The organism is Enterococcus sp. HMSC076E04, assembly GCF_001814285.1.
Taxonomy (GTDB): Bacteria; Bacillota; Bacilli; order Lactobacillales; family Enterococcaceae; genus Enterococcus_B; species Enterococcus_B lactis.
The window spans coordinates 1446-42398 of sequence record NZ_KV815601.1; the positions used below are offsets into that span (position 1 = coordinate 1446).

Below are 40953 nucleotides of genomic sequence, written 5' to 3' on the forward strand. Positions count from 1 at the left end.
CCGAATAAACGGTGTTCCAGAAGTAGCTTCTTCGAAAATAAGCCGAAATTTTACAAAAATTTGAGAAGCAATTTCCGTAAATTCCTTCTTATTTCTTGAAGCTAACCACTCCTGTCACAACCTCTTTTCCATCACTTTCCTTTTTTCATACGACTACCGGTTTCTTTGACAAATCTCGATACTTTCAATTTTCTTGTATTTTTCATTTGAGGTACACATAGATACAGACGATTTCTTGCTCTAGTCATCGCAACATAAAATAGTCTTCGTTCTTCTTCTATCGTCGTCGCTGGTTCTGCTTTTATTTCATTAGAGTCAATGACTTTCTTTTCTCTTGCTCCGTTATAAGGCAAACTTCCTTCGTTACAGCCAATTAAAAAGACATTTCTGTAACTAAGACCTTTACTTTTATGAATGCTCTGGATACATAGCGCATCAAGTTTTCCTTGTCTGTAAGCAATCAAGCGGGTTTTTAATTCTTTAGCTGTTGCTTGGGTTTCTTGCGATAAGGCTTGGATACTTCTAAAAGTAGCATGTTGCTTTACTTCTTCTCGTATCCATTCTTGATCACTCTGATCGATTTCCTTAGCTATACGTGGCAGATGAAGATAGCTTTGTACAAGCGAATAGATTTCTTGATGCTGGTCTGTTTTACGCAACGCTTCCTCAAACTGGCGGATTTCTGCAGATTTGGATTTTAAATTAGGTCTTACCGACAAAATATAATCCGTAATGGCTGTATTTTGACATTTAGGAGAAAAGTATTGATCACCTTCACTTTTTTTCAGATAGCAGTCTACCATCAGCTGCCGCAGCAATTGCTGATAGGCCTGATGTTTCTTTTGCGGATTCTGTGCTGTTTGCCAATGAACGATTTTTTGATAGAACTGTTGGAAAGACTTGATGCCAAAGATACCTTCATATGGACTATCTGCTTCCAGTACAAAAGGAATATTCGTTTTCAGCAGAGATTGGACAAGTTGCTGTGTTTGCGAAGCCGATCGGTATAATATGATCGATTCCTTATATTTCCCATTTTTTTGAATAAATGACTGAATTTGACTTATCAGCCACTGGCTTTCTGCTTTTGTATCTGAGAACAAATAAGCCTCCATAATGCCCGCTTCTTTTTGTGCTGGAATCATCGCCTTTGGTATCCGATCATTTTTGTTATAGCTGATCAATCTATTCGCTCCTTGGACAATAGCTGCCCGAGAGCGGTAATTAGTTAATAAGAAAAGAGTTTTAGTAGGATATTCTTTTTCAAAGTTCTTGATATATGCTGGCTCTGATCCTCTGAATCCATAGATACTTTGGTCATCATCTCCAACAACGATTAACTTGATCCCGTTTTTCTTTGTCATCCGCTTCACGATTTCCCATTGAAGTGGATTAGTATCCTGAAATTCATCAATAAATAGATAATCATATTTCTGTCCAATATAGCGCTGAATCTCGTCATTCTCCAAAGCGCTTTTCAAATTTTGGAGTACATCATTGAACTCTAACAATTGCTGCCTTCTTTTTTGTTCTTGGAGTTCTGTGAGCAATCCATACAGTCGTTCTGATATCGGTTGTCTTGCATTCTTATCAATGGAATCATATTTTTCTTTAACTAACTGGATCATTTCTTCTATTGATAGGTTCATATTCTGCCAATAGTCTAAGCGAGAAGCAATCGTTTTTTCTCCATATTGATCAAAAAGATAAAGATTATATTTACGTATCAGCTGTTGCAAAACAGCATTTACTTTTTGCGCAGTATCTTTTGAAAAGTCTCCTTGTATCCCTTGCATTGCCACATCAGGGAATTTTCGACAAATCTCATTGTATATCCTAAAAAAGATACTGTGGAATGTTCCGATATGGACAGCAGTTTTCCTTTGGCTGAAATTATCTACTCGTTTTTTTAGTTCATTTGCAGCATTCCGTGTAAAAGTAATCATCAGTATGCGTTCTTCGTCTACTTGTTTTTGTGTCATCAGGTACACCGCTTTTGCACAGATTGTTTGCGTCTTGCCGCTCCCAGCTCCCGCTATGATTCGAAGATGTTTCTGCATATCGTATGTGATAGCTGCTTTTTGTTCTTGATTGAAGCGATTATAAGAACGTTTCTCCATCATTTTAAAGAAAGAGTTGTTTTCTTTGCTTTCTTTTTCCTGCATTTCTTCCTCAATAAGTCCAGGGGCTTCTCCATAAGCCGCTTCATAGGTAGCAATGATTTCTTCTTGTAGCCGAAAGACTTGTTGAAGCTTTTTATATTTGTTCTCCCAACGATTCAGTTCTTTTTGTAATCGGAGAATTTCTTTTTCATCCAACTGATTGATTTCCTTCCCATCTTTCTTCTTTGAAGTTGTTTCTTCCAATTTGATTATTTAAAATCTCGTTGTCTATTTTTTCTTTATACTAACAGACCTTTCTAAAAATGAAAATGGGGAGCGAGATGATTTTAGTTTTCTGAAAATTTTTCCTTTTTTTCAATCGTTTATGCTAAGATAAGGAAGACAAAATTATATTCATAAAAGGTGATGAAAAAAATGCAGACTTCCTTTCACGAAGGGCGTACAATAGGTCTTTTGCTGACATTTATCGGAGGAGCAATGGACAGTTATACTTATATCCAGTATGGTGCTTTTGCCTCTGCTCAAACTGGCAATATCATCCTATCGATCATCCAAGCTTTTGACGGAGAGTGGCTAAGCGTTGGCAAAAAAGTATTGTCTACCCTTTTCTTTTTCTTAGGGATTCTTCTAACAAAGTATTTGATTGATTATTTTAGAAAAAAAGAAAAACATTTCTGGCGCTTATTTGTTCTATATTATGAAGCGGTGATTTTTTTCTTTGTCAGTTTGGCACCTGTCCATGAGCATCCCGCATTAGTAACGATTTTAATTGCTTTTACGGCCTCGATCCAGTGGGTGGCTTTTGATAAAATCAACGGGCGCGCCTACACCAATTTATTCACAACAGGAAATTTAAAAGGGGTAGCAACAAATTTATATGATTATTGTATTTCTAAAGAAAAAGCAGATTTTGATCGATTTTTCCACTATTTAACTGTCGTTCTTGCCTTTATCGCAGGGGCTATTGTCCTTGTATTCTGTCATCATTTGTTTGGCGCCCATTCGATTTTGGTCGTTTCTATTTTATTCTTGATCATGGCCCTCACTCAGACATTTCAGTTATGGCAGTTTTATCATACGAACCGTTTCACCTTTTGATTCCCCTGAATCAAAAAAACTAAGCAGGATGCTGTTCACAAAGAAATTTTGTGAGTGAGCATTTTGCTTAGTTTTTTTATTATTTAGTTGTAAAGATACCCTTTGCTTTCGGGTTATTTGTAGTGTAGCGGATCGACTGGCCATCTGCCTCTTCTGTCATTTTCTTTGCCCGCATCTTGATTTCTTGTACGATTTGTTCTCCACATGCTGGATCGGCTACGAAATCGTATTTGTCCCCATCGATTACTATTTTGGGACATATATCAAACTGTTCATACCATTCTTCATAACGTCGATTGAGTTCTTTATAGTAGGAATAGAGTTCAGGATCTTGCTCTAGCTGTTCATATTCCCGACCTCGTTTTTTGATTCTTGCTAACATAGTTTCAAAGGATACACGAATATAAACCAGTAGATCCGGTTTCTTTTGCGGCGAAATTTCTTCTAATTCCTTCAGCATCGTCTCTAAAAGACCCTCATACTGCTTTACTTCTACTTCAGAAACACGCCCTAAATCGGCATTCAGATGAAACAACATACTATCTTCGTAGATGGAGCGGTCTAGTACATTGTCATCATGGCTGAAAGCATCTTTAATCGCCAAAAAACGTTTGTTCAAAAAAAATATCTGCAATAAAAAAGTATACTTTTCCGGATTAGAATAAAACAGTGGCAATACTTCATTATCCTCCACGTTCTCATAAAAAGGTTTTGTTTCTAAATCTTGGGCAAGCATTTCAGTCAGTGTGCTTTTCCCTGCACCGATCGTTCCTGCAACAATAATCACAATTATCGGCATCCTTCCTGTAATAAAATCTGTTCTTCATTTTACTACTTCATTTATAGAAATAAAAGCCTTGACTTTATCTGCTCCTTAAAGGCTGCTTCGCCAATAGTAGCTAGAAGTCACGCCTATTCATGAAAATAAAAGAGTAGAATGGATGAACTTCTACTCTTTTATGCTCTCAACATTTTATCTGTTTTTATTCTTCTATTGTACTTGATTTGCGTACGACTAACTGCCAGTGCAGATTATGAGCGGTATCATTGTCTTCTGCTGCGCAATTCATGACACGTATCATCACGCTATTTTCATAGATTTTTTCTATTTTTCCTTTTATTGGTGATTCAAATAAATCAGATTTAAATGCATATGTTTCGCCGACTTCAAACAATTGTTCATTTTCCATAAGAATCCCTCCATCACCTTTTCTAAGGTCAGTAAATTTTTAACATAAAATACTCGAAAAAACACAAACTTGTCATAAAATGTACTTTTCGTATCAAAACTGTCACCTTTTTTGGAAAGGATTTAAAAAAATGAAGATTTTTTTAAGGAAATCATGACGGTTTTGATGTCAAAACCACTTTTTATGAAACAAAACACGTTTTTTATTTTTTTTAGCATAGAATTTGTGGTGGAGGTACGTATGAGATGAAAGATAAAGTTGTGAACAAATTATTAGAAACCTTATTCAGCGGAGACAAATCGGAAGAAGATATGGTGTATGTCCAAGTAAAATTTGCCTTAGAAGTTTTATTGAACAACCTTGGAAAACTAGCGGTCGTTCTAGTGTTTTCTCTGGTGACGGGCTCATGGGCGGAAACAGGAATCACCTTTCTTTCCTATATCTGCATCCGCAGATATGCTTATGGATTGCATTCCGACTCTGAATTCGTTTGTCTGCTGTGGACACTGCTTTATTTATGGGGCGTTCCCTTGGTGATGAAACATCTGCAATTGACTATCTCCTTCCCAATGATGGTCTTTTTGTTAATCAGCTGCTTTTTGTTACTGCTTCGCTATGGATCAAGAGGTACAGCCATCAATCCCATTAAACCCGAGAAACGTCCACCATTATTAAAGAAGGCGATCAGCATGTTTCTAATTTTTTCTCTCATCACTTTATTTTTCTCAGCTTCTTACTTTTCTACCTATTTGCTACTTGGGATTGTTTTAGAAATAGCTACGTTGCTTCCTATTACAAACTACTTGATGAATTTTGGAGGAATCTTTCATGAAAAAAACAATCATTAAACAATTAACTAACTTATCTGACTTTTTTGTATCTGGCTGCTGCTTTGGTATGAGTTCTGAATTCAAAATCCCTGAAAAATTAAAAAAATAATACGCTAATTGTGCTATAATTTGGTAAAAATCAATGGGAGCTGTACTTTATGTTTTTATGGTCCATAGCGTTGCAATATTTGATTTACACAATTTGTATCTTATTGATTGACCATCATATCCGATACAATTATCTGTTTGCAGGAGTCACTCTGATTTCTTGCGTTTTGATTGGATGGGTCTACTCAGTTTTAGGGATTTTTACTGCTCTAATTGCTATAGGAATGCTGATGCTTACTTTTTTCTTCTTTTCGACTTCGCGTCAACAATTAGTTTACGCGCTTCCTTTTGGATTATTGACGTCGCTTTTAGGAGATCATTTAACAAGCATCGGCGATTTTTTTGTTTTGAAATCTGCGGTTGTTGAACCAGGAGATTCCTTGCAGTATTTTCACATTGCCTTATCCGCTCTTTTATCTGCTTTATTAGCTTTTTGTTTTAAAAAATCGTTAGAGACTTGGTTTCACACAGTGGACCGCCGTATGATCGGTACGATTGGGACGTTGATATTATTTACATACTATATCATTATTTTTTATACCCGTTTTTCTGGTGAAACACCTGATGTCTTAGCTTTGAATACTAGTTTTTTTATTCTCTATCTGTGTGTCGGCTTGATCATCTTGGTTTATTATTGGAAAATCTCTAATAAGAAATTAGCTGATCAGTTGTTAGAGCAACAAGTCAGGATGCAGCAGGATTATATCAAAGATCTGGAAAAAAACTATCAAGACTTGAGAGAATTCAAACATGATTACCAAAATCTGCTCTTTTCTCTTCACAGCTATATTGCAGAAGGCGACTTGGAAGGATTACGGTCGTACTACGACCAAACGATATTGCCTACACGCCAGATGATGAACCTTTTCCCGGCCAATATAAGTATGTTGGATAATATGAAAGTTCCTGAAATACGCAGTTTGCTGTCATTAAAACTTATGATGGCACAGGAAAAAGGATTGATCGTCCAGCTTCATTTTCCTAAGCCAATCGAGTTGGATACGAAACATACGGTAAACCTTGTACGTATGCTTGGTATTATCTTGGACAATGCGATTGAAGGAGCTAGTGCTGCAAAGAAGAAAAAGATCGAATTGACAATCATCAAGAAAAATCATTCCGTGATGATTCGTGTAATCAATACAACAACCAATACATTACCGTTAAACCAGTTGAAACAAAAAGGTTTCTCAACAAAAACAAATCCAAAAAACGAAGGACTTGGCTTGTTTATCTTGGATGAATTGACAAAGACAAACCCTTATCTTTTCCTTGAAACATCAATTGAAAACCAACGTTTTTCTCAAACGATTTATATACAAATAAAATAAAGGAGTAATGATATGATTCCCATTTATATTTGTGAAGACGATCCAAAACAATTGGAAGTTTTATCAACGGTGATCAAAAACAGGATCATGATTGAAAACTTAGACAGTTATGTTCATATTTCTACCTCTGATCCGGAAGAACTTCTCAATGCGGCCAAGATCAGAACTTCTTCTTTTGGTATTTACTTTTTAGATATTGAATTAGAAGACAGTGAAATGGATGGCGTAGCGATTGGTAAATTGATCCGTGAATTAGATCCTTTAGGAAAAATCATCTACGTGACTTCTCATACGGAAATGTCGATGAAAATCTTAAAAAGCAACATTGAGCCGACTGACTATATTGTGAAAGAAGACCTTTATGATTTAAAAGAAAATGTCGAGCAGATCCTGAGCAAAATTTTTGAAGATTTTCAAATGTTCCAGATCCAAAAAGATATCTTCAAAATAGAGTTCAATGATGAGATCAAATTTTTACCGATCAAAGAAATCCAATATTTTTCTACTTCGTTAGGCGCACCACATAAATTGGAAGTTCATTTGACTCATGCTCAATTGCAATTCTACGAGAAGATCAAAGAAATCGAGAAAATGCATCGGAATTTTATTCGTTGCCATAAATCTTATGTTATCAACACACAAAACGTGCGGTCGATTAATAAAAAAACCAGAGAAGTCACGTTGGCAAACGGTGAGACTATCCCTGTCTCTATCCGTGGATTAAAAAAGTTAATTTCATAAAAAGAACCGAATAGTTTGGACCGACTAAATAATCAGCCGATCCAAACCCTTCGGTTCTTTTTGTCTCTCAGTGCAAAAGCATTTCCTGTGCAATTTCACGGCCATCCATTGTGTCTGGATAAAATGTTGGCCAATTTTCCATTTCTTTTAGCAATGCTTCTTGATTTTCATTTCCTGCATATAAATGAAAATGTTCGGAGTCAGCCGGTGCAATCGTGTGATCACTGAATTGAATATATCTAAACGCGCCACTTTCCTTATCTTCTGCTTCGAATAGATACCTTACACCACGGTTTCCTGCTTCGTAGGTCAAGATTTCTTTCCCTACATAACGATAATTTGAACGTTTCGTTGTTCCATCCTTAAACGTAAATGCCATCTCTTTCTCACCGATCTTGATTGAAGCAATATCTGTTTGATAGCCCTTCGTATAGTATTCTTTATATTCTTGTGCTGTTTTATCCTGATTCAATTTTTCTTTATATTCAAAAACAGGATCAAATGTCCCATCTTCTACATACGTATCTACTGTCTGCCAAGTTCCTGACCAATCTGAAAGAGAGCGATCTTGTACATCCTCGTCTTCGAAATAACCGTTATAGACGCTCTTTTCTTTTTTGGGGGTCAAAGTATCTTCTAACGGGTTTTCTGTCTCTGTCGTTTTTTTCAACGCTTCGAGGTTTGCTTCCATGATAGAAAGATAGTTTTCTCCATTTTCTATTTGTTCATTCGTCAACCCCTCCAAAGGATTCAATACTTCTAAAGATACACCTGCTTCGTTTGCTAACGTTCTAGCAATACTATCTTTGGCGTTTTCTTCAAAATAAATATAGTTGATCCCATGTTCTTTAACAAAGTGTTTCAGTTCAGCGATTCTCGCCGCAGACGGTTCTTCACTAGAAGAAAGACCAGCAATAGATACTTGATTCAATCCATATTCTAATGCCAGATAGTTGAATGCAGCATGTTGCGTGACAAAAGATCTTTGTTTTGCTTGCTTAAATGTTTCTTGATAAAGCTGATGGAGTGCTTGAAGTTTCTCGGTATAGGCTGCTGAATTTTTTGTCCATACTTCCTGTTTTTCTGGGTAAGCTTCAATCAGCTGATCACGTATGTTTGCTACCTGCTTGATTGCTAAACTTGGTGCTAGCCATACATGTGGGTCTAGCTCATGTGTATGGCCTTCTTCCCCGTGTTCATGGTCATGATTATGTCCTTCTTCACTTCCCGGAAGTAAAAGCATACCTTCTGTCGCCTTTATCGTATGGACGTTGCCTTCTTGTAATGTTTTTTGGATTGCGGGGACCCATGTTTCCATATTTTCATCATTATAAACAAAGATATCTGTATCTTTGATCTTTGCCATGTCTTTAGCAGAAGGTTCATAATCGTGGGAATCAGTCCCTGCTGGAATCAATAATTCTACTTCTCCTTCATCCCCGACGATTGCTTTTGTAAAATCATACATAGGATAAAAGGTCGTCATCACGCTCAATTTTTCTTTACTGTCCCCTGCTTCTCCACTTGCCCCGCAACCAGCTAACATACCTGTTAAAACCAGTGTAGCCAATATACCTATCAGTCGTTTCATTTATAACACTCCTTCTCATCTTCTTTCATTTGAATGTTCCGATTCGCCTCTAGCAAATCGTAATAGTTACGTTTTGGCAACAGAATTTAATTTATCATAGGGTTAAAAGAGCTGTCAAGCGTTTTCTTATTTTAATTGAGGAGAACTTTTGTATGGATGATTCACGATATTTTTTCAATCAACCTCTATCATTTTCCTTTTATCCCCTCTTTTGTCTATAATAAAGTTATAGACAAAGGAGGAAAATGAGTGAAAAAAGAAACAGATACAACGAATCGTTTGATCCGCTTTTTGGGAGGCAAAACCTCTTACTATGTTTTAGGTATGGTGATCCTGCTGGCACTGATCATTTATTTTTTCCATCAGATTTCATTTATATTCAAGCCTGTTGGGATTATTATCGCTACTATCTTGCCCCCATTATTGTTTGCGCTGATCTTATATTATCTTTTGGAACCAGTCATCAAGCGTTTAAGCAAGCACCTTTCGAGGAACCTGTCAGTCATTATTGTTTATGTGATTATTTTATTTTTATTGGGGCTTGGAAGCGTATGGCTTGTTCCTTTTCTTGAAGAACAGACAAAAACATTGATTAGCAGTTTGCCAGATTTATTTCAAGATTTCCAAGAGAGTCTCCGTCAATTTTTGGAGAAAACACCTTTTGCCGATTCATTTAATCAATTTTTTACTTCTATTGATGACGTGACGTCTGATATAGCTGGCTTTATTGGAAATTATTGGGAAAGCGGCGCACAACGGATCAGCAATATTTTTTCAACTGTTACAGCTATTTTCATTACTTTATTTACTGGGCCCATTGTCACTTTTTTCCTTTTGAGAAATCCTCAAAAATTTTATCAGTCAGTTTTAGCGATTGTCCCACCAGCCTTTCGTACAGATTTTAAAAATTTGACAAAGATTGCTAATCAACAATTGGGTTCATTTCTAAAGGGGCAGATCATTGCTTCATTTATCCTTGGAGCAGTCTACTGGGTTTGTTTCTTACTGATCGGATTAGAATTTGCCAGTGTTTTAGCTATTTCTGCTGGGTTATTATGTATTATTCCATATATTGGACCGTTTATCGCTTTTTTCCCGGGTTTGATCATTGCATTCCAAGACTCTACTTTTATGGCTGTCAAATTTGTCATTGTCTGGTTTGCCGTACAACTTCTCCATGGTGACTTGGTGATTCCTCGAGTAATGGGTGATCGTTTGCAGATCCATCCGATTACGATCTTGATTGTTTTGCTTGTCATGGGTGATCTAATGGGAATTGTGGGCGTTATTTTCGGTATTCCTATCTATACGTTAGTCAAATTACTCGTTACTTTTATTTTCCGTAAATTCAAACAACGCTACAATAAATTTTATGGCGACAAAGGAGAGTATGAACACTCTTTATTTTCTGAAGAAGATTATTTTAAATAAAACACAAAACGTCGATCTCACGAGAATAGCTCGTAGGATCGGCGTTTTATACTTTTTTATTTTAGTTTTTCAGTAAAGCAATTGCCTGATATGGTTTTAGCTCCAGGTTTTGATGGAGAACAGTATCGGGATAATTATCGATAAGAATAGCGGCTTCTGTGAATCCTTCTGGAATGGTGATTCTTGTATCTTTATCATAGAAATTTGTTAATACAAGTAGCTTCTGCCCTTCAAATTGGCGAAGATAGCCATAAACTTGCGGATGATCTGCTCCATAAGCATGATAATCGCCTTGTGCAACGATTGGATATGTTTTTCTCAACCGAATCAATTTCTTATAATAGGACAAAATAGAATCCTCAGAAGATCGTTCTTTCTCTACATTGATCTCTTCTAGCTTACCTGCAACTTTTAACCAAGGTTTTCCTGTAGTAAAACCTGCTTGTTCTGCATCGGACCATTGCATGGGTGTTCGAGAGTTATCACGAGATTTTGCTTTGATTCGACGGAACGCCTCTTTTTCTGTACATCCTTGTGCAAGGAGCAACTTGTAAGCATTCAAACTTTCTACGTCAATATAGTCGGAAATTGAGGAATAGTCTGGATCGATCATGCCGATTTCCTCTCCCATATAAATGTATGGTGTTCCACGATTTAAATGGATCATGGTTGCTAGCATCTCTGCTCCTTGTTTTCGATACTGATCGATAGCTACAAACCGATTGAGCGCACGTGGCTGATCATGGTTATTAAAAAATAAAGCATTCCAGCCATTACCATCACTCATCTTTTCTCCCCAAGTATGGAACAGTCGCTTTAATTCTGCAAAATCAAATGGAGGAGTTGACCATTTATTGCCATTTTCATAGTCGACTTTCAAGTGATGAAAATTAAAGACCATTGATAATTCTTCTCTACTAGGTTCTGTATACAAGATACAATTTTCGATCGTCGTAGAGCTCATTTCACCGACTGTGATGATAGTGGAATCCGTCCCAAACGTTGCTTGGTTCAATTCTTTTAGATACGTATGGGTGATTGGTTTGTCCGTATATTCAGGTTTACCATCATTTTCTTTATTGTTTTTCAATTGCTCGTCTTTACCGATAACATTGATAACATCGAAACGGAATCCTTTTACCCCTTTTTCCATCCAAAAACGAACTACTTTGAATAATTCCTCTCTTACTGCTTGGTTCCGCCAATTCAAGTCAGCTTGTGTCTGATCATATAAGTGCAGATAATATTTCCCTGTATCTCCAAAAGGCGACCAAGCACTTCCACCAAATTTTGATACCCAGTCCGTTGGTTCTTCTCTTAAAATGAAGAAGTCCTGATAATACTGATCCCCTGCTAGTGCTTTTTTGAACCATTCATGTTCTGTCGAAACATGATTCAATACCATATCGAGCATGACTTCTATTTGGTATTCTTTTGCTTTAGCTATTAGTTGCTCGAATTCTTCCATCGTACCAAAGATAGGATCGATGGCTGTGTAATCAGAGATATCATAACCGTTGTCTTTTTGAGGACTGGGATAAATAGGATTTAGCCAGATCATATCGATCCCTAGATCATTCAAATATGGCAGTTTTTCTTTAATTCCTTTTAAATCTCCAATTCCATCACCATTACTGTCTTTGTAAGATTTGGGATAGATTTGATAAATGACTTTGTCTTTAAATGTCATGGATATTTGCCTCCATTCAACTGATTTCTTACTTAACACAACTTATATATACAAGTTATCATTTATTATTATAACTGAACCGAAAGCGTTTGTAAAATTTATCTTTATACTTCCTAAGAGGGTGTTGTCCAATAAAAAACAAGAGATCAGACATGTATTTGTCTAGTCTCTTGTTTAAAGTTCTTGTTTCTTCTATAAATGTTGTTCAAAAGCTGGCATCTACGACAATAAGTCCTTTCAAATGAAAAATATGAGGAGCTGTTTTTTGAAATTGCTCCTTGTGACTCAGAGCTGAACGGCAGACTCACAACCTCTATTTTTATTCATTCGATTTCAACGCATCAATCATATCGATATGCTTTAATTTGAAATGGGTAACAATCATCACAATAGCCGTGAATACGATGGTTAATCCTGCTGATAAAACATAAGCCCACCATGTAATCACTAATGGAAAGATGACATTCTCCATAGATGCTTGTTGTAAGATAAAGTCAGTCAATACATATCCTACACCAAATCCTCCAATGATCCCTAAGAGAGTAAAGATGATATTTTCTCGAACAATATACATCGTGACTTCTTTATCAAAAAATCCAAGGACTTTTATCGTAGATAATTCGCGTACACGTTCAGAAATATTGATATTAGTTAGATTATACAAGACGATAAAAGCCAGCAATCCTGACAATACGACAAAGATTAATACAACCGAGTCTAAGTTCGCCATTGATTCTTTTTGTGTTTCGATTTGTTTGGACATGAAAGACGTATTTGTCACAGCGTCTGTAGCCAGCAGTTTCTCGGAAAGCATTTCTTCTTCTTTCGTTGTCATCTTATCTGTACGCAGCAAAAATGCATTATCCGACATCGATTGATCAGTCACTGAAGCATAATATTCAGGGGACAGATAAATAAAGCTGCCTAGATAGTTTTTCACGATTTCTTTTACTTCGACTTTCCATTCTTTTTGATTTTCATCATAAAGCGATATATGATCTCCTGTAGATAAGTCAAATAGTTCTGCTGCTTTTTGCGTAATAGCGATTCCTGCTTTAGGTAAGGAACGTGGGTTCTCTTCAAGATCTGTTAAATGGATAAAACGATCAAAATCAGCTGTTTTACTCGGTACGATCACTGTCAGACTTTGTGAAGCATGCCCTTTTTTTCTCAATTCTACGGTTTGAGTATGAATAGCTAGGATCTCATTTACTTTTTCTTGCTGCTGCAACATATCCGCTGCTTTTTGATGATTCTCTTCCGTGGATGAATCTAATGTAACAATTGCTTGATAGTCAATGATCGGTCCAAATTGTTTGGCTGAGACAGAACTTAGAGAATCTTTCAATCCCACGCCCGCAACCATCAGACCGGCACATCCAGCAATTCCGATAATCGCCATAAGCATTCTTGACTTGTATCGGAAGAGATTTCGATAACTGATTTTTTGATTAAAGCTAAGGCGTGACCACAGCGGAGTGATGTATTCAAGAAAAATACGTTTCCCTGGCTTCGGTGCTTTCGGCTGAAGCAGTGCAGCAGGCCGTTCTCTTAAATCTTTGAACAAAACAATCATTGCAGCGCCAAATGTGGCAATGAAGAATGCGGCAGCTGCTTGTAAAATAGGTGGCCAGTCATAAAAAACAAGGGCACTCCCAATGTCATATCGCTCGTTAGATAGTTCAAAAATGATCCTTGGTAAAAGATTCGTTCCTAATATCGTTCCTAAAACAATGCCTATTCCTGAGGCTAGACTTGCATAGATTGCATATTTTTTTGCGATTTCAACTTTCGTATAACCTAACGCCTTCAATGTTCCGATTTCCCTGCGGTTTTCTTCTACCATACGCGTCATTGTCGTAAAGGTGATCAATGCGGCAATAAAGAAAAAGAAAACAGGAAAAACATTGGCGATTGCTGCGATACGTTCAGCCAGATCACCAAATTCTTGAAACCCGACATTTTCTGAACGTTCATTGTATAGGTATGATGGTTTAGTTAAATTTTCAATTTTTTCTGCATTTTCGTTCCATTCTTCCTCTGCAGAAGCTAGTTCTCGTTCTTTCTCAACTAACTGCCTTTCTTGTTCAGCGAGTTGAGCTTCTTGTTGAGACAAAGTTTGTACAGCGATTGTCCGTTGCGCTTCAGGAAGCTGCTGGATAGCTGCTGACTGCTGCGCTAACTGTTTTTTAGCATCTTCTAACTGTGTTCTTCCCTGTGCTATTTGTGCTTTGCCTTCTGTTATTTTTTGCTGTGCTGGTTCTAATTCTTCGTTTGCCGATTTTTTCAGCTCTTCTAAGCGTTCTTCGGGTCGATCTTGTAAATACTTTTCTGCCTTTTCTTGATTTTGCTCCATTTTATCTTTGTAAGCTTTGCTGTACGTATTCAAATTCTTTACGTTCGTAAAATCCAGATATAAGACAGAATAAATATCCGTCTTGAAATTGGATTCAGGCAAATAGACAAAATAATCCACGCTACCATTTCCGACATTCGCGTATCCTCTCTCCAAATTGTTGATGAACAATGGAGAACGGACAAAGCCAGTGATGGTATACTCTTTTTCTTTCAATTCATCTGAATCAATCTGATAGACATCACCGATTTTATACCCTTCATTCTCCGCTTTTTCATCTAATAAAAGTTGGTTGGATTTTTCCGGGCGTTTTCCATCAATTAATTGTAGCTTGTTCTGCCTGCTATTTTTGTTATAAGAAAAGATTTGAATCACTTCATTTTTGCCAGTATTGGAATAATAGAACTGTTTCCCTGTTTCTACTTTTGTATCTGGGATCTTTTCTGCTTGAGCGATATCTTTTTGTGTCAAACCACCAGTAGAAACGATTTGCAAATCAGAAAGTCCTGCTGTATCAACATAGTGATCCATCGTTTTTTGCATGACAGGTCCAGCAGTTTTGACACCTACGAATAAAAGTGTTCCTAGCATGACAATAAGGATGATTGCAATGAACCGCCCTTTAGATTGCCGGATTTCGCGAAAACCTGCTTTAAGATATGTTTTTGTTTTCATAAAATCCTCCTACCATACAATCTCATCAATGGATGAAGGATGCTCATTCAATTCAACTGACCTTACTTTCGCATCATTGATGTGGATAACTCTGTCAGCGATGGGCGCTAAAGCAGAATTATGTGTAATGATCAAAACAGTATTGCCGTGTTGTCTGCTAGCATTTTGCAATAATTTCAATACTTGCTTTCCTGTTTCAAAATCCAGTGCACCTGTCGGCTCATCACATAAAAGCAGTTTAGGGTTTTTGGCTAATGCTCGAGCAATGGAAACCCTCTGCTGTTCGCCTCCTGATAATTGGGACGGAAAGTTATTCAATCGATGAGCTAGGCCCACTTGCGTCAATACTTCGACAGGATCAAGCGCATCAGGGGAAACTTCCGTTGCCAATTCCACATTTTCTTTTGCTGTTAGATTAGGAACGAGATTGTAGAATTGGAAGACGAACCCTACATCTGTTCGTCGGTAAGCAGTAAGCTGCTTGTCTGAAAATTGTGCAATATCTGTGTTATCAATAATGATCTGCCCTTCATCAGGTGTGTCCATCCCACCTAAAATATTAAGAATCGTTGACTTTCCCGCTCCACTAGGGCCAAGTATAATCACTAATTCGCCTTTTTCAATTGAAAAAGAAATATCGTCATTTGCTGTAATGGTCGTTTCTCCCATCTTGTATCGTTTGTATTCATTTTTTACTTCGACATACTTCACTCTGATTCCTCCATTTTCACGATATTTCTCGCTATATCTATGCATCGAATGCGTTTTCTCACACTTATTCATTTTACCATTGAATTTCTCTAGACTAAAGAAAGGAATTCTTTATTTAGTTGACAAATAAACGATTTATGATTTACTTACATAAAAAACATTGTTATTTGAAAGAAGGAACATCATGAATGATTTAAAGAAAAATATGATTTTTGATTTATCAAAAACTGCTTTTGTCGCGATCGATATGCAAAAAGGGATCGTAAATAACGGTACACTCTCTCCACACACTGCAGCATCTATTCTGACAAACAATGATTCGTTAGCAAAAACATTGAAACGTACCGCTGCCTTGAAAGTTTTAGTGAATGTAGACATCTCCACTTTCCCTTATTTGAGTCAACAAACTGATATGGGTGGAATGACTGCTGCTTCTGTACCTCCAGAATTCACTGATTTACTTTTGAAGGATTCTTTGAAAGATACAGACAATATGTTGACTATCACAAAATACAATCCAAGTGCTTTTTTTGGTACTTCTCTTGATCTTCAACTTCGCCGTCGTGGAATCGAAACCATCATTTTAAGCGGTGTAGCGACAACAAACGGTGTATATGCTACTGCATTAGATGCCTTTCAACACGGGTACCATGTCGTGCTTGCTGAAGATGCTTGTAGTGATCGCGACAAAGAATCGCATCAATTGTTCATAAAAAAGATATTTCCGAAAACTGCACGAGTACGTTCAACGAAACAAATAATCGAAGCGATCCAACAAAGCAAATAGGGTACTAGCGTATGTGATTTTCATTTACTTCTTTTTGATTTCATGGGAAAATAACCACAGGATTTAGATAGGAGTATGAACATGGTGAAAAAAAAGATCACAATCAAAGAAGTCGCTAAACTTTCCGGTGTTTCAATCACAACTGTCTCCTTGATATTAAATGGAAATACGGAGAAATTCAGTCCGAAAACCGTTCAGAAAGTTTTAGCTGCTAAAGAAGAATTAGGCTATCAACCTGATTATTTTGCTAGACAAATGATTACCAAGGAAACGAAAACGATTGGCGTACTCGTTCCTGATATCACGAATCCATTCTTCAGTACATTGATGCGAGGAATTGAAGATATCTTGTACAATCAGAACTTCGTCACGATATTATGTAATGCTGATTCTGATCATCAAAAAGAAATCGAGTACCTAGCCGAGCTCACACGTCGAGGTGTGGATGGATTCATTATTGCGACTTCTGCTGTCTCTACGAATGCAATCAACGAAAATTTGAAAAAACAAGGCCGGCCCTTCATTGTTTTGGATCAAAAAAAATCTGAAGGATTTAGTGATGCCGTACGAACAGACGATTTTCGCGGTGGTTATCTGGCAGGTATGCACCTACTTAGTCTAGGACATCAAACGATCGCCCTTGTCTATCCTGAAAATCTGCCAGAAAATGTCCACGCTCGGATTGATGGGTTTAAATCTGCTCTTGATGTTTACCAAATCCCTCATGACCGACTGATCCTCTTGCCTACACAGTTCTCAAAACAAGGCGGCTACCAAATCACAGCCAAACTTCTTGATTCTGCTGCAACTGGTGTGTTTGCTTTAAATGATGAATTAGCTTTTGGATTATATCGCGGATTAGAGGAAGCTGGAAAAAGCATCCCAGAAGACTATAGCATTATTGGCTATGATAATATAGATATGTGCGAATATATCAAGCCAAAACTGACGACAATCGCACAACCAATCTTCGAATTGGGGCAAACATCTGCCCAATTATTGTTAGATCGAATCCAATTCCCAGAAAAAGAGTGGGAAGAAAAACGGCTACCTGTACGACTAGAAAAAAGATTTTCGACTGCACCCTTGAAATAGCTTTCAAGGTGTGCTATATTTTTATCGAACTATTAAAACGTTTTACTAAAACGTTTTAAAAAAATAATTCTTCCCATCAAAATAAATGAGATAGTTGGAGGTTTGTGAAATGAACACGGTTACAGTAATTGGAAGTATTAATATGGACACTACCCTTCGTTTAACCAAAATGCCAAAACCAGGAGAAACGATGCATGCACATGAGATTTTTCACGCTGGCGGAGGCAAAGGCGCCAACCAAGCAGTGGCAGCCAAACGTTCAGGCGCACGAACATCTTTTATTGGAGGTGTTGGAACTGACAGTGAAGGACAGCAATTGTTGGATCTACTGACGAAAGAAAACATCGATACATCTGGAATTGCTGAAATTGAGGGCGCCGCAACCGGACAAGCAATGATTATGGTGGATGCCGCAGGAGAAAACAGTATCTTGATTCATGCAGGCGCAAATAATGCTTTCCATGAACAAGAAGTTCGAAAGAACAAAGAATTGATTACAAACAGTGACTTTATTATTGCTCAATTCGAAAGTAGTTTAGATGCGACGATCCTAGCTTTTTCTATTGCAAAAGACGCAGGAAAAACAACGATCCTGAATCCTGCACCAGCTAGAGAAACCATTCCTACTGAACTACTCGAAAAGACAGATATCATTATACCAAATGAGACAGAAACAGAAATTATTACAGGAATCAGAGTTACAGACCATGACAGTTTGGTCGCAGCAGCTGAAAAAATGCATGAATTAGGCATTGGAACAGTAATCATTACATTGGGCAGTGCCGGTGCTTTCTACCACACAGAAAAAGAACACGGTATCGTCCCTGCTTTTAAAGTAGATGCTGTCGATACGACAGCCGCAGGTGATACATTTATTGGGGCATTGAGCAGCACACTTCAGCCAGACCTTGGTAACTTGAAAGAAGCGATCCTTTATGGAAATCTAGCCTCTTCTATTGCCGTACAGTCTTATGGTGCGCAACCTTCTATCCCTTACCGTGAAGCTTTAGAACAATCAGCAGTCATAAATTAACAACGAGAGGAAGAAACAAACATGAAAAAAGGAAAAGTCATCAATTCAGATATTTCGCGAGTAATCGCACAAATGGGACACTTTGACAAATTAAGTATCGGGGACGCAGGCATGCCTGTTCCCTTTGGTACTGAAAAAATAGATTTAGCTGTTTCAAACGGACTTCCAAGTTTTTTATCTGTTTTAGAAAACGTTTTAGAAGAACTTGAAGTACAATCCATTGAATTGGCGGAAGAAATAAAGACAATGAATCCGGAAATATTGGAAAAAATCAAATTACTGTTACCAGATACACCGATTAGCTTTATCCCACATGAAGAAATGAAAAAAGATTTGAATAACTGCCATGCATTTATTCGTACAGGCGAGATGACACCTTATGCCAATATTATCTTAGTGAGTGGAGTGGTCTTCTAATGGAAACGACAATGAATCCTGAACAGATGGTACTGTCCGAACAGATTCATCTGCTGATTGATCAGTTAGGGGGAAAAGACAATATTGATTCTGTCCTCCCATGTGCGACTCGGCTTCGTATCAAATTACAAAAACAGCCAGCAGCAAATGTAGAAAAATTAAAGCAGCAAATCCCTTCCATCAAATATTTCATTTTACTCGATAGATATGCAGAAGTAATTATGGATCAGGGATTGGCTCCTGCTTATAAGGAATTGACACGTCAAATTGATCATACAGCTCCGAAAGAAAAGCTAAATCCGATCGAAAAACTATTTGGTTTGATATCGGAAATCTTTACGCCAATCATTCCCCTATTTGCCGGTTCTGGTATATTAAAAGGTCTGGTTGTTTTAGCGACTACGATTGGCTGGCTTAGTGAAACGAGCGGGACTTATCATATTTTGTCTGCTGCGTCGAATGCTGTCTTTTATTTTCTGCCAATCTTTCTCGCTTTTTCTGCCGCCAAAACGTTTAAAGTGAATGGATATATCGCGGCTGTCATTGCTGCAGCGCTGATTGAGCCAAATTTGACCTCTTTACTTTCAGATAGTGGTAAAGCAGCTACTGATTTTCTGGGGATTCCTGTAGTGCTGATGCAGTACACGTCTACTGTCATGCCGGCGATTTTAGGTATTTTCTTTTATTCTTTTGTCGAAAGATTCCTTAAAAAATATATTCGTGAAAACATGCAATTAGTATTTGTACCTTTACTTTCATTAGTCATCACGGTTCCTTTGACATTAATGGTCTTCGGACCTGCCGGTGTTTATCTTGGTGAAGGTTTAGCTGCAGCAATTACTTGGATGATGGATATTAACGGACCGATCAGTGGAGCAATCATCGCTGGAGGCTGGAACATTTTGGTGATATTTGGTATCCAATGGGCTGTAAATCCTGTCATGATCAGCAATATCTCAGCTTATGGGTTCGACCGTATCGTTCCGTTGACAGGAGCAGCTAATTTTGGAATGGCTGGTGCAGCTTTAGGGGTATTCCTCCGAAGTAAACGTTCAAAAACACGTTCGATTTCTGGTTCTGCTTTCGCTTCGATTTTACTTGCGGGAGTGACCGAGCCTACTGTTTACGGAATCGCGATTCCATTGAAAAAACCATTTGTTGCTGCTTGCATCGGTGCAGCTGCTGGTGGAGCTGTCATGGGATTTGCTCAAGTGAAAGCGATCGCTTTTGTATTTGGTAGTCTGACCACATTGCCAGCCTTTATTTCCGGTACTTTTTTCTGGTACTTAGCAGGATTGGCTGTTAGTCTAGTCGTAGCAATGATCACCACCCTTGTTAGCGGGTTTGATGAAGACCTAATGTCTTACGAATAATGAACGAAAAAAGGCTGAAGTATGAGGTGCTTATCACATATTTCAGTTTTTTTCTTTTTTAGGATCGTTATTTTTATAAATTTTTTGTGATGCTCTCCAATCTTTGGTATAATTTACATATGCATGACCATTTTTATCCCCACTTGTTTATCCCCAAACAAAGATGGTTTATGCAATAAAATGAACATCAAACCACAACGAATGACTGCTCGTTGCTTTTTTACAACTTGTTTTATTTAGAATACACAAGCAGATTCATGGAAAGAAAAAGCTTTTCGACACGATTATCTGTTCAATCGAATAACTTATGAATGCTGAATAAAACAGAAAATCAATGAAAGGAAAAGGACTAGTTTATTATGAAAAACAAAAAAACGATGCGTTTGCTAGCTGCTACTTGGCTGATTGCTCCTACTGTTTTGTCGACTAATGCCGTATTTGCTGTAGATAATCAAACAACCGATCAAACAGTCTCAACAGGTACGTCTACTTCCAGCTCATCTACTAGCGAAACTACGGATTCTTCTACAGAAGGCACAACCGGAACAACTGACTCATCAACAGAATCGTCCGAACCAACTGATCCGGCTGATCCATCAGAAAATGAAAAACCAGCCGAGACATATAACCTTACGATTGCTCCTTCTTTGATAGGGAAGATCCAACTAACTGCTTCGTCAGAGGATACCGCTGAACAGCAACCTTTGAATATCACAGAAAGCGGAACGGTAGAAGGTTTATCAGCAGGAACAAAGATGACTTACACTATTACGCCAGCTGAAGGTGAACAAATTGCTTCCGTCGCTGTGAATGGTGCTAAAGAAGTGAACTATGAGGCAAAGACTTTTACAGTAGGTACGAACAATTTATCTATTACTGCAGAATTTGAACCTGTACCGGATACTTCAACAGAGGAACCAACTGATCCTAGTGAAGAAGTCCCTAGTACACCAGATCCGGAAACGCCAAATAAACCAGATGAGGGTAATAACAACAATAGCAACAATAGCAACAATAATAATGGTTCAAATAATTCAAATAATAATAACAATAATTCGAACAGCGGGAATTCTTCGAATCAAACAAACCCATCTGGATCGAATAACAATGGAAATACTCAGAGAGAACCAAATCATCCAAACAATGGTTCATCGAATGGCGGAACGAACAATGCTTCGTCTCGTCCAAATACAGCAAATCAAAGCGGTATAGAGAATCCATCTTCTGCTTCTTCTGATTTTGTTGTAAAATCACCAATTGATGCTGTATTGCCTACAAATGAAACAAATGTCCAACAAGCAATCGTTCGAGAAGCATTCAAGCATCTTGGAAAACCATACGTATGGGGAGCAAAAGGTCCAAATACTTTTGACTGTTCTGGTTTGACTTATTACGTATATATGAAAGCAACCGGTCATTATATCGGTGGCTGGACAGGCGAACAGCAATATGCAGGTACGCAGATTCCAGTAAGTCAGGCCCAACCTGGCGATCTCGTCTTCTGGGGACCTTCTTCCGGTGTTACTCACCATGTAGGTATCTATATTGGGAACGGACAATTTATCCATGCGCCCCAACCAGGAGATAAAGTTCGAGTAACTTCTATTTCAGATTTCACGCCTGATTTTGCTGTCCGAGTAAACTTAGCAGGTTTACCTGCTGCTTCAGGTTCGCTGACAGGCGGCTCATCTATTTTAGATGGATTAGATGGCTCGTTCCATTTCAGTCAAAACCAAACAACTGATCAGTTCCTGAAAAAGATTGCAGATGATGCACAGGAAATCGGCCAAAAAGAAGGAATCTACGCATCAGTCATGATGGCTCAAGCTATCCTTGAAAGTGGATCTGGAAACAGCTTATTATCAAGCGAGCCAAATCATAACCTTTTTGGTATCAAAGGATCGTATAAAGAAAGCAGCGTGACCTTCAATACACTTGAACAAGATAGTTCGGGACAAAGCTACCAAATCCGCGCCCAATTCCGTAAGTATCCTTCTTACAAGGAAAGTTTGGAAGACTATGCCGACTTGATCAAAAATGGACTGACTGGCAATCCTGACTTCTACAAACCAACTTGGAAGTCAGAAACAAAAGACTACAAAGAAGCAACCAAATATTTGGAAGGACGTTATGCTACAGATCGCCAATATTCACAAAAATTGAACGCGATCATCGAAGCGTACGACCTGACAAAATATGATGAACCGAAAAAAGAAGCAACAACAACTGAAGAAGCAAATACTGAAATTCTCCATATGTCTAAGCGATTCGATGTGCCAATCAAATGGACAACAGATGGCGTGCCAATCACAGGATTAGAATTTTCAACGATAAAACGCGTCAACAATGCTTCTTCCATCTTCCGTGTCGCTTCAATCTGGGATTTGTGGAACACGTTCACGGCAAGACAGATACCAGAAACAACTACTCGTACAGTTAAAGCTGCAACTGTTCCTGTACTAACTTTGTTAAGTTTAGACAAATCATTCTGGCTTGATCTGCCTTTAAAGAAATAGAATAAATAAAAAAGGGCGTGTGACAGTGTCACATTCCCTTTTTTAATTTATTCTATTTCTTTATATTTATTTATTTTGTATTCCGTTACAAATTCGCGTACTTGGTTAGGTTCCAGAGTGACATCTCCAAAACTTTCAAGTCGCTCTGCTCCTGGTAGTTCTTGAGTCTCAAATGTGATACCGCCATGATCTACTAATTTTTTTCCACGCATTTCTGGCCCATCTTCTCCAAAATTTGCGGTAAAAATCACAATTCCTGAAGCATCCGTTTTTACTTGGATTGATACTTTTTCATCAGGGCTCGTCAATTCCACTGCATTTAGCAGATCAGCCTGTTTTTTTAATAAAAATGGATGATCGATACCGCCTACCATCGTTGATTGGCGAAAATCACTGGCGAATACCTCACCTAATTTTTTAGGATGTTGAAAGTCAAATGCTGTACCGCTTACTGAAATCACTTCTCCTGTAGGCGTCGTATCTTTATTGAGCGTAGCGAATAATCGGCTGTTCAACCAAAGCGTATGTTCGTCGATTGGCTGTGTTGGATCACCAGTTAAATTGAAATAAACATGATTCGTCGGATTGAATACTGTTTTCTGGTCACTGATCCCTTGGACTGTCACTCGCCATGTATCATCATTCGTCAGTGTATACCGTACTTCTACGTCTAAAGTGCCAGGAAATCCATTTTCCATGTCTGGACTAGTCTGATAGAAAATGACTGAGGCTTCGTTCTCACCATTAATAACTGTATAATGCCACTGCTTGGCTTCAAAGCTAGGTGCACCGCCATGTAAACAATGGCCAGTATCTGGATCTGTTTTTACTTTGAATGTTTCATCATCTAATTTGAATGTGCCATCCGTGATCCGTCCAGCCATACGTCCGATTGAAGCTCCGATATAAGGATCTTTTTCCAGATATTCTTTTGCTTCATCAAAGCCTAGAACCAACTCTCGTTTTTCATTATCGATCATTGTTTGAAAATGGACGACTCGTGCACCTAGATCACTGACAGACAAAGATGTCCCATTTTGATTCGTGATCGTGATCAAGTGATAGTTTCCGTCAAAATTTTGTTCATTGATTTCCATGTTCCTTGCACCCTCTTTTCTTTCATTTGTACTGATTCCAGTATACATGGAAACCGTTTTCTTAACAGCTTATTCCGTGAGTAACGAGAAAAAATTTACTATATTCTAATAAAAGATCACGAAAGAGGGACTGTGACAAAAACTTGTCACAGTCCCTCTTTCTGAACAAACGGTGTTCCAGAAGTAGCTTCTTCGGAGATAAGCCGAAATTTCTTGAAGCTGATCACTTCTGTCACAACCTCTTTTTCAATACGATTCCAGTATACAACCATGTCGTCAGTACATAGTAGATGAAATACAATACGAAGAAGATCGTAAATGGCACCCAAATATCTTTATATGGATTTTGCATGAATAGACCAAACATTTGTAACCCGAACAAGACATGGACTACACCTAAGATTCCTGGTGCTAAGAATAACACACCTACTTCTCTACGGATCGATTGTTTAAGCAATCCGCGTCGTGTTCCTATCTTTTCAAGCATTTCATAACGAGCGATGTCACTCTTGCTTCCTGACAAGATCTTGAACATCAAACAGCTAGCAAGCATAGTCAAGAAAGCTAAACCTAAGAAGAATCCCATAAATTCAAAACCAGAGAATAGACTATTATATCCTTCATACATTTCATACTTCTGGTTACTGTACTCTACTTTTTGCAAAGATGGATTGTTCGTTTTATTTTGTGTAGCAAGTGCTTTGATTGGTTCCAAGTTTGCTTGGAAGTCTTTGACCTGAACTAGCTGTAAAGTGGATTGTGGCAAACTCAGTTGATCAAATTCCGATTGACTGACTACCTTGATTTCTTTTTCTTGCTGTTCAGGCAATTCATAGCCACGAAGCTCATCTTGTACAGTCAGTTCATTCATTTTTTCAGCAGGAACTTTTTCTTTCGTGATTTTCGGCGGTGTCCCATCTTCATGTTTTATCATGATCAATGGTTGAGCCGCAAATTCACTTGCATTATAGTAAATCGTTCCCGCATCTTCTTTTTGAGTATAAGAAGCAGAAAGTGTTGGTGATAGTTCTTTGATTTTTTGCTGATCTTCTGCCCGAGGATTATTCATCACTAGGTCATAACCAGCAGCATTTTCCGTCATTTCCGAAATTTCATTTCTAAATCCTAGACCTACTGTCAAAGCACCAAGTGCTAAAGCAAACAGCATAGCAACCATGGAGAGCATTTGTGTATATTCACGAATACGAAAACTTAACTGTGACAATGTGAAATTGTTCAATTTTTTCAATGAAATCTGTTCTGATTTCTTTAGTAATGATAAGAAGAAAATGATCACAGAGTGGAAAATGAAATAAGTTCCTAATACGATCGTGACTAGAGCTACTCCCATACCAAAAACTTGATAGGTCCCCACATGTTTCATCATATAATAACCGCAGCCTAGAAAAGCAATCCCTAGTACTACTTCAAGGAAGAACAAGAATTTATGCTGCTTGATTCTTGTTGGTGTCTGATCCGCACGAATCAATGCTAAAATCGGTTTTTTGACAATCGAAAAAGCATTGACAATAGCTGCTAATAAAAACAAAATAGCAAAAAACAAAACGGTGATCAACAACCCATGAATGCTAAAAGGTGTAAAATGCGAAATATTGATATCTAACTGATCCACTAATAATCGGTGGACGATACTTGTCAATCCTACACCGACAGCTGAACCTACTAAGGTAGCCGCGATCCCTACTACGAATGTTTCAGAAAAAATCATCTGTGCGATTTTTCTGCCTTTTGCTCCTAGCATCATAAACATGGCATAGTCTTTTTGTCGCATCGTCATCAAAAAGGAATTCGCGTATAAAATATAAACGAATGTGATGATCCCTAGTAAAACAGAACCTAGTCGGAAAATGATAACTGTAGCAGCAACGACCGTATTGCTTTTCAAAAAGGCTTCGTTGCTCGCCATTGATTCAAACATGTAAAAAATAGCAGATGCCATAACTAATCCTGAGAATAATACCAAGTAATCTCTTAAACGGCTCTTGATCCCAGTAAGTGATAATTTCCAAAGCATAGTCAATCTCCCCCTACTGTTCCAAGTTTCCAAGAATAGATAGTATTTCCCGATAGAAGGAATCCCGGCTTTGATCTCCACGTTTCACTTCTTGATGGATACCGCCATCCTTGATAAATAAAATACGTTGGCAATAACTTGCAGAAAACGGATCATGTGTCACTAGAAGAATCGATACATGATCTTTTGTATTCAATTCGTCCATCGTATCTAAAAGATCACGGGCACTTTTAGAATCCAGCGCACCTGTAGGCTCATCCCCTAATAAAATCGTTGGTTGTGTGATCAACGCACGTGCGGCAGCGACTCGTTGTTTTTGTCCACCAGAAATCTCAGAAGGATAGCTTTCCAAAATATGAGCAATCGATAAACGTTCTGCAATTTTTTGGACACGTTGCTTGATTTCTTTTGGTCTGACACCTTGTAAAGAAAGAGGAACAGCGATATTTTCTTGTGCTGTCAAACTTTCTAATAAATTGAAATCTTGGAAAATAAAGCCGATTTCATTCGCACGAAAATCTGCTAGTTGATTTCCTTTTAATGTCGTCACATCTTTTTGATTGATTCGGATATGTCCATCTGTTGGTTTGTCTAATGTGGATAAAATATTCAAAAGCGTTGATTTACCTGAACCGGAAGCACCCATGATGCCAATAAATTCACCTTTTTCTACATCGAAGCTGATGCCACTTAATGCTTGCGTCTTTTTCTCATTGTTTTTCCCGTATACTTTTGTTACATTCTGTACTTCGACTATTTTGTTCATTTCTTTCCCTACCCTTTAATTAGTTTTTCTAGTGCTGTTTTCGGCACATCTTTTTTTTCGACTTCTTCATATGAAGTGACACCTTTCTTTTTGTTCCAGGTGATTTTCAAATATGCTCCTTTACGAAGCGGTCGAGTCAATTGCCCATTGAAATCTAGTTCTTTTTCCTTACCCTCTTTCGTATAACCAGGCAGGATATATCTATAGTTGACTATTTCTTGTCCAGAGTCTGCTTTGGAGACTGTTTTTGCACCATCTGTCGTAATCTGTACATAGTATTCTTCTCCGCCCATCACTACGTAATCTGCGATTTTCACCCCTGCAAGTGCCACAACGATGAAAACAAGTAGTCCGATCAGAATTTTTTTCACTTTTTCCCCTTCTCTCTTACTTTATATATTGATTATAGAAAAAAACGAACAATTATGCCTTCGAATCATCTATCATTCTTCTTTCAATTTTGTCATTTTCATTGAACAACTAAAAAAGAGTTTAAGACAATCGTCCTAAACTCCTTCTTCCTATCTTACAAAAACTATATCACTTACGGTCTTTCATATCGCCTGTATTGATAACGGGTTGCGTTCCTTTGTCTGTAATGATTGAGACAAGTAAATTATTGATTAATTGGACTTTTCGATCATCGGTGAAATTGATTTCTTGTCCTTCTTCGATTTGTTCCAAAGCCATTTGAGTGATCGTGACAGCTCCTTCAACAATGGTTTGTCGAGCAGACAAAATAGCTCTTGCTTGTTGACGTTGCAGCATGGCACTGGCGATTTCTGTTGCATAGGCTAAATGATTCAATCGTGTTTCGATTACTTCGACACCTGCTACTGCTAAACGCTCTTGCAACTCCTTTTTCAACTCGTCAGACACTGCCGTAGTGTTTCCTCGAAGCGTCAAATCATCATCATTGAAGGTATCATACGGATATTGGCTAGCGATATGCCGGATGGCTGTCTCACTTTGGATTTCTACAAAATCTTGATAATACGCTACATCGAATAATGCCTTTGCTGTATCAATGACTTTAAACACGACTACTGCTGAGATTTCGATGGGATTTCCGTCTAAATCATTGACTTTTAAAACAGAACTGTTGAAATTCCGAACTTTCAACGAAACAGTCATTTTTTGTGCCAAAGGAATCGTAAGGAAAAAGCCATTTTCCCGGATCGTACCTAAATATTGTCCAAAAAACAAAATCACTTTTGCTTGATTAGGGCTGACTACAGTTGCCGAACTTAGCAACAGTAACGCGATCAGCCAAAGAAAAATACTTAAAAATAGTGCCCAAACTTTCGCTTGCCACATGCCTAAATAGAAGAAAAATAAACCAACTAAAGCTAATACGACCAAACTGACGATTCCTGCATAACCATTGATATAAATTGCTCTTTTTTCTCTCATTCTACTTTCTGCGCTCCTTTATCCTTCAATAAATATAGTGTTGCTTTTTAATCCTTTTTTCGAATTCGCGCCATTGCACCTTCTAGTTCCAAATCTTTGTCTTCAGTGATGTACCAACCGCTTGCTTGTGTTCCTCCGGCTGCTTGCGGCAAATAATCCAATCTTGTTCGAACCCAGTGTTTTTCTTCTGTAAAATAGTCTTCTACCAAGATTTCTAGATCCATTCCTGCTGAAAGAGGCAAGTCTTCCCGAACAGATTTAAAGATAAATCGTTCCTTCTCCCCATCATACTTCAATATTCCTGTATCGATAATCGGTAAAGAATAATAGTCCAGTTCTTTCTTCACCGTCAATAAATGTTTGAAAACTTCATGGTACACTTGCTCTAATTGACGACCTTCTGAATTGTTCGGATAGTTGACCATCACTTTTTCTTTATCTGGATCATAAAAGGTTTGACTTAGTTGAGTGATATAAGTATGTAATCTTTCCATTTCTGTTTTTAACTTTTCTCTTTGACCTTCTTCTGCCTTCATATACTTTTTCACCCTGTTTTCTTTATAGATATGTTCTTACTTATTTTACTATAGTTATGTGTGTTAAGCGATGAAAAACAGCAAAGATCCTTCCGATCTTTGCTGTTTTTTCTTAAACTATCCAGTTGTTTGCTAGATCAATCTGTTTCATCGTCTTCTTGATCTGTCGTGATATTGATCGAAGTGTCTTTGGCAGTGATCTTCAGCCGTTTCTGTCCTTGCTCTAACAACGTATTTGTTATTGGCTGGTAGTCTTTTTCAATATGAGATTCACCAGATGTTTGGAGAGTATAGCCACTGTTTTCCATCTCATGCAAAGATAAATTACTATTGTTTAGAGTGACGTTTCCTTCTTTGCTGACCAAACTGTCTTCTAGATGTAAATTGCTGCTTTCTCCTATGACGGTCAAGTTATCCACCTTGACTTCATCTAAACGAAGAGAACCTAATTCATCTTTCGCCGTTATTGTTCCTCCCGTAAATTCATTGAATGATACCCAACCATCGTGTGTCATAGTATTTACTTTTTTGATCGATACTTCGTTGATGTCGATTGCACTATTATTCCCTTCGATTGTCAATTCAGATAATTCCTGATCTGCAGGGACAACAATAGTGATTTGTGCACTGGTGTCTTCCAAACTAATAATCGCACCTTCTGATTTTTTGACTGCATTCACGGTCAATACACCATTTTTCTCCTTTATTTCTGGCTTTTCTGTCTTATCGTAGGTCGTTTTTATCTCAAAATCCAACCCGCGTATGACTGACACTGTTTGATGTTCTGCATGGATGACGATTTTGTTTGCCTTTTTGATTTTTTTCGTCTCCGTCACCATATCGATCAATCGAGGGCCATCATCCCAAGTCAGACTCTTTTGAGCGCCTAATGTATAAGTTGCACCTGCTAGGAGTCCGCCAGTAACCATCAGGATAATACCGGTAATCAAAAAATGTTTCAATCTCATTTATCTGTCCTCCTTCAAGCGCCCGCTGAATGCAGATCTCTTTTTGTAATAAAACGCCGTCCCATCCATTTAACAAAGTTCATCATGACATAAAAAAGCCATTTTGTTCCTTTCAGCAACAGTGGCGAAATAAATACTGCGCTTCCCGTGGCGAACAGACCAACACCGATAAAGAATAACCCACTCAGAATCGATTGACCAAACACACTGATTCCTGAGATGATCATGAATAAGCCAATACCTAAGATACTGATACATAGAACATAGATACTAAAAATGAGCGCCAGCAAAGCAATCAATAGTCCCCCAATAACCAATATAAACCCCAATGCTAGTGGAATGAGGACAGGAGAAGCAAATAAACCGATAATGATTAACCAAATCAGACGCATTTGTCTTTTTGGACTCCTCACTAACTCGTCTTCTGCTTGTTCTTCTTCTGAAAAGTAACTGATTTTTAATTTTAAAGCAAACTGCTTTGGTGTACCATATTCATCAATGACCTGATCTAATGTTTTTCCGGAATCTAAAAAATATTCCTCATAATATTGGATCAAATCAAAACGATCGTCTTCAGGAATTTCTTGAAGATGATCCACAACTTCATTCAAATAATCATTCATTTGTGCTCTCCTCCAATAACCGGTCTAAAGAATCTCGAAAAACAATCCATTCATCAATAATTTCTTCTAAATGACGACTTCCTATTGGTGTCAACGAGTAATATCGACGGTTCCTACCTTCAAAAGGTTCATCATAGGTCTCAAGATACCCTTCTTTTTTCAATCTTCTCAAAACCGGATAAAGTGTAGATTCACTGACTGAGAGACTTTCTTGTACGATTTTTGTTAAGGCATAACCATACATATCTTCTTTGCTTAATGCTGCTAACACAGTGCCATCAAGAAGAACAGTTGGAATCTGGATGTGCATTACGTCACCTTCTATTCTCAAGTGTAATATTTTATTACAATCTATATTATACATCATATAATATAGTTTCAAAATCAGTTTGTCAAATACAAAAAAAACTGACTAAAAGGTTTGATCCCTTTTAGTCAGCAAAAAATGGCTTCTCTTTGATTATTATTATAACAGTGGCATGATCCAATTCGTCCACATCCAACTTAGTGGCATGATAACGATCATTGCTGGTATCATGTCAGCTACTGGGAACATTTTCACGTTGATCATTCTAAAACCGGTAGCAACCATCAAGAATCCACCGCAAGCTTTAAAGTCTAAGATCATATCTGGTGTAGTCAATGGATAAATAAATTTTGCCAATAAGAACAAGATATAAAAAATAATGAATTGGGGAATCGCTACTACGGAAACGACATATCCTAAATTACATGCAAAAATTGCTGCTGTGAAAAAATCAAGGACAGATTTAGAAATCAAAATCGTACTATCTCCAGTCATCCCAGAATCTAAGCTTCCATAAATCCCCGTACCACTTGCACAAAATAAAACAATGACCGTCACTAATGTGCTGATAAATTCATCGTGGGTCATACCAAGCTTTTCACTAGGAAAGATTTTAGAAATAGGCACTTGCATCAACGCAGCGCCCTTGTTAATCCCATTACCTAAATGAACAATCAGTCCAATCGCTGTTCCTATCACCAAAGCAAAAATAACAGCTGGCATATTTTTCATTGGCGCAATGGAATAGATACCCATCCCCATTGAACACACACCAAAAACCATCGTCAGCTGCGCTTTAAAGTGTTCGCTTAGTTTATTTCCTACTAATCCGCCAATTAGTCCGCCAAGCAAAACGGAACCTACATTGATCAAAACTCCAGTTGGCATCAAAAAAACTCCTCTCTTTCTCTATAAAGCGAAAATTATTACAGAAAATTTTCTGCAATCACTGCTTTCACTGCAAGAAAGATTGTACCAGACAGAGTAGGTTACACCAATTCATTTTTTGTGTTAAAGTATTCTTTATTGGAATAAGTAGGAGGAATATGATGGATATCCATAAATTTGAAGTTTTTCTTGATTTAGCCGAAACAATGAATTTCACCAAAACTGCTGAACGACAATTCACCACCCAAGGAAACATTTCTAAACAGATTCTTTCGTTAGAAACAGAACTAGACGTAAAATTATTCGAACGTGCCCATAGAAAAATCGAGTTGACCGAAGCTGGAAGCTTGTTGCTCCCTTATGTAAAAAATGTCGTAGAACAATACCATGCCATGCAAGAAGTGCTTGAAACCTATACGCAAGAAAACAATCTTTCATTAAATATCTTAACGATACCAACCATGATCAATTACCAAGGCTTTTCCAAGATTACCGAATTTTTGAAACGTCATCCTGAATTTACGGTCCAGTTGAAAGAAGTGGAAAGTATCGAACTGACTTATGACGATACAAATGAACATAGTGATACGATCCACTTTGCCAGAAGCTTCCAGGCCCCACCAAGTTCGATTGAGTGGCTACCTACTGAAACAGACGATTTTGTAGCAGTTCTGCCTAAAACCCATCCTTTAGCTGCTAAAAAGAAATTGGATCTAAGTGAACTGAAAAAGGAGAATTTTTTGGTTCTTGGCCCTACTACGAACTTGTATCAACCTGTGCTGGACTTGTGTCGCGAAGCTGGATTTGAACCGAGAATCTCTTATAAAGGATCTAGGACCGACTTGATCATCAATATGATTGCAAATGACATGGGGATTGCTATTGTTATGGAAAAAACAGTCAAAAATCTGTTAAAAGAAAATACTGTGATCCTCCCCATCTCTCCAACAAAAGAAAGTTATCTCGCATTTACGCGTAAAATCGGTGAACATTCTTTGGCTTCAGACACATTTTGGGAGTATTTGAAACAAGAAGAGAACTAGGCCCTTCATTTTCTGTCTATCAATCCATCCAAAAAAGAGAGCGACTCATGACTTTCGCTCTCTTTTTTGCATCATATCCTTGTTTCAATGACACATCTATCATTTCTCGTAGTTCAATAAGAAAGCAGCGATTTTATGTCGAAAGAACCGTAAGAACATTTCCCTCATCACAAAAAAACGACTCCCCCCCTAAAAACCTTCAATCGAATTTTTAGGGGGGGTTATTCTTTTTCCTATTGTTTACTTAACCGTATCATTGCTGTCGTTCCTACTCCTTCGATACTGCTATAATCAATACGACCATCATGCAGTTCTAGAATTTTTTTGACCAGTGAAAGTCCTAGCCCATTCCCAGAAATTTGACGGCTTGTATCTCCTTGATAAAATTTTTCAAACATTCGATCTCTGGTCTCTTCATTCATTCCTACACCTGAATCGGTCACTTCCAGTACAATCTCTGTGGCTGTCTCAAATAGTTTGATATGAATCTGTCCATTGACTTGATTGTACTTTATGGCGTTATCCATGATATTCAACCACACTTGGTACAAAAACTCTTCATTGCCTGTGTAATTTACTGCAGCCAGTTCGATATCCAATTCTAGCTGTTCTTTCTCCCATTTAGGCTGCAAAAAAACGATTACTTCTCGAATTTGTTCATCTAATCGGTACTCTTTTTTTTCCAGTTGGATACGCTGGTTTTCCAGTTTGTTCAATTTTAAGATGTTCTCTGTTAATTGTGAAAGCTGCGTGATACTTTCGATAATCCGATATAAAAATATTTGGCGTTCTTCGTCAGAGAGATTTGGGGCTTGTAACAATTGTACATATCCTTGGATCGTTGCTAATGGTGTTTTGAATTCATGGGATACACTGGACACAAAATCATTCCTCAATGTTTCGATACTATTGAGTTCTTGGACCATAACATTGAAATCTTTATACAGTTGCTGTACTTCTGCTACTTTCTGCTGCTCATCCATTCGAATCGAAAAATCTCCCGTTGCTACCAGACTCATATTTGTCCCTAGTGCACTGATTGGATGCAGAATACGCCGCCCAACAAAAATCGATATTCCTGTACCCACGATCATACTGAACCCTGCAAAGACGAATAACGGGTATAGCGTTGGTTTTCCAGCCGATTCAGCAGGTGAGATAGAATGCCGAGACAATAAGAAAATAAAACCAAGAAAACACAGCAGTGTCACTAAGATCGAAATGAAGACAATACTGGCAAAATAGATCCATAATTGTGAAAATAGCTTTTTTTTCATCTTTAAATAACCGCCTTATAGCCTAGTCCCCGTACTGTCATGATTTGAAAATCTTCCGTCTTTTCAAAACGGGTCCTTAAACGTTTGATATGTACATCGATCGTTCGTTCTTCTGTATTCGTATCTAATCCCCAAATGTCATCCATCAACTGTTGGCGAGTGAAGATCTTGTTGGGATAAGACAGTAATTTATACAGAAGCAGAAATTCTTTTTGAGGCAGAATCAACGAATGCTGATCTTGTAACACTGTATAAGTATCCAGCTCTAATTTTGTTTGTCCAATCATCAAGCTACTGCTGTAATTGATTTTTGAACGTCGAAGCAATGCTTCCACACGTAGGATCATCTCATTGACATCGATGGGTTTTGTCATATAATCATCTGCTCCTAGTTTGAACCCGCGTTTCTTATCCTCAAAATCGGCCTTTGCCGTAATCATCAGAACAGGTGTGTCAAATCTGGTGCTACGTAATGAGTCTAGCAAGTCATAGCCATCCATTTTCGGCATCATGATATCTGTAATGATCAATTCTATACGTGTCGCTTCTAGTTTTTTCAGCGCATCCTCTCCATTCAGTGCAGTGATGACTGAAAAGCCCGCTCGTTCCAACACAGAACGGTAAAGCAACTGTAATTGCGGATCATCTTCTACTATTAAAATACGATTCATTGTTCTCCCTCTGTTTTTTGAAAAATTTCTAGATTTTTTCTTGCAGTTCATCTTCAGTTAACATTTATTTTGTATACTACGATCATTGTTCTGATATACTTATTAGTATACCGAATATTTCAATACGGGAGAAGGGTGATTATGCTTCAATTAAAAGATATAAAAAAATATTATAAAGTCGGCGAAACCACCACTAAAGCATTGGATGGTGTATCTGTCGCTTTCAGACAAAAAGAATTCGTAGCGATTTTAGGTCCTAGTGGTTCTGGTAAAACGACTATGCTGAATGTGATTGGTGGACTAGATAATTATGATTCCGGTGATATGGTGATCAACGGAAAGTCTACTAAAGACTTCAAAGACAACGACTGGGATGCCTACCGAAACAATTCTATCGGGTTCATTTTCCAAAGTTATAACTTGATTGGTCATTTAGGCATTATTGAAAATGTTGAACTTGGGATGACATTAAGTGGTGTTTCTAAAGACGAAAAACGAAAACGGGCAGAAGATGCCTTGCATCGGGTCGGCTTGACAGATCATATGCACAAAAAGCCAAATCAGCTATCTGGTGGACAAATGCAGCGGGTAGCAATCGCTCGAGCGCTAGCCAATGATCCAGATATCCTTTTGTGTGATGAGCCAACCGGAGCTTTAGATACAGAAACAAGTATCCAGATCATGGAACTGATCCAAGAGTTATCGAAAGAAAAATTAGTGATCATGGTCACACATAATCCTGAACTGGCCAATCAATATGCAGACCGGATCATTGAATTTTCTGATGGTAAGATCTTAACGGATTCCCATCCTCACATCGAACGACCAAAAGATGATCAATTTAACCTACGCAGAACGAAGATGAGTTTTTGGACAGCGTTGAAGCTTTCTTTCAACAATATCCGAACAAAAAAAGGACGTACTTTCTTGACTTCCTTTGCTTCCAGTATCGGGATCATCGGAATCGCGATCGTCCTTTCCCTTTCTTCTGGTTTCCAAAAGCAAATCGATAACACGCAAGCTGAAACGATGGCGAAATTTCCGATCACTATTTCTAAGGTAACGACTAACCAGACCCGTGACGATGCTGGATTAGGTGCAAGCAAAGCAGAGTATCCAGACAGCAAAACGATCACAGCAAAAGTCAGCGAAGAAGACAAAGCACAGCATACGAATAAGATCGATCAAACCTACGTCGATTATGTAACAGACATCGATCCTAATTTAAGTAATAATATTGGGTTTACTCGTACAACAGGAATCAATCTTTTACGTGATGTAAATGGCAAAGTACAGCCTGTCAGCTTCTCGAATCAAAACCCTGATGCGGAATCTCTTTCCTTGTCTAGTACGATGTCAGCAATGACAGGTGTGGGAGTGTCAAGTTTCCCTACACAGCTTGACACTAGCAAAGAAAACTTTTTAAAAGACAATTATTCTTTACTTGCCGGAAGTTATCCAGCCTCAGCAACAGATGTCGTGCTGATCGTAGACGGCAACAATAATACTAATATCAATGCATTGAAAAATCTTGGATTTGATGTGAAGGAAGACGAAAAACTTGATTTCGATGAGATCGTCGGTACAACATTCAAGTTAGTAAACAACAATACTTACTATACAAAACTTCCAACTGGGAATTTCATTCCTAATACAGATTATGATTCGATGTACCAGAATTCTTCAGATGAATTGAAGATTTCAGGAATCCTACGCGTGAAGTCTTCTTCTACAATGAATCTCTTATCGCCAGGAATCGCTTATAGTGATCAATTAACGACTCAAATCGTCAATGAGAACAAAGAATCAGAAATCGTCAAAGCCCAAAAAGACAGTGATGTAAATGTCTTAACTACTGAAAAAGTTGACGAAAATGCCAAACAAACATTGCTTAGTTATTTAGGCGGAGACAGCTTGCCTTCAAGTATCATGATTTATCCGAACAATTTTGAAGACAAAGAAAAAATCTTGGATTATTTAGATGATTACAATAAAGGCAAATCAGATGAAGATAAAATCATTTATACTGATTTAGCTGGAACGATGACTGAACTGACTGGCGGATTGATGGATGCTATCACTTATGTCCTCATTGCTTTTGCAGGGATCTCTTTAGTAACAAGTATGATCATGATCAGTATCATTACTTATACATCTGTGATTGAACGGACAAAAGAAATCGGTGTACTAAAAGCTTTAGGTGCACGGAAAAAAGACATCACTCGCGTATTTGACGCAGAAACGTGTATTTTAGGTATTTCTTCTGGGATACTAGGTGTGTTTATTGCCTGGCTAGCTACATTCCCTATCAATAGCATCTTGTACAGCATGACGGATCTAAAAAATGTTGCGCAACTAAATCCTGTCCATGCGATCATTCTAGTGATTGTCTCTACTGTATTGACGATGCTTGGCGGTCATCTTCCTGCACGAATGGCAGCGAAAAAAGACGCTGCTATCGCTTTGCGTGCAGAATAAAGCTATTCGTTTTTTCCAATTACTACAAAGGGTGGTGACAAAATTGTTGTCACCACCCTTTTTTTGAATAAACAGCTTTTCATAACCTCTCGATAAACGGCGTTCTCCTTCCAACTCCTCGGTCACAACCTCTGATTCACGGTGTTCCTGAAGTAGCTTCTTCGGAAATAAGCCGAAATGTCACAAAAATTTGAGAAGCAATTTTCGTACATTCCTTCTTATTTCTTGAAGCTGACCACTTCTGTCACAACCTCTTGCCTATTTATAATTCTGGAATATGGTTTTCCCCTTTGAGCCACAGTTCTTGCGGTGTATATTTGTCTTTTCCATTTATGAATACTGTTCCATCTGCTTCAATCGTTACTTCAGTCCCAATCCACATATTAGTAGACAAAGCGAGAAGATTTTTTCTTTTTCCTCTTCCTTTTTTTCCAAATTGCAAGGCATCGGTTATCTCTTCTGTCCAATGAGATTTCACGTATTTTACTTCCCCGTTTTCAAATGTAACTTTCAAAATATTCGCTATATTTTCTACTTTTACTGCTTTAGGAAATGACTCCTCCATTTTTTTCACTTTCCTTCCATTAGGATTTAGTATGCGCTTTCTTATTGTTGTAAGTATATCATAATTTATTCTATTATCAAAAAACCGTATCCATTCCATTAAGGAATATTTTATCAAACAAGTTGAATTGTTTTCCTCCTTTGTACCTTTTACTATAGATAGGTAAAGACAACTAAGGAGGAATTTTTCATGACAGATCAACCGTATGATTTAAGAAAAGTCATCGAAGAACTAAAAACACTTCCAGGTCAATATCACGAAACAGATATTGAAATCGATCCTGAAGCAGAATTATCTGGTGTTTACCGTTATATCGGTGCTGGCGGTACAGTAAAACGTCCGACTCAAGAAGGACCAGCTATGACTTTCAACAATATCAAAGGTTTCCCCGGCACACGTGTGAACATCGGGACAATGGCTAGTCGTAAACGTGTAGGTGAAATTTTGCACCATGATTATCGAACACTTGGCCGTTTCTTGAAAGACGCTGTAGAAAATCCAATCAAACCTGTGAAAGTAGACAAAGCAGACGCTCCAGCACAAGAAGTGGTTCATCTAGCTACCGATGCAGACTTCGATATTCGCAACATTTTGCCTGCACCTACAAATACTCCTGAAGATGCAGGTCCATACATCACGATGGGTGTAGTCTTAGGATCAGATCCAGAAAAAACAATGAGCGATGTAACGATCCATCGTATGGTCCTAGAAGACAAAGATACGATCGGTATGTACATCATGCCTGGTGGGCGCCACATTGGTCACTTCCAAAAACAATTTGAAGCATTGAATAAACCAATGCCTATCACTATCAATATTGGTTTAGATCCAGCAATTGCCATTGGTACGACTTTCGAACCACCTACCACTCCACTTGGCTACAACGAACTATGGTGTGCAGGAGCTTTGCGTAACGAACCTATTCAAATCGTTGATGGTGTAGTAGTCGATGAAGTGGGTATTGCTCGTGCTGAATTCATCATTGAAGCAGAAATCATGCCAAATGAAACAATGCAAGAAGATATCAACACGAACTCAGGGAAAGCAATGCCAGAATTTCCTGGTTATACTGGGGATGCTAATCCAGCTGTACAAGTAGTAAAAGTCAAAGCAGTTACTCATCGAAAAGACAATCCAATCATGCAAACAACGATTGGTCCAAGTGAAGAACACGTATCTATGGCCGGTATTCCTACAGAAGCAAGTATTCTTGCCTTGGTTGATAAAGCTATTCCAGGAAAAGTAGTAAATGTCTACAATCCTCCTGCAGGTGGCGGTAAATTGATGACCATCATGCAGATTCGTAAAGAAAACGAAGCGGATGAAGGTATTCAACGCCAAGCAGCTATTCTTGCCTTATCAGCCTTCAAAGAATTGAAGACAGTCATTTTAGTCGATGAAGATGTTGATATTTTCGACATGAACGATGTAGTTTGGACTTTCAACACTCGTTTCCAAGGAGATAAAGACATTATTGTGCTCCCAGGAATGAGAAACCATCCATTGGACCCATCAGAATTACCAGAATATAATCCTGGCTCTATTCGTTTCCGTGGGATGAGTGCAAAAACTATCTTTGACGGTACAGTTCCTTTCGATATGAAAGAACATTTTGTACGTGCAAAATTCCAAGAAGTAGAAGATTGGGAAAAATATTTGAAATAATGAATGATCTGCAACTGTTTTGACATCATAAAAAGGAGTGCGGAAAATGGAACAATTGGCACAACGGAAGAAAAAAATCGTGATTGGTGTAAGTGGCGCTTCGGGCACCATTTATGCCATCAACCTAGTGAAGAAACTAAAAGAATATCCGATGGTAGAAACACACGGAATCATCAGTCCATGGGCAAAACAGAACTTAAAGCTGGAATCCGACTTATCCCTAAATGAATTCGAAAGCCTGTTTGATTACCATTATTCAAACAAAGATCTAGGTGCTGCTGTCGCCAGCGGATCATTTTTGACCGATGGAATGATCATCGTACCGGCAAGTATGAAAACAGTCGCAGGTATCTCTGTTGGTTTAGGCGACAACCTGATTGCACGTGCTGCTGATGTAACAATGAAGGAGCAACGAAAGTTAGTCATTGTCCCTCGTGAAACGCCATTAAATGCCATTCACTTGGAAAACTTGACTAAATTAGCACGACTAGGTGTGCAAATCATACCACCGATCCCTGCTTTTTATAATCAGCCTCAAACGATCCAAGATCTTGTTGATCACCATACAATGAAACTTTTGGATCAATTTGGGATTGTAAATGAACATTCAAAACGTTGGCAAGGTGATTAATATGGAAAAAGAAACGATAGTTGAAGTAACAAAACTAGGTTTCACGATCCAAGCCGCTGTTAAAGTAATCGGTAAAGACTTATTGATTACTTTAACAGGCGGAGATACACCACATATCGGAACAGTCACTACATTTTCTCGTGATACAGAGATCCAAACTGTACGTTTCCCTAGCCACGATGGTCGTTTCCACAAAGACGATGTCTTAGCCGAAAAAATAGCTGTGGTCATCAAAAATGCCGTTCCAGGAAGCTGTACGATCACTTCCGGTATCCATGTTGACCATATCTCCAATGCACAAATCAACGCTTCTTTTCCGATGTCAGAAGAGTTAGGTTACAAGATTTTAGATTGGTTGGAAAAAACAGATTTCCATATCAAAGAACCCGTTTATTATAAAGATGGTGAAAAACCATTATGAAAGAAGAGGTTGTGAAATCAGCGTTATGAGCGAATACCGAGGGTCAGCTGATTGAACACCGTTTATCAAAGAGGTTGTGACACATCTTTTGTCATAACCTCTTGTTTTTATTTTTGCTTCACTGTAACTGCTACGATATCACCAATATCTTTTCCGATGTTTTTACGAATATCTTTTCGTAGTCCAAGGATATAGCAGACCGAACCATCTAAATTTTCACTCCCATATTCACGATACTGCCTTCGTACGGCACATTATCAAAAGTTGCTTGGACTTTCACTCTTCCAGCACCGAATTCTTCTCTTATATCATATGGAAAAACAATATATGCGCCACCCTTGCCGACTTCGGAAGCATAGATTTTTGATTCAAAAGAATAAGTTTTCCTCATTTTATTCCTCCTATTTTTTATATCTAGTATAGCATAGCAAAAAAAGAAGGAACTGTGACAAAAGTCTTGTCGCAGTTCCCTT

At 38.0% G+C, this 40953-nt stretch carries 36 protein-coding genes and 1 pseudogene; 16 read left to right on the forward strand and 21 right to left on the reverse strand.

Features of this window, described 5'->3' with window-relative positions:
- Nucleotides 1–131 precede the first annotated feature (131 nt).
- Nucleotides 132–2318: an ATP-dependent helicase gene (locus tag HMPREF2961_RS07960; RefSeq protein WP_070704505.1), complete on the reverse strand. Its 2187-nt coding sequence runs from the start codon at nt 2316–2318 to the stop codon at nt 132–134.
- Between the two features lie 219 nt (nt 2319–2537).
- Between HMPREF2961_RS07960 and HMPREF2961_RS07965 the strand changes: the two genes are divergently transcribed.
- Nucleotides 2538–3221 carry a YoaK family protein gene (locus tag HMPREF2961_RS07965; RefSeq protein ID WP_002315912.1) on the forward strand — a complete coding sequence of 228 codons (684 nt, stop codon included), beginning with the start codon at nt 2538–2540 and terminating at the stop codon, nt 3219–3221.
- A 79-nt stretch (nt 3222–3300) separates the two neighbouring features.
- On the opposite strand, the gene HMPREF2961_RS07970 is transcribed toward HMPREF2961_RS07965, so the two are convergent.
- Both HMPREF2961_RS07970 and HMPREF2961_RS07975 read right to left on the reverse strand, forming a co-directional pair.
- A complete protein-coding gene (locus tag HMPREF2961_RS07970) occupies nt 3301–4020 on the reverse strand; it encodes a deoxynucleoside kinase (protein ID WP_016853096.1) in 720 nt (239 codons plus the stop codon).
- Between the two features lie 184 nt (nt 4021–4204).
- On the reverse strand, nt 4205–4411 hold the full coding sequence (locus HMPREF2961_RS07975; protein WP_002293266.1) for a hypothetical protein: 207 nt from the start codon (nt 4409–4411) through the stop codon (nt 4205–4207).
- 245 nt (nt 4412–4656) lie between these two features.
- Here HMPREF2961_RS07975 and HMPREF2961_RS07980 point away from each other — a divergent pair, with 245 nt between their 5' ends.
- From HMPREF2961_RS07980 to HMPREF2961_RS07990, 3 genes are all read left to right on the forward strand, one after another.
- A complete protein-coding gene (locus HMPREF2961_RS07980) occupies nt 4657–5259 on the forward strand; it encodes an accessory gene regulator B family protein (protein ID WP_002315914.1) in 603 nt (200 codons plus the stop codon).
- Between the two features lie 140 nt (nt 5260–5399).
- Nucleotides 5400–6680, forward strand: coding sequence for an ATP-binding protein (locus HMPREF2961_RS07985; RefSeq protein WP_025477353.1), 1281 nt, complete (start codon nt 5400–5402; stop codon nt 6678–6680).
- A 12-nt stretch (nt 6681–6692) separates the two neighbouring features.
- Nucleotides 6693–7421: a LytR/AlgR family response regulator transcription factor gene (locus tag HMPREF2961_RS07990; RefSeq protein WP_002315916.1), complete on the forward strand. Its 729-nt coding sequence runs from the start codon at nt 6693–6695 to the stop codon at nt 7419–7421.
- Between the two features lie 67 nt (nt 7422–7488).
- Here the strand turns inward: HMPREF2961_RS07990 and HMPREF2961_RS07995 are convergent, their stop codons facing one another.
- Complete coding sequence (locus HMPREF2961_RS07995; protein ID WP_002315917.1) at nt 7489–9012, reverse strand: zinc ABC transporter substrate-binding protein AdcA; 1524 nt, start codon at nt 9010–9012, stop codon at nt 7489–7491.
- 249 nt (nt 9013–9261) lie between these two features.
- Between HMPREF2961_RS07995 and HMPREF2961_RS08000 the strand changes: the two genes are divergently transcribed.
- Nucleotides 9262–10443, forward strand: coding sequence for an AI-2E family transporter (locus tag HMPREF2961_RS08000; RefSeq protein WP_002315919.1), 1182 nt, complete (start codon nt 9262–9264; stop codon nt 10441–10443).
- A 61-nt stretch (nt 10444–10504) separates the two neighbouring features.
- On the opposite strand, the gene treC is transcribed toward HMPREF2961_RS08000, so the two are convergent.
- The 3 genes from treC to HMPREF2961_RS08015 all read right to left on the reverse strand — a co-directional run bounded on the left by treC (nt 10505) and on the right by HMPREF2961_RS08015 (nt 15875).
- Nucleotides 10505–12133, reverse strand: a complete 1629-nt coding sequence (gene treC / locus HMPREF2961_RS08005; protein WP_002315920.1) for an alpha,alpha-phosphotrehalase — start codon at nt 12131–12133, stop codon at nt 10505–10507.
- Between the two features lie 319 nt (nt 12134–12452).
- Nucleotides 12453–15164, reverse strand: a complete 2712-nt coding sequence (locus HMPREF2961_RS08010; RefSeq protein WP_002315921.1) for an FtsX-like permease family protein — start codon at nt 15162–15164, stop codon at nt 12453–12455.
- Between the two features lie 9 nt (nt 15165–15173).
- Nucleotides 15174–15875 carry an ABC transporter ATP-binding protein gene (locus HMPREF2961_RS08015; RefSeq protein WP_002310780.1) on the reverse strand — a complete coding sequence of 234 codons (702 nt, stop codon included), beginning with the start codon at nt 15873–15875 and terminating at the stop codon, nt 15174–15176.
- Between the two features lie 184 nt (nt 15876–16059).
- Between HMPREF2961_RS08015 and HMPREF2961_RS08020 the strand changes: the two genes are divergently transcribed.
- The 6 genes from HMPREF2961_RS08020 to HMPREF2961_RS08045 all read left to right on the forward strand — a co-directional run bounded on the left by HMPREF2961_RS08020 (nt 16060) and on the right by HMPREF2961_RS08045 (nt 23096).
- A complete protein-coding gene (locus HMPREF2961_RS08020) occupies nt 16060–16662 on the forward strand; it encodes an isochorismatase family protein (RefSeq protein ID WP_002293246.1) in 603 nt (200 codons plus the stop codon).
- Nucleotides 16663–16743: 81 nt separating this feature from the next.
- Nucleotides 16744–17757: a ribose utilization transcriptional repressor RbsR gene (gene rbsR / locus HMPREF2961_RS08025; RefSeq protein WP_002293245.1), complete on the forward strand. Its 1014-nt coding sequence runs from the start codon at nt 16744–16746 to the stop codon at nt 17755–17757.
- Nucleotides 17758–17866: 109 nt separating this feature from the next.
- The gene (rbsK, locus tag HMPREF2961_RS08030; protein ID WP_002315922.1) at nt 17867–18790 is read left to right on the forward strand and encodes a ribokinase; all 924 of its coding nucleotides are present in this window, start codon (nt 17867–17869) and stop codon (nt 18788–18790) included.
- A gap of 21 nt (nt 18791–18811) precedes the next feature.
- Nucleotides 18812–19207, forward strand: a complete 396-nt coding sequence (gene rbsD, locus HMPREF2961_RS08035; protein WP_002293242.1) for a D-ribose pyranase — start codon at nt 18812–18814, stop codon at nt 19205–19207.
- A complete protein-coding gene (locus HMPREF2961_RS08040) occupies nt 19207–20580 on the forward strand; it encodes a PTS transporter subunit EIIC (RefSeq protein ID WP_002341010.1) in 1374 nt (457 codons plus the stop codon). Before rbsD ends, HMPREF2961_RS08040 begins: the two co-directional genes overlap by 1 nt.
- 359 nt (nt 20581–20939) lie before the next feature.
- The gene (locus HMPREF2961_RS08045) at nt 20940–23096 is read left to right on the forward strand and encodes a glucosaminidase domain-containing protein (RefSeq protein WP_070704493.1); all 2157 of its coding nucleotides are present in this window, start codon (nt 20940–20942) and stop codon (nt 23094–23096) included.
- A 47-nt stretch (nt 23097–23143) separates the two neighbouring features.
- Here HMPREF2961_RS08045 and HMPREF2961_RS08050 read toward each other — a convergent pair whose 3' ends face one another.
- The 10 genes from HMPREF2961_RS08050 to HMPREF2961_RS08095 all read right to left on the reverse strand — a co-directional run bounded on the left by HMPREF2961_RS08050 (nt 23144) and on the right by HMPREF2961_RS08095 (nt 31729).
- Nucleotides 23144–24193 carry an aldose epimerase family protein gene (locus HMPREF2961_RS08050; protein ID WP_070704508.1) on the reverse strand — a complete coding sequence of 350 codons (1050 nt, stop codon included), beginning with the start codon at nt 24191–24193 and terminating at the stop codon, nt 23144–23146.
- A gap of 232 nt (nt 24194–24425) precedes the next feature.
- The gene (locus HMPREF2961_RS08055) at nt 24426–26228 is read right to left on the reverse strand and encodes an FtsX-like permease family protein (RefSeq protein WP_025477354.1); all 1803 of its coding nucleotides are present in this window, start codon (nt 26226–26228) and stop codon (nt 24426–24428) included.
- 13 nt (nt 26229–26241) lie between these two features.
- Nucleotides 26242–26994: an ABC transporter ATP-binding protein gene (locus HMPREF2961_RS08060; RefSeq protein ID WP_002312797.1), complete on the reverse strand. Its 753-nt coding sequence runs from the start codon at nt 26992–26994 to the stop codon at nt 26242–26244.
- Nucleotides 26995–27002: 8 nt separating this feature from the next.
- Nucleotides 27003–27365, reverse strand: coding sequence for a YxeA family protein (locus HMPREF2961_RS08065; RefSeq protein ID WP_070704496.1), 363 nt, complete (start codon nt 27363–27365; stop codon nt 27003–27005).
- 169 nt (nt 27366–27534) lie between these two features.
- The gene (locus HMPREF2961_RS08070; protein WP_002315928.1) at nt 27535–28407 is read right to left on the reverse strand and encodes an SPFH domain-containing protein; all 873 of its coding nucleotides are present in this window, start codon (nt 28405–28407) and stop codon (nt 27535–27537) included.
- Nucleotides 28408–28454: 47 nt separating this feature from the next.
- Nucleotides 28455–28943, reverse strand: a complete 489-nt coding sequence (locus tag HMPREF2961_RS08075) for a DUF5348 domain-containing protein (protein ID WP_002293229.1) — start codon at nt 28941–28943, stop codon at nt 28455–28457.
- Between the two features lie 137 nt (nt 28944–29080).
- Nucleotides 29081–29911 (reverse strand): DUF4097 family beta strand repeat-containing protein, encoded by an 831-nt coding sequence (locus tag HMPREF2961_RS08080; protein WP_070704499.1) that lies wholly within the window; start codon nt 29909–29911, stop codon nt 29081–29083.
- A gap of 14 nt (nt 29912–29925) precedes the next feature.
- Nucleotides 29926–30534, reverse strand: coding sequence for a DUF1700 domain-containing protein (locus HMPREF2961_RS08085; RefSeq protein WP_002293226.1), 609 nt, complete (start codon nt 30532–30534; stop codon nt 29926–29928).
- Nucleotides 30527–30844 (reverse strand): PadR family transcriptional regulator, encoded by a 318-nt coding sequence (locus HMPREF2961_RS08090; protein WP_002293224.1) that lies wholly within the window; start codon nt 30842–30844, stop codon nt 30527–30529. Before HMPREF2961_RS08090 ends, HMPREF2961_RS08085 begins: the two co-directional genes overlap by 8 nt.
- A gap of 156 nt (nt 30845–31000) precedes the next feature.
- Complete coding sequence (locus HMPREF2961_RS08095; protein ID WP_002293223.1) at nt 31001–31729, reverse strand: DUF554 domain-containing protein; 729 nt, start codon at nt 31727–31729, stop codon at nt 31001–31003.
- Between the two features lie 161 nt (nt 31730–31890).
- On the opposite strand from HMPREF2961_RS08095, the gene HMPREF2961_RS08100 reads away from it, so the two are divergent.
- Nucleotides 31891–32772, forward strand: coding sequence for a LysR family transcriptional regulator (locus HMPREF2961_RS08100; protein ID WP_002293221.1), 882 nt, complete (start codon nt 31891–31893; stop codon nt 32770–32772).
- A gap of 233 nt (nt 32773–33005) precedes the next feature.
- On the opposite strand, the gene HMPREF2961_RS08105 is transcribed toward HMPREF2961_RS08100, so the two are convergent.
- On the reverse strand, nt 33006–34049 hold the full coding sequence (locus HMPREF2961_RS08105; RefSeq protein ID WP_025477355.1) for a HAMP domain-containing sensor histidine kinase: 1044 nt from the start codon (nt 34047–34049) through the stop codon (nt 33006–33008).
- A 2-nt stretch (nt 34050–34051) separates the two neighbouring features.
- Nucleotides 34052–34720 carry a response regulator transcription factor gene (locus tag HMPREF2961_RS08110; RefSeq protein WP_002315931.1) on the reverse strand — a complete coding sequence of 223 codons (669 nt, stop codon included), beginning with the start codon at nt 34718–34720 and terminating at the stop codon, nt 34052–34054.
- A 141-nt stretch (nt 34721–34861) separates the two neighbouring features.
- Between HMPREF2961_RS08110 and HMPREF2961_RS08115 the strand changes: the two genes are divergently transcribed.
- Complete coding sequence (locus HMPREF2961_RS08115) at nt 34862–37198, forward strand: ABC transporter ATP-binding protein/permease (protein WP_070704502.1); 2337 nt, start codon at nt 34862–34864, stop codon at nt 37196–37198.
- 262 nt (nt 37199–37460) lie between these two features.
- On the opposite strand, the gene HMPREF2961_RS08120 is transcribed toward HMPREF2961_RS08115, so the two are convergent.
- Nucleotides 37461–37772, reverse strand: coding sequence for a hypothetical protein (locus HMPREF2961_RS08120; RefSeq protein ID WP_002320403.1), 312 nt, complete (start codon nt 37770–37772; stop codon nt 37461–37463).
- Between the two features lie 180 nt (nt 37773–37952).
- Here HMPREF2961_RS08120 and HMPREF2961_RS08125 point away from each other — a divergent pair, with 180 nt between their 5' ends.
- The 3 genes from HMPREF2961_RS08125 to HMPREF2961_RS08135 are packed head-to-tail and all read left to right on the forward strand — an operon-like array spanning nt 37953 to nt 40480.
- On the forward strand, nt 37953–39428 hold the full coding sequence (locus HMPREF2961_RS08125) for a UbiD family decarboxylase (RefSeq protein ID WP_002315933.1): 1476 nt from the start codon (nt 37953–37955) through the stop codon (nt 39426–39428).
- Between the two features lie 46 nt (nt 39429–39474).
- Entirely contained in the window at nt 39475–40059 is a 585-nt protein-coding gene (locus HMPREF2961_RS08130) for a UbiX family flavin prenyltransferase (protein ID WP_002293209.1), read from the forward strand.
- 1 nt (nt 40060) lies between these two features.
- Nucleotides 40061–40480: a prenylated flavin chaperone LpdD gene (locus HMPREF2961_RS08135; RefSeq protein WP_002315934.1), complete on the forward strand. Its 420-nt coding sequence runs from the start codon at nt 40061–40063 to the stop codon at nt 40478–40480.
- Between the two features lie 107 nt (nt 40481–40587).
- Here HMPREF2961_RS08135 and HMPREF2961_RS15195 read toward each other — a convergent pair.
- Nucleotides 40588–40871: pseudogene (locus tag HMPREF2961_RS15195) on the reverse strand (DUF1905 domain-containing protein).
- Between the last annotated feature and the right edge of the window lie 82 nt (nt 40872–40953).

Bases quoted from the DNA above. Each gene is read 5' to 3' on its own strand.
- HMPREF2961_RS07965 (WP_002315912.1), top strand. From the start codon at position 2,538: ATGCAGACTTCCTTTCACGAAGGGCGTACAATAGGTCTTTTGCTGACA.
- HMPREF2961_RS07970 (WP_016853096.1), bottom strand. From the start codon at position 4,020: ATGCCGATAATTGTGATTATTGTTGCAGGAACGATCGGTGCAGGGAAA.
- HMPREF2961_RS07975 (WP_002293266.1), bottom strand. From the start codon at position 4,411: ATGGAAAATGAACAATTGTTTGAAGTCGGCGAAACATATGCATTTAAA.
- HMPREF2961_RS07980 (WP_002315914.1), top strand. From the start codon at position 4,657: ATGAAAGATAAAGTTGTGAACAAATTATTAGAAACCTTATTCAGCGGA.
- HMPREF2961_RS07985 (WP_025477353.1), top strand. From the start codon at position 5,400: ATGTTTTTATGGTCCATAGCGTTGCAATATTTGATTTACACAATTTGT.
- HMPREF2961_RS07990 (WP_002315916.1), top strand. From the start codon at position 6,693: ATGATTCCCATTTATATTTGTGAAGACGATCCAAAACAATTGGAAGTT.
- HMPREF2961_RS07995 (WP_002315917.1), bottom strand. From the start codon at position 9,012: ATGAAACGACTGATAGGTATATTGGCTACACTGGTTTTAACAGGTATG.
- treC (WP_002315920.1), bottom strand. From the start codon at position 12,133: ATGACATTTAAAGACAAAGTCATTTATCAAATCTATCCCAAATCTTAC.
- HMPREF2961_RS08010 (WP_002315921.1), bottom strand. From the start codon at position 15,164: ATGAAAACAAAAACATATCTTAAAGCAGGTTTTCGCGAAATCCGGCAA.
- HMPREF2961_RS08020 (WP_002293246.1), top strand. From the start codon at position 16,060: ATGAATGATTTAAAGAAAAATATGATTTTTGATTTATCAAAAACTGCT.
- rbsR (WP_002293245.1), top strand. From the start codon at position 16,744: ATGGTGAAAAAAAAGATCACAATCAAAGAAGTCGCTAAACTTTCCGGT.
- rbsK (WP_002315922.1), top strand. From the start codon at position 17,867: ATGAACACGGTTACAGTAATTGGAAGTATTAATATGGACACTACCCTT.
- rbsD (WP_002293242.1), top strand. From the start codon at position 18,812: ATGAAAAAAGGAAAAGTCATCAATTCAGATATTTCGCGAGTAATCGCA.
- HMPREF2961_RS08040 (WP_002341010.1), top strand. From the start codon at position 19,207: ATGGAAACGACAATGAATCCTGAACAGATGGTACTGTCCGAACAGATT.
- HMPREF2961_RS08045 (WP_070704493.1), top strand. From the start codon at position 20,940: ATGAAAAACAAAAAAACGATGCGTTTGCTAGCTGCTACTTGGCTGATT.
- HMPREF2961_RS08050 (WP_070704508.1), bottom strand. From the start codon at position 24,193: ATGGAAATCAATGAACAAAATTTTGACGGAAACTATCACTTGATCACG.
- HMPREF2961_RS08055 (WP_025477354.1), bottom strand. From the start codon at position 26,228: ATGCTTTGGAAATTATCACTTACTGGGATCAAGAGCCGTTTAAGAGAT.
- HMPREF2961_RS08060 (WP_002312797.1), bottom strand. From the start codon at position 26,994: ATGAACAAAATAGTCGAAGTACAGAATGTAACAAAAGTATACGGGAAA.
- HMPREF2961_RS08070 (WP_002315928.1), bottom strand. From the start codon at position 28,407: ATGAGAGAAAAAAGAGCAATTTATATCAATGGTTATGCAGGAATCGTC.
- HMPREF2961_RS08075 (WP_002293229.1), bottom strand. From the start codon at position 28,943: ATGAAGGCAGAAGAAGGTCAAAGAGAAAAGTTAAAAACAGAAATGGAA.
- HMPREF2961_RS08080 (WP_070704499.1), bottom strand. From the start codon at position 29,911: ATGAGATTGAAACATTTTTTGATTACCGGTATTATCCTGATGGTTACT.
- HMPREF2961_RS08085 (WP_002293226.1), bottom strand. From the start codon at position 30,534: ATGAATGATTATTTGAATGAAGTTGTGGATCATCTTCAAGAAATTCCT.
- HMPREF2961_RS08090 (WP_002293224.1), bottom strand. From the start codon at position 30,844: ATGCACATCCAGATTCCAACTGTTCTTCTTGATGGCACTGTGTTAGCA.
- HMPREF2961_RS08095 (WP_002293223.1), bottom strand. From the start codon at position 31,729: ATGCCAACTGGAGTTTTGATCAATGTAGGTTCCGTTTTGCTTGGCGGA.
- HMPREF2961_RS08100 (WP_002293221.1), top strand. From the start codon at position 31,891: ATGGATATCCATAAATTTGAAGTTTTTCTTGATTTAGCCGAAACAATG.
- HMPREF2961_RS08105 (WP_025477355.1), bottom strand. From the start codon at position 34,049: ATGAAAAAAAAGCTATTTTCACAATTATGGATCTATTTTGCCAGTATT.
- HMPREF2961_RS08110 (WP_002315931.1), bottom strand. From the start codon at position 34,720: ATGAATCGTATTTTAATAGTAGAAGATGATCCGCAATTACAGTTGCTT.
- HMPREF2961_RS08115 (WP_070704502.1), top strand. From the start codon at position 34,862: ATGCTTCAATTAAAAGATATAAAAAAATATTATAAAGTCGGCGAAACC.
- HMPREF2961_RS08125 (WP_002315933.1), top strand. From the start codon at position 37,953: ATGACAGATCAACCGTATGATTTAAGAAAAGTCATCGAAGAACTAAAA.
- HMPREF2961_RS08130 (WP_002293209.1), top strand. From the start codon at position 39,475: ATGGAACAATTGGCACAACGGAAGAAAAAAATCGTGATTGGTGTAAGT.
- HMPREF2961_RS08135 (WP_002315934.1), top strand. From the start codon at position 40,061: ATGGAAAAAGAAACGATAGTTGAAGTAACAAAACTAGGTTTCACGATC.